Annotated in this window: 56 protein-coding genes and 1 other annotated feature (1 of these 57 running past the window's edge); of the genes, 49 read left to right on the plus strand and 7 right to left on the minus strand. The window is 38.3% G+C overall.

Features of this window, described 5'->3' with window-relative positions:
• Positions 1–134: 134 nt before the first annotated feature.
• Entirely contained in the window at positions 135–911 is a 777-nt protein-coding gene (locus tag ACWOEC_RS08415; protein WP_455307367.1) for a PHP domain-containing protein, read from the minus strand.
• 147 nt (positions 912–1,058) lie between these two features.
• Positions 1,059–1,300, plus strand: a binding site (T-box leader).
• A gap of 47 nt (positions 1,301–1,347) precedes the next feature.
• Here ACWOEC_RS08415 and hisC point away from each other — a divergent pair.
• The 20 genes from hisC to argF all read left to right on the plus strand — a co-directional run bounded on the left by hisC (position 1,348) and on the right by argF (position 20,751).
• Positions 1,348–2,403, plus strand: a complete 1,056-nt coding sequence (hisC, locus tag ACWOEC_RS08420; protein WP_455307369.1) for a histidinol-phosphate transaminase — start codon at positions 1,348–1,350, stop codon at positions 2,401–2,403.
• Complete coding sequence (locus ACWOEC_RS08425) at positions 2,400–3,560, plus strand: ATP phosphoribosyltransferase regulatory subunit (protein WP_455307371.1); 1,161 nt, start codon at positions 2,400–2,402, stop codon at positions 3,558–3,560. The genes hisC and ACWOEC_RS08425 overlap by 4 nt, the downstream gene beginning before the upstream one ends.
• On the plus strand, positions 3,557–4,189 hold the full coding sequence (gene hisG / locus ACWOEC_RS08430) for an ATP phosphoribosyltransferase (protein ID WP_455307373.1): 633 nt from the start codon (positions 3,557–3,559) through the stop codon (positions 4,187–4,189). The genes ACWOEC_RS08425 and hisG overlap by 4 nt, the downstream gene beginning before the upstream one ends.
• Before the next feature lie 6 nt (positions 4,190–4,195).
• Positions 4,196–5,479, plus strand: a complete 1,284-nt coding sequence (gene hisD / locus ACWOEC_RS08435; RefSeq protein WP_455307477.1) for a histidinol dehydrogenase — start codon at positions 4,196–4,198, stop codon at positions 5,477–5,479.
• On the plus strand, positions 5,479–6,063 hold the full coding sequence (hisB, locus tag ACWOEC_RS08440) for an imidazoleglycerol-phosphate dehydratase HisB (protein WP_455307375.1): 585 nt from the start codon (positions 5,479–5,481) through the stop codon (positions 6,061–6,063). Before hisD ends, hisB begins: the two co-directional genes overlap by 1 nt.
• Positions 6,063–6,686, plus strand: coding sequence for an imidazole glycerol phosphate synthase subunit HisH (hisH, locus tag ACWOEC_RS08445; protein WP_455307377.1), 624 nt, complete (start codon positions 6,063–6,065; stop codon positions 6,684–6,686). The genes hisB and hisH overlap by 1 nt, the downstream gene beginning before the upstream one ends.
• Entirely contained in the window at positions 6,664–7,395 is a 732-nt protein-coding gene (gene hisA / locus ACWOEC_RS08450; protein ID WP_455307379.1) for a 1-(5-phosphoribosyl)-5-[(5-phosphoribosylamino)methylideneamino]imidazole-4-carboxamide isomerase, read from the plus strand. The genes hisH and hisA overlap by 23 nt, the downstream gene beginning before the upstream one ends.
• Positions 7,389–8,150, plus strand: a complete 762-nt coding sequence (hisF, locus tag ACWOEC_RS08455) for an imidazole glycerol phosphate synthase subunit HisF (protein ID WP_455307381.1) — start codon at positions 7,389–7,391, stop codon at positions 8,148–8,150. The genes hisA and hisF overlap by 7 nt, the downstream gene beginning before the upstream one ends.
• Positions 8,151–8,161: 11 nt before the next feature.
• Positions 8,162–8,473, plus strand: coding sequence for a phosphoribosyl-AMP cyclohydrolase (hisI, locus tag ACWOEC_RS08460; RefSeq protein ID WP_455307383.1), 312 nt, complete (start codon positions 8,162–8,164; stop codon positions 8,471–8,473).
• A gap of 22 nt (positions 8,474–8,495) precedes the next feature.
• A complete protein-coding gene (gene hisE / locus ACWOEC_RS08465) occupies positions 8,496–8,810 on the plus strand; it encodes a phosphoribosyl-ATP diphosphatase (protein ID WP_297076244.1) in 315 nt (104 codons plus the stop codon).
• 380 nt (positions 8,811–9,190) lie between these two features.
• A complete protein-coding gene (gene ilvD / locus ACWOEC_RS08470; RefSeq protein WP_455307385.1) occupies positions 9,191–10,882 on the plus strand; it encodes a dihydroxy-acid dehydratase in 1,692 nt (563 codons plus the stop codon).
• Between the two features lie 12 nt (positions 10,883–10,894).
• Positions 10,895–12,589 carry a biosynthetic-type acetolactate synthase large subunit gene (gene ilvB, locus ACWOEC_RS08475; protein WP_455307387.1) on the plus strand — a complete coding sequence of 565 codons (1,695 nt, stop codon included), beginning with the start codon at positions 10,895–10,897 and terminating at the stop codon, positions 12,587–12,589.
• Positions 12,586–13,071: an acetolactate synthase small subunit gene (gene ilvN / locus ACWOEC_RS08480; protein WP_455307389.1), complete on the plus strand. Its 486-nt coding sequence runs from the start codon at positions 12,586–12,588 to the stop codon at positions 13,069–13,071. Before ilvB ends, ilvN begins: the two co-directional genes overlap by 4 nt.
• Positions 13,072–13,105: 34 nt before the next feature.
• Positions 13,106–14,098, plus strand: coding sequence for a ketol-acid reductoisomerase (gene ilvC / locus ACWOEC_RS08485; RefSeq protein WP_455307391.1), 993 nt, complete (start codon positions 13,106–13,108; stop codon positions 14,096–14,098).
• 25 nt (positions 14,099–14,123) lie between these two features.
• Positions 14,124–15,398, plus strand: a complete 1,275-nt coding sequence (gene ilvA / locus ACWOEC_RS08490; RefSeq protein WP_455307393.1) for a threonine ammonia-lyase IlvA — start codon at positions 14,124–14,126, stop codon at positions 15,396–15,398.
• Positions 15,399–15,580: 182 nt separating this feature from the next.
• Positions 15,581–16,606 carry an N-acetyl-gamma-glutamyl-phosphate reductase gene (gene argC, locus ACWOEC_RS08495; RefSeq protein WP_455307395.1) on the plus strand — a complete coding sequence of 342 codons (1,026 nt, stop codon included), beginning with the start codon at positions 15,581–15,583 and terminating at the stop codon, positions 16,604–16,606.
• 13 nt (positions 16,607–16,619) lie between these two features.
• The gene (argJ, locus tag ACWOEC_RS08500; RefSeq protein WP_455307397.1) at positions 16,620–17,816 is read left to right on the plus strand and encodes a bifunctional glutamate N-acetyltransferase/amino-acid acetyltransferase ArgJ; all 1,197 of its coding nucleotides are present in this window, start codon (positions 16,620–16,622) and stop codon (positions 17,814–17,816) included.
• Positions 17,817–17,832: 16 nt separating this feature from the next.
• Positions 17,833–18,603, plus strand: coding sequence for an acetylglutamate kinase (gene argB, locus ACWOEC_RS08505; protein WP_455307399.1), 771 nt, complete (start codon positions 17,833–17,835; stop codon positions 18,601–18,603).
• Positions 18,578–19,741, plus strand: a complete 1,164-nt coding sequence (locus tag ACWOEC_RS08510) for an acetylornithine transaminase (protein WP_455307401.1) — start codon at positions 18,578–18,580, stop codon at positions 19,739–19,741. Before argB ends, ACWOEC_RS08510 begins: the two co-directional genes overlap by 26 nt.
• Positions 19,738–20,751, plus strand: a complete 1,014-nt coding sequence (argF, locus tag ACWOEC_RS08515) for an ornithine carbamoyltransferase (protein WP_455307403.1) — start codon at positions 19,738–19,740, stop codon at positions 20,749–20,751. The genes ACWOEC_RS08510 and argF overlap by 4 nt, the downstream gene beginning before the upstream one ends.
• 36 nt (positions 20,752–20,787) lie before the next feature.
• On the opposite strand, the gene ACWOEC_RS08520 is transcribed toward argF, so the two are convergent.
• From ACWOEC_RS08520 to ACWOEC_RS08530, 3 genes are all read right to left on the minus strand, one after another.
• Positions 20,788–21,606 (minus strand): hypothetical protein, encoded by an 819-nt coding sequence (locus ACWOEC_RS08520; protein WP_455307405.1) that lies wholly within the window; start codon positions 21,604–21,606, stop codon positions 20,788–20,790.
• The gene (locus tag ACWOEC_RS08525; RefSeq protein WP_297076209.1) at positions 21,599–21,937 is read right to left on the minus strand and encodes a PadR family transcriptional regulator; all 339 of its coding nucleotides are present in this window, start codon (positions 21,935–21,937) and stop codon (positions 21,599–21,601) included. Before ACWOEC_RS08525 ends, ACWOEC_RS08520 begins: the two co-directional genes overlap by 8 nt.
• Positions 21,938–22,101: 164 nt before the next feature.
• Positions 22,102–23,589, minus strand: a complete 1,488-nt coding sequence (locus tag ACWOEC_RS08530; RefSeq protein WP_455307408.1) for an alpha-amylase — start codon at positions 23,587–23,589, stop codon at positions 22,102–22,104.
• 232 nt (positions 23,590–23,821) lie between these two features.
• Between ACWOEC_RS08530 and ACWOEC_RS08535 the strand changes: the two genes are divergently transcribed.
• The 6 genes from ACWOEC_RS08535 (at position 23,822) to ACWOEC_RS08560 (ending at position 30,135) form a co-directional block, all read left to right on the plus strand.
• On the plus strand, positions 23,822–24,961 hold the full coding sequence (locus tag ACWOEC_RS08535; protein WP_455307410.1) for an amidohydrolase: 1,140 nt from the start codon (positions 23,822–23,824) through the stop codon (positions 24,959–24,961).
• A gap of 12 nt (positions 24,962–24,973) precedes the next feature.
• Positions 24,974–25,879, plus strand: coding sequence for a LysR family transcriptional regulator (locus tag ACWOEC_RS08540; RefSeq protein ID WP_297076201.1), 906 nt, complete (start codon positions 24,974–24,976; stop codon positions 25,877–25,879).
• Positions 25,880–26,181: 302 nt separating this feature from the next.
• Entirely contained in the window at positions 26,182–27,552 is a 1,371-nt protein-coding gene (locus ACWOEC_RS08545; protein ID WP_455307412.1) for an MFS transporter, read from the plus strand.
• Between the two features lie 75 nt (positions 27,553–27,627).
• Positions 27,628–27,993, plus strand: a complete 366-nt coding sequence (locus tag ACWOEC_RS08550; protein ID WP_455307414.1) for a Rid family detoxifying hydrolase — start codon at positions 27,628–27,630, stop codon at positions 27,991–27,993.
• Positions 27,994–28,249: 256 nt separating this feature from the next.
• Positions 28,250–28,549 (plus strand): hypothetical protein, encoded by a 300-nt coding sequence (locus tag ACWOEC_RS08555; RefSeq protein ID WP_455307416.1) that lies wholly within the window; start codon positions 28,250–28,252, stop codon positions 28,547–28,549.
• Positions 28,546–30,135: a heavy metal translocating P-type ATPase gene (locus ACWOEC_RS08560; RefSeq protein ID WP_455307418.1), complete on the plus strand. Its 1,590-nt coding sequence runs from the start codon at positions 28,546–28,548 to the stop codon at positions 30,133–30,135. Before ACWOEC_RS08555 ends, ACWOEC_RS08560 begins: the two co-directional genes overlap by 4 nt.
• A gap of 27 nt (positions 30,136–30,162) precedes the next feature.
• Here the strand turns inward: ACWOEC_RS08560 and ACWOEC_RS08565 are convergent, their stop codons facing one another.
• A complete protein-coding gene (locus ACWOEC_RS08565; RefSeq protein ID WP_455307420.1) occupies positions 30,163–31,851 on the minus strand; it encodes a hypothetical protein in 1,689 nt (562 codons plus the stop codon).
• A gap of 174 nt (positions 31,852–32,025) precedes the next feature.
• On the opposite strand from ACWOEC_RS08565, the gene ACWOEC_RS08570 reads away from it, so the two are divergent.
• From ACWOEC_RS08570 to ACWOEC_RS08605, 8 genes are all read left to right on the plus strand, one after another.
• Positions 32,026–33,129 carry an SLC13 family permease gene (locus ACWOEC_RS08570; RefSeq protein WP_455307422.1) on the plus strand — a complete coding sequence of 368 codons (1,104 nt, stop codon included), beginning with the start codon at positions 32,026–32,028 and terminating at the stop codon, positions 33,127–33,129.
• A 181-nt stretch (positions 33,130–33,310) separates the two neighbouring features.
• Positions 33,311–34,525 carry an HAD-IC family P-type ATPase gene (locus ACWOEC_RS08575; protein ID WP_455307424.1) on the plus strand — a complete coding sequence of 405 codons (1,215 nt, stop codon included), beginning with the start codon at positions 33,311–33,313 and terminating at the stop codon, positions 34,523–34,525.
• The gene (locus ACWOEC_RS08580; RefSeq protein ID WP_455307426.1) at positions 34,516–34,728 is read left to right on the plus strand and encodes a hypothetical protein; all 213 of its coding nucleotides are present in this window, start codon (positions 34,516–34,518) and stop codon (positions 34,726–34,728) included. The genes ACWOEC_RS08575 and ACWOEC_RS08580 overlap by 10 nt, the downstream gene beginning before the upstream one ends.
• A gap of 133 nt (positions 34,729–34,861) precedes the next feature.
• Positions 34,862–35,833, plus strand: coding sequence for a LacI family DNA-binding transcriptional regulator (locus tag ACWOEC_RS08585; protein WP_455307428.1), 972 nt, complete (start codon positions 34,862–34,864; stop codon positions 35,831–35,833).
• Positions 35,834–35,966: 133 nt separating this feature from the next.
• Positions 35,967–37,280, plus strand: coding sequence for an ABC transporter substrate-binding protein (locus ACWOEC_RS08590; RefSeq protein WP_455307430.1), 1,314 nt, complete (start codon positions 35,967–35,969; stop codon positions 37,278–37,280).
• Positions 37,281–37,335: 55 nt separating this feature from the next.
• The gene (locus ACWOEC_RS08595; protein WP_455307432.1) at positions 37,336–38,214 is read left to right on the plus strand and encodes a carbohydrate ABC transporter permease; all 879 of its coding nucleotides are present in this window, start codon (positions 37,336–37,338) and stop codon (positions 38,212–38,214) included.
• Positions 38,215–38,216: 2 nt separating this feature from the next.
• Positions 38,217–39,062: a carbohydrate ABC transporter permease gene (locus ACWOEC_RS08600; protein ID WP_455307434.1), complete on the plus strand. Its 846-nt coding sequence runs from the start codon at positions 38,217–38,219 to the stop codon at positions 39,060–39,062.
• 27 nt (positions 39,063–39,089) lie between these two features.
• Positions 39,090–40,565, plus strand: coding sequence for a glycoside hydrolase family 32 protein (locus ACWOEC_RS08605; RefSeq protein ID WP_455307436.1), 1,476 nt, complete (start codon positions 39,090–39,092; stop codon positions 40,563–40,565).
• Between the two features lie 37 nt (positions 40,566–40,602).
• Here the strand turns inward: ACWOEC_RS08605 and ACWOEC_RS08610 are convergent, their stop codons facing one another.
• Positions 40,603–41,511 (minus strand): LysR family transcriptional regulator, encoded by a 909-nt coding sequence (locus ACWOEC_RS08610; protein ID WP_455307438.1) that lies wholly within the window; start codon positions 41,509–41,511, stop codon positions 40,603–40,605.
• 285 nt (positions 41,512–41,796) lie between these two features.
• Here ACWOEC_RS08610 and ACWOEC_RS08615 point away from each other — a divergent pair, with 285 nt between their 5' ends.
• The 10 genes from ACWOEC_RS08615 to ACWOEC_RS08660 are packed head-to-tail and all read left to right on the plus strand — an operon-like array spanning position 41,797 to position 49,286.
• On the plus strand, positions 41,797–42,348 hold the full coding sequence (locus ACWOEC_RS08615) for an NAD(P)H-dependent oxidoreductase (protein WP_455307440.1): 552 nt from the start codon (positions 41,797–41,799) through the stop codon (positions 42,346–42,348).
• Positions 42,345–42,881, plus strand: a complete 537-nt coding sequence (locus ACWOEC_RS08620) for a GNAT family N-acetyltransferase (RefSeq protein ID WP_297079677.1) — start codon at positions 42,345–42,347, stop codon at positions 42,879–42,881. The genes ACWOEC_RS08615 and ACWOEC_RS08620 overlap by 4 nt, the downstream gene beginning before the upstream one ends.
• Positions 42,882–42,893: 12 nt before the next feature.
• Positions 42,894–43,655, plus strand: a complete 762-nt coding sequence (locus ACWOEC_RS08625) for an amino acid ABC transporter permease (RefSeq protein WP_455307442.1) — start codon at positions 42,894–42,896, stop codon at positions 43,653–43,655.
• Entirely contained in the window at positions 43,645–44,439 is a 795-nt protein-coding gene (locus ACWOEC_RS08630; RefSeq protein ID WP_455307444.1) for a transporter substrate-binding domain-containing protein, read from the plus strand. Before ACWOEC_RS08625 ends, ACWOEC_RS08630 begins: the two co-directional genes overlap by 11 nt.
• Before the next feature lie 12 nt (positions 44,440–44,451).
• A complete protein-coding gene (locus tag ACWOEC_RS08635; RefSeq protein ID WP_455307446.1) occupies positions 44,452–45,255 on the plus strand; it encodes a transporter substrate-binding domain-containing protein in 804 nt (267 codons plus the stop codon).
• Positions 45,256–45,270: 15 nt separating this feature from the next.
• Positions 45,271–45,969 carry an ABC transporter permease subunit gene (locus ACWOEC_RS08640; RefSeq protein WP_455307448.1) on the plus strand — a complete coding sequence of 233 codons (699 nt, stop codon included), beginning with the start codon at positions 45,271–45,273 and terminating at the stop codon, positions 45,967–45,969.
• Positions 45,969–46,727: an amino acid ABC transporter ATP-binding protein gene (locus ACWOEC_RS08645; protein WP_297079668.1), complete on the plus strand. Its 759-nt coding sequence runs from the start codon at positions 45,969–45,971 to the stop codon at positions 46,725–46,727. The genes ACWOEC_RS08640 and ACWOEC_RS08645 overlap by 1 nt, the downstream gene beginning before the upstream one ends.
• Complete coding sequence (locus ACWOEC_RS08650; RefSeq protein WP_455307450.1) at positions 46,724–47,728, plus strand: MsnO8 family LLM class oxidoreductase; 1,005 nt, start codon at positions 46,724–46,726, stop codon at positions 47,726–47,728. The genes ACWOEC_RS08645 and ACWOEC_RS08650 overlap by 4 nt, the downstream gene beginning before the upstream one ends.
• A complete protein-coding gene (locus ACWOEC_RS08655) occupies positions 47,725–48,000 on the plus strand; it encodes a glutaredoxin family protein (RefSeq protein WP_455307452.1) in 276 nt (91 codons plus the stop codon). Before ACWOEC_RS08650 ends, ACWOEC_RS08655 begins: the two co-directional genes overlap by 4 nt.
• On the plus strand, positions 47,997–49,286 hold the full coding sequence (locus tag ACWOEC_RS08660) for an LLM class flavin-dependent oxidoreductase (RefSeq protein WP_455307454.1): 1,290 nt from the start codon (positions 47,997–47,999) through the stop codon (positions 49,284–49,286). Before ACWOEC_RS08655 ends, ACWOEC_RS08660 begins: the two co-directional genes overlap by 4 nt.
• Positions 49,287–49,448: 162 nt before the next feature.
• Here ACWOEC_RS08660 and ACWOEC_RS08665 read toward each other — a convergent pair whose 3' ends face one another.
• Positions 49,449–50,624 carry an SAM-dependent methyltransferase gene (locus ACWOEC_RS08665; RefSeq protein ID WP_297079661.1) on the minus strand — a complete coding sequence of 392 codons (1,176 nt, stop codon included), beginning with the start codon at positions 50,622–50,624 and terminating at the stop codon, positions 49,449–49,451.
• A gap of 210 nt (positions 50,625–50,834) precedes the next feature.
• Here ACWOEC_RS08665 and ACWOEC_RS08670 point away from each other — a divergent pair, with 210 nt between their 5' ends.
• From ACWOEC_RS08670 to ACWOEC_RS08690, 5 genes are all read left to right on the plus strand, one after another.
• Positions 50,835–52,151, plus strand: a complete 1,317-nt coding sequence (locus ACWOEC_RS08670) for an NCS2 family permease (RefSeq protein ID WP_455307456.1) — start codon at positions 50,835–50,837, stop codon at positions 52,149–52,151.
• Between the two features lie 127 nt (positions 52,152–52,278).
• Positions 52,279–53,319, plus strand: a complete 1,041-nt coding sequence (locus ACWOEC_RS08675) for an LLM class flavin-dependent oxidoreductase (protein WP_455307458.1) — start codon at positions 52,279–52,281, stop codon at positions 53,317–53,319.
• The gene (locus tag ACWOEC_RS08680; protein ID WP_455307460.1) at positions 53,319–53,960 is read left to right on the plus strand and encodes an NADPH-dependent F420 reductase; all 642 of its coding nucleotides are present in this window, start codon (positions 53,319–53,321) and stop codon (positions 53,958–53,960) included. The genes ACWOEC_RS08675 and ACWOEC_RS08680 overlap by 1 nt, the downstream gene beginning before the upstream one ends.
• 322 nt (positions 53,961–54,282) lie before the next feature.
• Complete coding sequence (gene acnA, locus ACWOEC_RS08685) at positions 54,283–57,024, plus strand: aconitate hydratase AcnA (protein ID WP_455307462.1); 2,742 nt, start codon at positions 54,283–54,285, stop codon at positions 57,022–57,024.
• Positions 56,987–57,671, plus strand: the 5' portion of a protein-coding gene (locus ACWOEC_RS08690; RefSeq protein ID WP_455307464.1) for a citrate synthase. The gene runs 449 nt beyond the window's last position; the window shows 685 of its 1,134 coding nt (coding positions 1–685); the start codon lies at positions 56,987–56,989; its stop codon lies beyond the right edge, outside the window. The genes acnA and ACWOEC_RS08690 overlap by 38 nt, the downstream gene beginning before the upstream one ends.

The following is a 57,671-nucleotide window of genomic DNA, read 5'->3' on the forward strand; positions in this document are numbered from 1 at the left end:
ATCTTGATTCCTCCTTTTGGATTGGTTCGTCAAATTAATTCTAAAGGATTTCAAGGTGTCTTTTCTATTGTTTTTCAAAATAAAAAAGATGCTGGTGTCATCCACCAACATCAAAAAGTATAGAGCCGTTTTTTTTAGACTGGTAATGGAACCATGATTCGCTTTCCTTTTTGATAAATCGCTAATTCCGTCACACCTTTTGCTTTTAACAGAGCAAAAAGATCATCGAAGTGAAAACGAAAATGTTCAAGGTAATGCCCATCTGATCCAACACTAAACAAGGTACCACCACGTGAAAGATATAAATCGATGACATATTCATATAACGCCAAATTATCATACAAGTAAGCGCTCTTAGCATTTAATTCGAAGGCCAATTTATTTTTGATTACTTGATCTAGAATCGGTAAAAACTGCGCTTCATATTGTTTAAATTCAGCAACGGATAGACCAAATATCCGAAAACCATAGTCAAAATGAGCAAACACATTGGCATCGATGACCTCAATAGCTTCTGCTAATTGTTCGAAGTACATCGGAATAATGTGTGCAGGATCCATATCTTTGACTTCATCATCTAAATAATCAAATTGACCATTATGGTGCACACTGAGTAATTTTAAATCGTAGTCTTTATCGGCTAAATAGTCGATGATCCGATCCTTTTCAGAAGCGATGTAACCGATCTCGATGCCTTTTAAAACACGATTGCCAAAACGCTTATTTAAGCTATCGATTGTTTGACTGTACATTTCATAATCGGGGATATCATCGACTTTAGTAACAGGATTGGCTAAATCAAAATGTTCAGTTGTCACGACGTAACCATCGTAGTTTGTTAAATAGTCCTCAAAATCAGCATTTGAATCATAAGAAAAATGTGTATGCAGATGTTGGTCATAGTATTCCATCAATCTTTTCTCCTTTGTGAATAAATAATTAAGACGAATGTTTCTTAATTTCATTATACTTAATTTTAAGTTTTTTGCATTTTTTTCTTGCAAATTTAACAAATAATCATTATGATAATTTCAATATCAAAAAAATGAAAATTATATAATAAAACGATGAGAGAAAAAGGCTTATTCCATTCTTTTAAAGAGAACTCTTGGTTGGTGAAAAAGAGTAAGAACAATAAGACGACACATTCTGGAGTGTTTTTTTGAACCAAATAGTATTTGAGTAGGAAAAAACGGTGGGCCCGTTAACGCCAAGATCGATCGATTTGATCGACCTGATGAGTTTTGATTTGTGAAAATCAAAAAAATCAGAGGTGGAACCACGTGTTGACGTCCTCTAGCTAATAGTGCTAGAGGGCGTTTTTTTTAATTAGGAGGGAATATTAAAATGGATGGATTACGTAAAATTAAACCTTATGTTCCAGGAGAACAAGTGATTGAACAAACTGCAATCAAATTAAATACGAATGAACATGCTTATCCACCTTCACCCACTATAAAAGAAGCACTTAGCACGTTTGACTTGAAGAAACTACAACGCTATTCATCAGTCGATAATCAAGCGCTATGTCAAGTGATTGCTAGTCAAGAAGGGATCGATCCGAGCTTGATTACGACTTCCAATGGGAGTGATGATATTTTAGCATTAGCGTTTCAAAGTTTTTTTCAAACATCAAAGGCTATTTTATTTCCTGATATGACCTATGGGTTTTATCCAGTATGGTGTGAGTTATATGGTATTCCTTACCAAACGATTGCACTAGACGAACAATTCCACTGGCCCAAAGATTTGCCTGAAAAAATTGGCGGCGTCGTATTGGCAAATCCAAATGCACCTACGAGTCAAGTTGAAACCAAAGCATTTATTATTTCTTTACTTGAAACCTATCCAGATCAAGTGATTATTGTCGATGAAGCGTATCAAGCATTTGCTGGTTTTAGCGTTGTCTCTTTAGTGAAACAGTATGAAAATTTATATGTGACGCGTACCTTATCAAAAGATCATGCACTTGCAGGCTTACGAGTAGGATATGGGATTGGATCAGAAAAATTAACAACCATCATCAAAGCAGTGAAAAATTCATATAATCCTTATGCAGTCGATGCATTAGCTGAAACAGTAGCAATCGCAGCTTTAAAAGACCAAACATACTATCAAAAAATAACTCAAGAAGTCGTCAGTACTAGAACTTGGTTTAGCCAAGCATTAACACAGCTTGGTTTTGAAACATTACCTAGTCATACCAATTTTGTGTTGGCTAAACCATACTTTACGACAGCCAAAAAACTATATGAACAATTAAAAGCGCGTCAGATCTATGTTCGTTATTTTGAGCAACCACCGCGTTTAGCCGATTATTTACGTATTTCGATAGGGACACAAAATGAGATGGAACAAGTGATCACTTGTATCAAACAGTTACAAAAGGAGGAGCAGTCATGAGAAGAAAGCAATTGCCAGCAGGAATGAAAGACCGCTTATTTCGGCGGGCAGAAGGAGTATTTGAACTTGAATATCAAGTAAATCGCCTGTTACGTCAGCGCGGCTTTCAACGAATTGAGACACCGGTTATCGAATTTGCTGAAGTATTTGAAGGTAGTCATAATCAAGAAGGATTTTATCGTTTCTTTGACAATCAAGGGCGCTTATTAACCTTGCGTCCGGATATGACGTCACCGGTCGGCCGTGTGATTGCTTCGACTAAAGTCGAATTGCCACTTAAATTGCGTTATAGCGGAAAAGTATTTCGCTATCATGACGAGATGAAAGGATTGCAAAATGAATTTACCCAAGCCGGAATCGAAATTATTGGCTTTCCTTCGTTAAAAGCAGAGTATGAAGCGATTCTTTCAGCTGATCGAGTGTTAGCGGCTCTAACGGTTCCGAATTATTCGATCGAGATCGGACATGCTGGTATTTTTCAACATATAGTGACGGAATTGCATCTAGATCGCGAACAAACCGAACAATTAAAGATCCATTTTTTAAATAAAAGTATTACGGATATTGCAGAGCTAGCCATTCAGATCCCTAGTGTGATCAGTAAATTTATCAAAGAGATTCCAAAGTTATTTGGACCGATCGAGCAAACGTTGGCTAAGGCAAAAACTTTACTGCCTGAGAATCATCCAATCCTAGATGATTTAGCAGAGATTGAAACACTCGTTACATTATTTCCACATTCATTGACACAGCGTCTACGTGTCGATCTGGGTATGGTCGGAGCGATGGAGTATTATACGGGGATTATGTTCTCAAGTTTTAGTGAAGGGATCCCTGAAAACTTTCTTAGTGGTGGACGATACGATTACCTATTTAAGCGATTTGACTTAGCACAAACGAGCTCAGTCGGGTGGGCACTAAACATCGATACACTTTTTGATTTCTTATATCAAAAGCCAACAAAACAAGAGCATAAAAAAATTCTTGTCTATTTTGATGATAAAACTGCAAATATCGCACCTGATTTCGAACAAGAAGGCATTGAATTGTCTTTATTTGAAACATATAAAGAGACGCTTCGATTTGCGAAAAAATGGCTGTATGATGCAGTATGGATTATCGATGCGACAGGTGGGAAAGAAGAGGTAAAACTATGAGTCGACCGATTACGATCGCATTAACAAAAGGGCGTTTAGAAAAACAAACGTTGGCGTTATTTGCCAAAGCAAGTTTTGATGTTGCATTTATGGAAGATAAAAAGCGCAAATTGATTTTTGAAAGTCCAGATGGGAAGTTTCGTTTCTTACTAGTCAAAGCGGTCGATGTGACGACATATGTTCGTCATGGTGTCGCCGATATTGGTGTCGTAGGTAAAGACATCTTACTAGAACATCCAGAAGGGTATTATGAGATGTTGGATCTAGGGATTGGGGTTTGTCGTTTTGCCGTCGCCTCTACACCAAACTATGATCCAAATAATCATCGCCGTAAGCGGATCGCTTCTAAATATCCGACAGTGGCGAGTCGTTTTTTCCAAGCGAAGAAAGAAGATGTTGAGATCATAAAAATCGAAGGTTCAGTGGAGATTGCACCGTTACTTCATTTAGCAGATGCGATTGTGGATATTGTCGAAACAGGAACGACATTAAAAGAAAATGGATTGGTCGTCTTTGAAGAGATTTGCCGGATCTCTGCTCGTCTAATCGTAAATAAATCGGCTTTAAAAAGTAATTCAGCAATTTTGACCTTTATCAATCAAGTAGAAGCAAGTTTGGAGGAATGTTAAATGAACATGACCTGGTTAACGGGCGATATCGATCGTATTATTGAACAAATTCAAGTCGAGCAACTCGATCAAGACAATCAAATGGAGGTCGAAAAAGCAGTTGCTACGATCATTCAAACTGTAAGAAAACAAAAAGACCAAGCGCTCTATGACTATACCCAAACATTCGATGGTGTGTTATTAGATGATCTAGTGGTTTCAACTGCTGTGATCACAGAGGCTTTCGAACGAATCGAACCTGAAGTGAAAACTGCTTTAGAACAAGCAAAAGAAAATATCATTTCTTATCATACGCGTCAGATCGAACAAGGATTTATCGACTTTCCAGAAAATGGCGTGATGCGTGGACAAAAAATCGTTCCTTTGACGCGCGTAGCTGTCTACGTCCCAGGAGGAACAGCTGCTTATCCTTCAAGTGTCTTGATGAATGTGCTCCCAGCAAAATTAGCGGGTGTAAAAGAAGTCGTGATGTTTACGCCACCGCCAAAAGATGGCCTATTTAATGCAGCTATCTTAGTGGCTGCTAAGCTAGCTGGAGTGGATACTATCTATCAAGTTGGAGGAGCGCAAGCAATTGCTGCAGCAGCTTATGGGACACAAACGATTCGTCCCGTCGATAAGATCGTAGGTCCGGGAAACCGATTTGTGGCTGCGGCGAAAAAACAAGTATTTGGTAAAGTTGGAATCGATATGATCGCTGGTCCTTCAGAAATCGGGATTTTAGCTAGAGACGATGCAAATCCCGCCTATCTAGCAGCTGATTTATTGTCACAAGCTGAACATGATGTCTTTGCAAGGGCCTTTTTAGTTACCGATTCTGTCGAATTGGCACAGGCAGTAGAACGCGAAGTCTTCATACAAGTGGAACAATTGCCACGAAAAGAAATTGCCTTACAATCAATCAAAGAGCATGGCAGGATCATCATCGCGAAAACAGTCGACGAAATGTTTACCTTGATGAATGCTTTGGCACCAGAACATCTAGAGATCGCATTTGCGGATGCTTTTTCTTATTTAGATCGGGTTGAAAATGCAGGGTCGGTTTTTTTAGGTCCGTATACGAGTGAACCAATCGGTGATTATTTTGCAGGTTCAAACCATGTCTTGCCAACGAGTGGGACGGCACGTTTTGCTTCTGCACTCGGTGTGCATGACTTTGTCAAACGAATCCAGTATCTTTCTTATACACAAGAAGCCATTCAAAAAGCAGCACCAGCTATTCAAGCATTAGCCAATAAAGAAGGATTGGTCGGGCATGCCCGAGCAGTCGCGATGAGGGAGCAATCATAATGAGACAAGCTACGATTACACGAGATACTTATGAAACAAAGATCCAATTGACCCTTTGTTTAGATCAAGTAGAACCGGTCGACATTCAAACAGGTGTTGGTTTTTTTGACCATATGTTGACTCTTTTTGCACGTCACGCACGGATTTCTTTGATCGTAAAAGCCGAGGGGGATTTAGAGGTCGATAGTCATCACACAGTTGAAGACATTGGAATCGCTCTAGGTCAAGCACTTAAAGCAGCGCTAGGAGATAAAAAACAAATCAATCGCTATGGGACTTCATTTGTACCGATGGATGAAACTTTAGGGATGGTCAGCTTGGATTTATCTGGTCGTAGTTTCTTAGTTTTTGAAGCAACCTTGACGAATCCTAAGTTGGGACAATTCGATACCGAGTTGACGCAAGAATTTTTCCAGGCATTCGCATTTAACGCACAAATGACGCTTCATGAAAAAGTGCTTTACGGTACTAATACGCATCATAAAATCGAAAGTTTGTTTAAAGCAACTGGTCGTGCCTTACGTGAGGCGATTACGATCAATCCTGAAATTCAAGGAGTGAATTCGACGAAAGGAGTGCTGTAATGATAGCAGTCATTGATTACGATGCAGGGAATACACGGAACGTTTTACGAGCTTTAGAAGCAATCGGGGTCGAAGCAGAACTGACCAGTGATCCTACACGTTTACGTCAAGCAGATGGATTGATCTTACCTGGTGTAGGGGCTTTTCCTAAAGCGATGGAAGAATTGGAAAAACGACACTTAATCGATGTCATCAACGAACTAGTTAAAAAGCAAATCCCCTTATTAGGTATTTGTTTGGGCATGCAATTATTGGTCGAGTCTAGTCAAGAGCATGGCGCAACGAAGGGATTTGGTTTTATTCCAGGAGTATGTCGGCCATTACAGACAACAAAAGACTATCCTGTACCACATATGGGATGGAATCAAGTTCATTTGAATCATGAAGATGCCTTGACTAAAGGAATCGATCAGGAATATGTCTATTTTGTACATAGTTATTATACCGATGTCGCAGATGCGTATTTGCGGATGTATAGTGAGTATAATGGCTGCGTACCGGCAATGATTTCAAAAGGTGCTGTATTTGGTGCACAATTTCATCCAGAAAAATCCGGTGACCAAGGTCATCAAATTCTAAAAAATTTTAAGGAGTATGTATATGGAAATTCTACCAGCAATTGATTTAAAAGACGGAAAAGCCGTCCGTTTATACCAAGGGGATTTTTCGAAACAAACAATCGTGAATGCTTATCCTTTAGAACAAGCAAAACTTTTTGCTAAAGCTGGTTTGACGTATCTGCATGTCGTGGATTTAGATGGTGCTCTAGAAAAAAAAGCAATTAATGCAAATCTGATCGCCCAATTAAAACAAGAAAGCCAAATGAAAGTTGAAGTAGGTGGCGGGATTCGGACGATGGACCAAATAAAAGCATATCTAGAAGTCGGAATCGACCGTGTGATCTTAGGATCGATGGCAGCTAAAGAACCATTGTTTGTTAGAGAAGCGATCGCACGTTTTGGTGCCGAACAGATCGTTGTTGGGATCGATGCGAAAAATGGTCAAGTTGCGATCGAAGGTTGGCAAGAAGTAACGGCACTTGATTATATTGAACTGGCAAAACAGTTAGCAGAGTATGGAGCAGCCACATTTATTTATACGGATGTGGCAAAAGACGGCACGCTGTCGGGACCAAATTTTGATCATTATCGCAACTTGACCGCAGCCCTACCAAATTGTCAAATTATCGCGTCTGGTGGCATCCACAGTAAAGAAGATTTGATTGAACTTGCTCAATTAGGTGTAGTAGGAGCCATCGTTGGAAAAGCGTATTATAGTGGGGCATTATCATTAGAAGACTTAGCGAAAGTCAATGGAGGTGCACAATGTTAGCCAAACGGATCATTCCTTGTTTAGATGTGACAGATGGTCGTGTCGTAAAAGGCGTCAATTTCGTTGATCTTACTGATGTAGGGGATCCAGTTGCGATTGCCAAGGCATATTATGAACAAGGATGCGATGAATTGGTCTTTTTAGATATTAGTGCGACGCATGAGGGACGCCAAACGATGGTCGATGTCGTGTCCAAAACAGCAGATCAAGTCTTTATTCCCTTTACTGTCGGAGGTGGAATTCGCAGTGTAGTGGATATGAATGCAATGCTAAAAGCTGGTGCCGATAAAGTCGCGGTCAATTCGGCTGCGATTCAACATCCAGCTTTGATTACGCAAGGAGCGCAAAAATTTGGCAATCAGTGTATCGTAGTCGCCATCGATGCAAAACGTGTTGGTGACAGTTGGCATGTATTTGTAACCGGTGGGCGTAAAGATACGGGAATCGATGCTATTGAGTGGGCTAAAGAAGCTGTACGTTTAGGAGCAGGTGAATTACTCGTTACCTCGATGGATAAGGACGGAACGAAGTCAGGTTATGACTTAGCATTGTATCAAGCAATCAGTCAAGTCGTTGACGTTCCTGTCATCGCGTCAGGAGGAGCTGGCAATCAAGCAGATATTGTCGAGGTCTTAGCAAAAACCCCAGCTACTGGTGCGCTAGCGGCAAGTATTTTTCACTATAATGAAGTGACGATCCCTTCCTTAAAACAAGAATTAAAAAAACAACAGATTCCAGTCCGGATTATAGAATAGGAGTGACGTTGATGTATCCCGATTTTAAAAAACAAGATGGATTAGTCCCAGCTATTGTGACGGATGCTACGACTAAAGAAGTCCTGATGTTGGCCTATATGAATCAAGAAAGCTATGAGAAGACATTAGCTACAGATGAAACTTGGTTTTATTCTAGAAGCCGCAAGGGATTATGGCATAAAGGTGAAACCAGTGGACACGTGCAACGAGTAGTCGGAATCAAAATCGATTGTGACAACGATACGCTCTTAATTGAAGTCGAACAAACAGGAGCCGCTTGTCATACGGGTGAAAAAAGCTGTTTTTACCGTACGATTAAATAACGAAAAGTCAGGAGGGAAATCAATGTTTGAAGAGTTGTATCAAGAAGCCTTAGACCGCAAGCAACATCCTAAAGAAGGATCTTATACCAATTATCTATTGGATAAAGGGTTGGATAAGATTTTAAAAAAAGTTGGAGAAGAAGCAACGGAAGTCGTGATCGCAGCAAAAAACGAGGAACAGTCTGAATTGATTTTAGAAGCGAATGACTTACTGTATCACCTAAGCGTATTACTTGTAGAAAAAGGTATTCCACTTGAGGCATTAAAAGCAGAAGCACAGACGCGAATCGGGAAACAAAGTCGTTTATCGGAACGCAAAGAAATCAATGAATACTAAAACATGTTATTTTAAAATGCGCAAAAAGCCAACGATTTAAAGTTTGTTGGCTTTTTTTTAAAAATAAAATGAAATTTAAATGATTTTAATTAAAAATAAATGAAAAAATATGTTGACTTTGCTTAAAATAATCGCTAAACTGACAACAACCTTTAAATTAACAGACAATTCAAACAATAAAAGATAAAGAGGAGAGACCCGATATGACCAAGCGAACAGTAATGAATCAATCAGTCATTATTTTATTAATTAGACCCAGGACTTAGAATGTTTTCGTTATTTTCGAAACAGTTCAAGTCCTATTTCGCTTGGTAGATGGGACTTTTGCTAAAGCATCCCATCTTGATGGGATGCTTTTTTTATATGAGAGGATGAAAAACATGCGCAGTGATCAAATCAAAAAAGGCATCGAAGCCGCACCTGCAAGAAGTTTATTATATGCAACAGGACAAGTTAAAAATGCTCGGGATATGCAAAAACCGTTTATTGCGATTTGCAATTCCTATATCGATATTGTCCCAGGACATGTCCACTTAAGAGAGTTAGCCGATATTGCCAAAGAAGCGATTCGTGAAGCCGGAGGAATTCCTTTTGAGTTTAATACGATTGGTGTCGATGATGGAATCGCAATGGGCCACATCGGGATGCGTTATTCATTACCAAGTCGGGAGTTGATCGCCGATTCCGCAGAAACAGTAATCAATGCGCATTGGTTTGATGGTGTCTTTTACATGCCAAACTGTGACAAAATCACGCCAGGCATGTTGCTAGCTGCGATGCGGACGAATGTCCCCGGAATTTTTTGTTCAGGTGGACCGATGAAAGCAGGTGTGGATCCAAGAGGCCATACCGCAACACTTTCGACAATGTTCGAAGCAGTCGGAACGTTTAAAGAAGGTAAGATGACGGAAGAAGAATTTAAACAATTAGAAAAAAATGCGTGTCCGACGTGTGGATCTTGCGCGGGCATGTTTACGGCAAACTCGATGAACTGCTTGATGGAGATTTTAGGCTTGGCGTTACCTGGAAATGGCACAACGCTTGCTGTATCTAAAGAGCGTCGTGATCTAGTTCGTGAATCGGCATTTCACTTAATGGATCTAGTCAAAAAACAAATCAAACCACGAGACATCGTGACTAAAGAAGCAATCGATGACGCATTTGCATTAGATATGGCAATGGGGGGATCGACAAATACAGTCTTGCATACATTAGCGATTGCCAAAGAAGCTCAAATTGAATATGAACTAAGCGATATCAATGAGATCGCCAAACGTGTGCCTTATCTTTCGAAGATTGCACCATCTTCTGAATATTCGATGCATGATGTGCATGAAGCAGGCGGAGTATCGGCCATCATCAATGAGCTTGTCAGTATCGAAGGGTGTATCCATCCTGATCGCATTACGGTCACAGGCAAAACGATTCGTGAAAATGTTGCTGCGTGTACGATCAAAAATGAAGCCGTGATCCATCCGAAAGAAGATCCATATAGTCCAGTCGGTGGGTTATCGATCTTATATGGCAACATCGCGCCGGAAGGCAGTGTGATCAAAGTCGGTGGTGTCGACCCAAGTATCAGTACGTTTACTGGTAAAGCGATTTGTTTTTCTACACATGACGAAGCCGTTACTGCAATCGATAATGGCACGGTGAAAAAAGGTCATGTCGTCGTGATTCGCTATGAAGGGCCAAAAGGAGGTCCAGGTATGCCAGAAATGTTAGAGCCCACTTCAAGGATCGTAGGTCGGGGCTTAGGTAAAGACGTTGCGCTGATTACCGATGGCCGTTTTTCAGGTGCTACTCGTGGAATTGCGATTGGACACGTTTCACCAGAAGCAGCTGCAGGTGGACCAATCGCAGCGATTCAAGACGGCGATGTGATCGAAATCGATCTGACAAAACGGACGATGCATCTAGATATCACTGATGAAGAACTGATGGAGCGAATGCAACATTTACCGATATTCAAAGCAAAAGTTCGTTCTGGTTGGTTAGCACGTTACACTTCACTAGTCACTTCGGCGCATACTGGAGCGATCATGCAGATCCCAGAGGAATTATTATCGTAAGGAGGCAAAAAAATGACAAAACGAACTGGAGCACATCAACTACTTGACGCATTAGCAGCTCAAGAAGTCGAATTTATTTTTGGCTATCCAGGTGGAGCGGTATTGCCGATTTATGATGCATTGTATGACTATCAAAAAATCAAACATATTCTAGTTCGACACGAACAAGGAGCGACACATGCAGCTCAAGGATATACAAAAGTATCAGGAAAACCAGGTGTGGTACTAGTGACAAGTGGTCCAGGTGCGACGAATGCAGTAACGGGAATCGCAGATGCGATGAGTGATTCCTTGCCGATGATCGTATTAACTGGTCAAGTAGCAACTAGTGGCATCGGTAAAGATTCCTTTCAAGAAGCAGATATGCTTGGTATCACGATGCCAATTACCAAATACAATTACCAAATCCGTGCCGCAGAAGAAATCGAAAAAGTAGTCAACGAGGCTTTTCATTTAGCCACAACAGGACGAATGGGGCCAGTTTTGATCGATATTCCTAAAGATTTGATGGCACAATTGATTGAACTTGAAGCACCACAAAAAACACCAGTTTCCTTGCCGAACTACCAACCAAATCGCTTGCCAAATCCACAGCAGATCAAAAAAGTATTGGAGGCCTTAAGCCAAGCCAAACGTCCTTTAGTTTTAGTGGGTGCCGGTGTAAGTCATGCACATGCAACAAAAGAATTAAGAGCCTTTATTCAACACTATCAGTTACCGACGTTAACGACATTACTTGGATTAGGCGTCGTTGCAAATGATGATCCCTTGTTTTTAGGAATGGGAGGGATGCATGGTTCCTACGCGGCAAACATGGCATTGACAGAATGTGATTTATTATTAAATTTTGGCTCGCGTTTTGATGATCGTTTAGCCAGTTCACCAAGTGACTTTGCGCCTCATGCCAAAATCGTCCATGTCGATTTAGATCCTGCGGAGATTGGGAAAGTCGTACGGGTGGATATTCCTCTAGTAGCGGATGTAAAAGAAACATTGCTCGCGTTAAATCAAGCAGATCAATTGCCTCAAATGGATCGAAAAGACTGGAGTGAGACACTTGCTGAATATAAGCTCCATTACCCGTTTACGTATGAATCTAGTTCTGATCAGATCAAACCACAAGCAGTGATCGAAACAATTGGTCGTCTAACAAATGGTGAAGCATTAGTGGCAACTGATGTCGGACAACATCAAATGTGGGTTGCACAATTTTATCCATTTACAAGTGATCATCAACTAATCACTAGTGGCGGTTTGGGCACGATGGGCTACGGTATTCCGGCAGCAATCGGTGCTCAAATTGCCCAGCCTGATCGTAAGGTCGTTATTTTCGTTGGCGATGGAGGTTTTCAAATGACCAATCAAGAATTGATCTTACTGAAACAATACCAACTACCGATTAAGGTGATCTTATTGAACAACCATACTTTAGGGATGGTTCATCAATGGCAACATACTTTTTTTAGTGATCATTATTCAGAATCAGAGTTTGAGCAACAACCAAATTTTGTAGCTTTGGCTAAGGCCTATGGATTAGATGCATTTACGCTATCTGATCCCCAGACCGTCGAGGCACAGTTAGCTAAAGCTTTTGACGATCCAAATGCTCAGGTCATCGAGATCATTATCCCGGCTAGTGAAGAAGTGTTGCCGATGGTGCCTGCAGGAAAAGCCAATAACCAAATGATTGGGGTGGTTAGAGTATGAGAAGGATCCTAAGTGCTATTGTAAGCAATCAAGAAGGTGTCTTAAATCGCTTCACGGGGATATTGACCAAAAGACAAGTCAACATCGAAAGTATTACTGTCGGAGAAACCGAGGATCCTTTGTGGTCTAGGATTACTATTGTGATCCAAGTGAAAAGTTTAGAAGAAGTACAACAAGTTATGAAGCAGTTGCATAAAATGATCGATGTAAAAAAAGTATCGGATATGACACAGCGACAAGCGATCGAACGCGAATTAGCGTTAGTTCGCATCCATGCACCTCTTGAACAACGTGCAGCGATCCAAACGACGATCGAACCGTTTCGAGCGACGATCGTTGATGCACATGAAAAAGCATATATCATTCAAATCACTGGTCACTACGAAAAAATCACCGCGTGTATCGAAAGTTTACGACCATTTGGTATCGTAGACATTGCGCGCACGGGTGTGGTTGGATTAACAAGAACACAATCTACTTAGGTAGTGTGTCTATAAAATTAGAGGAGGCAACAACATGGCAAAAGTATATTATGATGATTCAGTAAAGAACGAGGTATTGAAAGATAAGGTTGTAGCGATTGTCGGTTATGGATCACAAGGTCATGCTCATGCACAAAATTTACGTGATAATGGACATCAAGTGATCATCGGTGTTCGTCAAGGTCAATCAGCGGAAATGGCAACAGCTGATGGGTTTGATGTATTTGAAGTTGATGAAGCCACAAAAAAAGCCGATGTCATCATGATTTTAGCACCAGATGAAATTCAAGGAACGTTATATGAGACGCAGATCAAACCAAACTTGACATCTGGAAATGCACTTGCATTTGCTCATGGATTTAATATCCATTTTGATGTGATTACGCCTCCAAAAGATGTGGATGTGTTTTTAGTAGCCCCTAAAGGCCCAGGACATTTAGTACGTCGAACCTTTACCCAAGGTTTTGCAGTTCCAGCTTTATTTGCAGTTTACCAAGATGCAACAGGACACGCGACTGATTTTGCTTTAGCCTATGCTAAAGGAATCGGGGCCACTCGCGTTGGTGTTTTGGAAACAACTTTTAAAGAAGAAACTGAGACGGATCTATTTGGAGAACAGGCTGTATTATGTGGTGGGTTGACGAGTATGATCGAAGCTGGATTTGAAACGTTAGTCGAAGCCGGATACCAACCAGAATTGGCGTATTTTGAAGTATGTCATGAAATGAAGTTGATCGTAGACCTGATTTATGAAGGAGGATTTGCCAAAATGCGTCATTCGATCTCAAATACAGCAGAATATGGCGATTATGTTTCAGGACCACGTGTTATTACAGAACAAACAAAAGCCAATATGAAAGCTGTCTTGGCGGATATTCAAAATGGAAAATTCGCAAAAGGCTTCATTGAAGATAACAAACAAGGATTTAAGCACTTTAAAGAAATGCGTCAAGAAAATGCAGGTCATCCAATCGAAGCAGTGGGAGAAGAATTACGTAAAATGATGCCATTTGTGAATGGTCAATAAGTGAAATAAAAAAGGAAGTGTTTAGATGGAAGTCGTCAAAACAAATCAAAGTGTCTCCAAACAAACGATCGAAGCGGCCTATCAAACGTTGCAACATGTCGTAACCAAAACGCCACTACAATATGATCGGTATTTATCTGAACGATATGCCTGTAAGGTCTATTTAAAACGTGAAGATTTGCAAAAAGTCCGTTCATTCAAACTACGTGGTGCATACTATGCCATCACACAACAAGAGCGTGCGATCATTGAGCGAGGAGTAGTCTGTGCGAGTGCCGGCAACCATGCACAAGGTGTGGCGTATACCTGTCAAGAATTAACGATTCCAGGTGTGATTTTCATGCCCACTCCGACACCGCAACAAAAAATCAACCAAGTCCAATTTTTTGGCGGAGGAATGGTCGACATTCGGTTAGTAGGCGATACATTTGATGAAGCCGCACAAGCAGCTAAAGTTTATGCGACTGTAAACGGACTTCCATTTATCGCCCCTTTTGACGATCAAGCGATTATTTCAGGTCAAGGAACAGTGGCTCTAGAAATCATGCAACAAGCCATACAACAAGAATTGACAATCGATTATGTGCTGGCAGCTATTGGTGGTGGTGGTTTACTCAGTGGAGTAGGGGTATATACAAAAGCTAAGAGTCCAAATACTCACGTGATCGGAGTCGAACCAGAGGGAGCGCCGTCAATGGCGGCTGCACTAGCTCAAAATGGACCAGTTACACTAGAGCAACTAGATAAATTTGTTGATGGTGCTGCAGTACAACGAGTTGGAGAACTCACGTATCAATACGTAAAACAAACGACAGATGCAGTGTATACAGTACCAGAAGGAGAGATTTGTCAGACCATTTTGGATCTTTACAGTAAACAAGCGATCGTCGTCGAACCAGCTGGAGCACTAAGCGTTGCTGCATTAGAACAAATGAAAGAGCAAATTAAAGGGAAAACAGTCGTCTGTGTGATTAGTGGTGGAAATAATGACATTAGCCGGATGGAAGAAATTGAAGAACGTGCACTGATTTATCAAGGGTTAAAGCATTACTTTTTGGTGAATTTTCCACAGCGTCCCGGTGCTTTAAAAGAATTTGTTACAAAAGTTTTAGGACCAGACGATGATATCACCCGTTTTGAATATACCAAAAAAGTCAATCGTCGCACTGGGCCAGTTGTTTTAGGCATCCAATTAAAAGAAGCGCAAGCTATTGAATCCTTATTGGAACGATTAACTGCTTTTGATTCAACATTTATTGATTTGAGTAAACATCCATCTTTGTACACTCTACTTGTATAATCTTTATAGATTATACAAGTTTTTTTATTCTTATAATCTTATAAAAATACGAAAAAATATAATTTAAACGAATAAAAAAAGAACTTATTGAAAATTTATTGAAAAAAGCATTGATTAATGAATGAATATGTATTATATTACTTAATAAATATTGAATTTTTATTCAAGAAAAGAGGGGTTATATGAATATTGGGATTTTAGGAGTGACCGGATACGGGGGCGCGATAGTCTATCAATTGATGCAACAACATCCAAACGTCGACAACATTTATTTATATGGAAACCCTGATAAACCAGCACAAAAATTATCAGATGTCGTGGATCAATTTTATCTAGACGATACTATGATTACGCCATTTGATGTTGATTTGGTCGTAAACGAAGTAGATTGTTTATTCAGTGCTACTTCAGCCGGAGTCGCAAAAGATATATTGGGCTTATTGATCGATCAAAAATTCCCAATTATTGACCTATCTGGTGATTTTCGTTTGTCAGATGAAGCGAGTTATCAAAAATGGTATAAACGTGCACATCCTAAATTAAATGAATCGTTATCCATTACCTATGGATTAACAGAATTTACTAAAGAATATAGTACTTATGTTGCGAATCCGGGTTGTTATGCCACGGCAACTTTGCTAGGTCTTGCACCGCTCGCGCAAGCAAACGTACTAGACCCTAATTTTATTATTGTCGATGCCAAATCAGGCGTTTCTGGAGCAGGAAAGAGTTTAGCGCTATCGAGTCATTTTTCTTTTATCAATGAAAACCTTTATCCATATAAACTAAATGAACACCAACATATCCCAGAAATGATGAACCAATTAAAACAATGGAATGAGAAGATCCCAGCTATTCAGTTTACGACGACACAAGTACCGTTAAATCGAGGATTGATGGCAATGATTTACGTGAAGTTAAATCAAAATATGACGCAAGCACAAATCGATAAGTTATTTTTAAATACATATCATCAAACACCGTTTGTCCACTACTTAAATGAGCGCATTCCTTCATTAAAAGAGGTTGTTGGAACAAACCACTGTGCGATAGGTGCTGTATTCAATGAAACGACACAAGTGTTAACAATTGTATCTGTGATCGATAATTTATTAAAAGGTGCTGCAGGACAAGCAATTCAAAATTTCAATCAAATGTTTGGCTTTGACGAAACAACGGCACTACCGCTGTTTGCGCAACTGCCTTAAAGGGGAAAATTAGATGGAGACTACAATGAAAACAATCGCATTTACTTGGCCAAAGGGGTTTAAAAGTGATGCTTTACATATTGGATTACGTCAAAAAAAATTAGATTTCGGCTGGGTCGTGTCGAATGTTCCGGCTGCAGCTGCAGGTGTCTATACGCTCAATCAATTTTGCGCAGCACCCACAGCTAAGACCAAGCAACTGATCAAAAAAAACCATCAATTGCAAGCTTTAGTCATGAACAGTGCGATCGCCAATGCTTGCACAGGAGAACAAGGGATGCAAGATGTGCAGCAAACTCAAAAATTAGCTGCTGAACGATTAGGGATCGATCTAGAATTAGTTGGGATCGCTTCAACAGGACTGATTGGAGCGTATTTACCAATGGATAAAATCGAAAATGGAATAGCGCAATTAGAACAAACGCAAAATACTGCGATTACAAGTGCGATCTTAACAACAGATACGATTGAAAAAACAATTTGCGTGACAAGCGAAATCGATGGAAAAACTTGTACATTTACGGGCTTTGCAAAAGGTTCAGGAATGATTCATCCCAATATGGCGACGATGCTAGGATTTGTAATGACTGATTGTGCAATTGCTCCAGCAGCCTTACAACAAATCTTGAGTGAATTGACTGATCAAACATTCAACCAAATCACAGTCGATGGAGATATTTCAACAAATGATATGGTGATTTGTTTGGCGAACGGTCAAGCACAAAATACGTTGGTGGAAACGACTTCTGCAACTTATCAAACGGTTAAAGCAATTTATCATCACATTCTAGAAACGCTAGCTAAAGCGATTGCTAAAGATGGTGAAGGCGCAACAAAATTAATTGAAGTTCATGTAACCAAAGCAAAAAGTGTGTTAGATGCACAAAAAGCTGCTAAAGCGATTGTGGGATCTAGCTTAGTCAAATCAGCGATTTTTGGTGCTGATCCAAACTGGGGACGAATCATCAGCTCACTTGGGGCAACGGCAATTACACTAGATCCTAATGCGGTAACAGTAGCCATTAATCACCATAAAGTCGTAGAGCATAGTCAAGCGATCGCTTTTGATGAAGCGTTGATCAGTCAGACATTGAAGCATGAAGATATTTTAATTGAAGTTTCTTTACATGTCGGATCAAGTGAAGCCAAAGCATGGGGTTGTGATCTAACGTATGAATACGTCAGAATCAATGCGACGTACACTACTTAAGAAAGAAGGACGCACTATGAAACAATTAATCGTCATCAAAGTCGGTGGGAACGCCTTAGAAGAATTGACGCCAGCTTTTTTTGCACAACTGAGTTATTGGCATAAACAAGGAAAGCGAATTTTACTTGTCCATGGTGGAGGCAATACTATCAGTGAATGGGCACAACAATTAGCACTTCCTGTAAAAAAAGAAAATGGGATCCGTGTGACAGATGAGCAAACATTAGCCATTACGAAAATGGTGTTACTAGGCGAGATCCAACCTCAATTTCTCGCAATGTTTACTCGCTATCAACTTCCAGTCTTTGGTTTACACGCTGCGATGGATCAATTGATCACAGGAGCGTATTTAGACCAAGAAAAATACGGGTATGTTGGAAATATTACTGGTGTAAATCAAGAAAAATTTGCTCATATTTTAGCACAAGGAATCGGTGTCGTCGCTCCGTTAGCACTAGATTCTAAGGGGCAATGGCTAAATGTCAATGGAGATACAGCAGCTGCACAAATTGCCAGTTTTCTGCAAGCAGAAGCCTTATATTTCCTAACGGATGTGCCGGGTGTATTACATCAAGGAGAGGTCGTCAAAGTCTTGACGCAAAAACAAGCACAAGTACTAAAAAAACAAAATATCGTCACTAAAGGGATGCAACCTAAATTAGCAGCAGCCTTTTATGCGGCTTACACTGGTGTACAAAAAATTACGGTAACCAATAGTTTAACGACAGTGGGTACGAGTATTCAGAAAGGAAATGATCAACATGACGACACTTTTTCAAACTTATAAACAACATCCTTTTGAATTGACTGAAGGGCATGGCGTTACCTTATATGATCAACAAGCAAATGCCTATCTAGATTTAACAAGTGGAATCGGTGTATGTAACTTAGGTTACAATCATCCAATACTGAACCAAGCTGTCCAAACACAATTGGGTAAAATCTGGCATACGTCAAATCTATATCAAAGTTCTTTACAAGAAAAAGTAGCAAGTAAACTGGTGCCAACAGAGGACTATGCTGTTTTCTTTTGTAATTCAGGGACAGAAGCAAATGAAGCAGCTTTGAAATTAGCGCGTAAAGCTTCAGGAAAAACTGCGGTGTTGTCCTTTGCGCATTCATTTCATGGACGAACAACTGGTGCGTTATCGGTGACTGGAAACGAAGGGATCAAAGAAGGATTCGGTCCTTTATTAGAAGACGTGACGTTTGGTACATATAATGATTATCCTTCACTAGATCTGATCCATGACGAACTGGCAGCAGTAATCGTTGAGATCATTCAAGGAGAAGGTGGAGTTATTGCAGGAACTGCTGATTGGCTAGAAGCTTTAAATGATACTTGTCATGAACAAGGTGTCTTATTGATCGTCGATGAAGTCCAAACGAGTATGGGACGCACGGGAAAACGTTATGCATTTGAGCACTATGCGATGCAACCAGATATTATTACTGTAGCAAAAGGATTGGCCAATGGCTTACCAGTTGGGGCGATGATTGGGAAAAAAGCGTTAGCACCTTCATTTGGACCAGGAAGTCATGGAACGACATTTGGTGGTAATCCTTTAGCCTTGACTGCAGCCGATACGGTTCTTGACCTACTGACGCCGACATTTTTAGAAGCGGTAACGCAAAAATCACATCTTTTATGGTACTTTTTAGAAAAAGAACTAAATGGTGTACAAAAAGTTCAAGCAATTACAGGAAAAGGGATGATGGTTGGGATCCAATTAGCTCCAGAGATTCCAGTTTCAGAAGTAATCGCTAAATTACATCAAAAAGGTATTTTAACGTTATCCGCTCAGCAAAACACCTTACGCTTATTGCCACCTTTAGTTATCAAAGGGGCACAATTGATTCAAGCGATCCAAGAAATCAAAGAAGTCATTGTTTATTCAGCAAATGTATCTGAGGTGACAGTATGAGCCATTTTCAAGGAAGATCTTTTTTGAAAGAGACAGATTTTACCAAAAAAGAGTGGGAATATTTGATTGGTTTTTCGCTTCATTTAAAGACGTTAAAACAACAACAAATTCCTCATCCATATCTTTTAGGAAAAAATATCGCATTGTTATTTGAAAAAACATCGACGCGTACACGTTCCGCATTTACGGTTGCGGCAAACGACTTAGGTGCGCATCCTGAGTTTTTAGGAAAAGCAGATATTCAATTTGGAAAAAAAGAATCGGTCGCAGATACCGCTAAAGTGTTAGGAAGTATGTTTGATGCCATCGAGTATCGTGGGTTCTCGCAATCTATCGTAGAAGAACTAGCGAAAAAAAGTCAGGTTCCAGTTTGGAATGGGTTGACCGATGAGTGGCATCCAACACAAATGCTAGCAGATTTTATGACGATCAAAGAACACTTTGGAACTTTAGAAAATAAAGTGTTGACTTATCTAGGCGATGGGCGCAATAACGTCGCAAATAGCTTACTGATCACGGGTGTATTATTAGGTGTCGAAGTTCGTATCGCAGCACCAAGTAACTTGCAACCAAGTGCCGAGGTCGTCGCATTGGCAAAACAGTTTGCAGCTCCAAACACGTCATTTATGATTACCGATGATCTCAATGAAGCGGTACTTGGAGCCGATGTATTGTACACGGACGTCTGGATTTCGATGGGAGAAGACATTGATAAAAAAGCACGCCTGAACCAACTATTGCCTTACCAAGTGAACCAAGCGTGCATTGAAGCAACGCAAAATGAAGAGGTCATTTTTTTACATTGTTTGCCTGCTTTTCATGACTTGCAAACAGTTGAAGGGAAAACGTTAGCGCAATCATTAGGCGTTGACGCATTAGAGGTGACGGACGAAGTCTTTTTAAGTACACGTTCATTAGTGTTTACTCAAGCTGAAAATCGAATGCATGCCATCAAAGCGATTATGGCAGCGACATTGGGAAATCTCTATATTCCAGACCTCAATAAATAAAACAAGAGACACTCACAATTGTGAATGTCTCTTGTTTTATTTGCTAAAGCGAAATAGTAAAAAGTAAGAAACGCCGGCACTTGCTAGAATCAATAAGAGTTGCAAGGTGGTATTCATAAAACTAGAAAAGGATAAGGCAGCAAATTGATTGTAGATACTTACTAAACCATTGACGTATAAGAAGGGACTGACACCTAAAAGAATCGATTGGTACTCGTGTTTGCTTAGTTTGATCAAAAGATAGATTGTTAAACCAACTAAGATAATAGAAAAAGCAGCAATAATAAAAGCGTGTGGTAAAACGATCTCCCACGTCGTTCGTAAATAAAATTGCGAGAATAAAAATCCACCAAATAAACAAGCACTACCGATTGCTACAAGTAGTGTGGATAACCATTTAGGGACTTTGGTATAGATCATCGTTTGGATAAACCACAACAATCCGGCAACACCACAAGCGCTGATGATCGCATTACTGACTAAGATCGCAAGGCTAAAGCGGTTGATTCCGGTAGTAAATTGACCAATGAAACTAAAGAAGGTCAAAATCCCAAAAGTTAATCCGATAAAGGAACTGATTTGTTTGATCGATGCTTTAGGGAGTGCGTTTAATAGCGCATCTGCATGTTCTTTTGGTGATCGTCCAAAATAATCCTCGGCTGTTTCATTTTCTTGTTGAGCAGTGAGAATATCTTGTAAGATCATTAAGAGTGTTTCTTCGATCAATCGATCTTCAATCAACCAGCCTTTTAAGCGGAAATAGACGAGTAGATCCTCATAATAGATCATATTCTCATCATTTAATTGTTTTCTTAATTCGTTATTTTGTTCAATTAACTGGGTGACTTCATTCATGTAGATCCTCCTGTGCAGTGGTTAAAATCGTAGTTACAATTTGATTCAATTGTTGCCATTCTTCTTGAAAATTCATTAAATATGCGCGTCCATTATCCGTGATTTGATAATATTTACGATCAGGTCCATCTTCAGAAGGATGCATCGTACTCTTTAATAAAGCGCGTTTTTCGAGTTTTTGTAGTAAAGGATAGATGGTTCCACCAATAACTTGTGGAAAGCCTTGATTACGTAATACTTGTACAAGTTCATAGCCATAAACTTCTTTGGTAGAAATGATTGCTAAGACACAACCTTCTAAAGTTCCTTTTAACAATTGACTATTGGCCACAAGGTTCTCCTTTCTAGTATGTATTACATATTAGTATAACAAACAATCACTAAGTTGTAAAACATAGTAGTTAGCGTAAAAAAAGGATGTGACAGATTTTTGCCACATCCTAAAAATTAACTAAACGGTATTTAAAAAGAGGTGATCACTTTTTAAACAGCTTTTTAACGCTGTTCTTCTTCATGACGCGCTGCAAAGCGATTCGCAAAATCTTCTTGAACATATACCGAAATCTGGCCATCATTTACTGGGAAATCAGCACTACCTGTCTCATCTAAAATGACTTTTTCTTCATTATGGCCCAAAATATCGACGAACGTTTTACCACCAAAACGAGCATGGATAGTCATTTGTTTACGACCACCTGTTGCATTGGTCATCAACACGGCCATACCAGCATCTTCTTGATCTTCTGCACCAATACTTGACCAGCCGATAATCGACTCATCATCAAAATAATCGACTTGTTGTCCATCCATTAAATGGGTACGCGCATAAAGCAATGCTTCGAGTGCTTCTCCAACAGGTTCTACCTCTTGGGATGGCATCCCATAAAGATCACCCCAAAAGACTACTGGGATTCCTTCTTTACGCAATAAAATTAAAGAATAAGCATGCAGTTTAAACCAACCTTCGACCCATGACTCTAAACTTTGGCCTTTTTGGGTGTCGTGGTTGTCTACGAATGTTACGGCAAAATCAGGTTGCGATTGAACGAGTGTATTGTTGAAAATTTCAGTCATATTATATTCACCATTAGACTGAGCTGCTTCAAAGAAATTAAAATGTAAAGGCACATCGAATAAATGGATCATATTCCCACTAGATTTTAAATAGTCTTCTAATTTGTCGATTTCATTTGCCCAATATTCACCTACAACAAACAACTCGCGCCCAGCTTGTTCATTACGATTAGATAACCAATCTACAAAGTAAGAAAATTCGATATGTTTTACAGCATCGAGACGGAAACCATCGACTTGAGTTTGATCATAAAACCATTGTCCCCATTTTTCTAATTCTTCGTGCGTTTCTGGATTGTTCATATCTAGATCGCAACCCATCAAGTAATCAAAATTCCCATTTTCATCATCGACCGCATCATCCCAACCTTTGTCAGCGAAATTGAAAATTGCATGGCTGTTCGTACGTTCATCATAATCGATTCCTGAAAAGTTCTCCCACGTCCAAACATAATCACTATATTGTTTATGACGACCTTCATAGGTAAATTTTGTCCAAGCTTCGATTTCGACTTCATCACTGATTTCTTCATTACGATTTTCTGCATTATATTTGGTAGCAGGGACTTTTTCTGTTTCGTCAGCACCTAGCATTTGATTGAAGACGATATCTGCAAACACTTCTAGTCCTGCATCTTTTAACGCATGAATTGCGTGTAAATATTCTTCTTTGGTTCCATATTTTGTAGGGATCGTGCCTTTTTGATCAAATTCACCTAAGTCGTAACGATCATACACGCCGTAACCTACGTCATTTTTTCCTTCGGCCGCTTTTGAAGAAGGCGGCATCCAAACACCTGTAAATCCTAACGCCTGTAGTTCCTTACTTTTTTCTGCCAACAGGTTCCAATGCGTACCATCTGCTGGTAAATACCATTCAAAACCTTGAAGTATCAATTTTTTCGTCATAGCATTTCCTCCATCTTTGTAAGTACTGTTATCGATTAAAATTTGTGTTGCTCTTATTTTACCCTATTCGTTTTAAAATACGCAATTTGAAGACTTAGCTGCTGAAATATGATTAAGAACTTTCATTATTTTTTAATCTTTTTTTGCAGAACAAATTGACAACTGCGAGATTGTCTGCGTATGATAGAAACAAATTTTCCTTATATGATAAGGTCAAAGGAGACGTTCACATATGACGATCGAGGCAATGATTCCTTTTTTAACGAAATTTAGACACGAGATGCACCGTTTTCCAGAACTATCCAATCAAGAAATCGAAACGACCAAAAAAATTAAGGCTGTTTTAGCGGAATATGAGATCGAGGTGGTCGATACAAATTTGAAAACGGGTTTGATCGCGAGAATCATAGGAGCGAATCCTGGTAAAACGATCGCCTTAAGAGCAGATATTGACGCATTGCCTATTGTCGAACAATCAGGCGTCCCTTATACCTCTGAATATCCAGGCGTGATGCATGCCTGTGGCCATGATATGCATACAAGTGTATTGTTGGGTGCTGCAATTGTATTAAAACAACAAGCTGCACAGTTAAATGGCGAGATCTTGTTGGTTTTTCAAGCTGCGGAAGAAACTGGCGTGGGTGCCAAAACGGTTTTAACTAGTGGGGCATTAGCAAAAGTCGAAGCTATTTTTGGATTTCATAACGATCCATCGTTGCCAGTAGGCACATTAGGGACAAAGGCTGGAGCGTTAACGGCAGCTGTTGATCGCTTTGAAATCCAGATCAAGGCAAAAGGAGCACATGCTGCTAAGCCACACGAAGGTCGTGATCCAATGCTTGTTATTGCACAGATCATCCAAGCATTCCAACCACTGATCAGTCGTGAGATCGCACCAGATTCACATGCTGTAGTCAGTATTACGCAAGTACATAGTGGAAGTACTTGGAACGTCATTCCAGATACGGGGATGTTAGAAGGAACTGTTCGCACGTTTAGCCGGGAAAATCGTGTTTATCTTGAACAACGGATTCGTAAGATTTTAACCCAATTAGCTTTACTTAATGAAGTCGAAATCGAGTTGTTATGGTATGGAAATTGCCCGTCAGTTTTAAATGATCCATTGTTGACGGACTTATCACTAGCTTGTTCGCGTAACGTGATGACAGAAACGAAAGTCGTAAAAGAAACGGCGATTGGTGAAGATTTTGCCTATTATCAAGAAACGATTCCTGGAAGTTTTGTCATGATCGGTTCAGGCGGGCTGTATGAACTACACGATCCGCGTTTTCGAGTAGATGATGCGATGTTGCCACAAGCGATCGATTACTTTGTTGCGTTGGCAACAGCCTATTTAAATGAATCAAATTAAAGGAGCAATAAGATGAATATCCAACAAATGCGCTATGTCGTTGCGATTGCAAATAATGGAAGTTTTCGTGAAGCAGCTAAAAAATTATATATTTCTCAACCCAGTTTGTCGCATGCGATTAAAGAATTAGAAACTGAAATTGGTATTTCTTTATTCGAACGTACGAATCATGGTGCATTTTTGACCACAACGGGAAAAGATTTTTTACAATACGCACAACAAGTACTCTCGCAAGTCAATTTATTAGAAACGCGCTTTTTGTCACCTGAAAAACGAGCGCATCATTTTTCGATCGCAAGCCAACACTATGATTTCTTATCTCATGTCGTGAGTCGATTGATCAAAGAATTTCCGGATTATACAAATTTTCGCATTTATGAAAATACGACGATGAATATTATTCAAGAAGTCGAACATTTTCGCAGCGAATTGGGTATTTTATATTTCAATGAACGCAATCGAAGAGCGTTAGTCCGGATTATTGAAAGCGGGGATATGTGTTATGAGACATTAGGTGTCTTTCAAACCCATATCTTTTTAAGCGAAACTCATCCTTTAAGTCATAAGAAAAGCCTTACTGTAGCAGACTTAGAGCCGTATCCTCAAGTTCGTTTCACTCAAGAAGAGAATCATTATACCTATTTTTCTGAAGATATTTTAGACTTTTTTGATGCAAATCAAGTGATCCATACGACCGATCGTGCTACCCTAGTTGGAATCTTGCATGAAACATTAGCTTATGGATCAGGCTCAGGGCTTGTGAAGTATCCAGAGCGACAAGGGATCGTATTGATTCCGCTAGAAAACGAAGACCAAAATGAATTGATTTTGATCAAAAAGAATAACCATCAATTTAGTGAATTGGCACAAAAATTTTTGACTTATCTTGATGAGTATTTAAAAGAATGTGAGAAATAATAAAGAAGGGCCGAAATGTGAGAATATTTCGCCTTCTTTTTTTTGATTGACTTCACAATTGGAACTATTTAGAATGGTCCATGTACGAACTTTAGTTGACAGGGCTTCAGTTATGGCGATACAAAGAAACCAGAAGCTTTTCTAAAATAAGCGACCTAAATCAAACAGATGGTTAGATTTAGAAAGCGCTCTATTTAAAAAGTGAGAAAACGAATAAAGGACGCTTTGTATACGAAAGTGGTTCTTTAGCGCTATCCCAAAAATTGGTCGATCATCTATAGACGAAAAAGGGGGAACGTACGTTGGAAAAAATAAGTAAAAAATTAGTACTCGCCATTTTAGCGACCGGAATCTTTTCATTTGCAGGAGTGTTGATTGAGACTGCGATGAATGTGACTTTCCCAAGATTGATGGAATTATTCGATGCACCATTATCACAATTACAGTGGTTGACAACGGCTTATCTATTGATGCTAGCAGTGATGATGCCGTTATCTGCTTATCTGAAACGGCGTTTTTTACTCAAACAATTATTCACGACAGCAGCACTCTTTTTTATTGGAGGCTTAGTCGTCGATGTCATTGCGCCCACACTACCGATCTTGATTATCGGACGTGTTTTACAAGGAGTCGGTACGGGGATCAGCTTACCGATGATGTTTAATATTATTTTAGAACAAGCCCCACGTAAAAAAATTGGGTTATTGATGGGGATCGGGAACTTTATTACAGCAATCGCACCTGCAATCGGACCGACTTATGGAGGAATCTTAGTCGATAGCTTAGGATGGCGGGCAGTATTTTATTTGATCATCCCGATATTAGTTTTAGCTTATATTCTAGGGATGTATACGATTGAACAAAAAACAGCACCATCAAAACCTAAATTTGATGGTTTAGGTTGGATCTACATTTCAATCGTCCTGATCGGTATGATCATGATTTTTACAGAATTTCAACATTTAGGCAGCCAAATCGTGATGTATATCGCACTCGTTATTGTCGGTAGTATTTTGGCGCTCGTTCATTATAAAAAACAAGCCCAACCGATTTTACAACTACGTCTATTCAAACGTTTAGATTTCAACTTGCATTTAGGACAGTATTTTATCGGCCAATTTGCAGTACTATCTTTTTCATTTTTGATTCCGAATATGGTTCAGATTGTCCTTCATGAATCGTCATTTGTATCAGGAGTTACGATGTTTCCAGGAGCGTTCGTAGGGGCATTATTAGCTCCGGTAGGTGGGATTTTGTATGATCGTTTTGGTGCTAAAAAACCAATCGCAACAGGTCTGATCCTACAAATGATCGGTGGCGGATTGTTCGTGTTTTTATTAAGTCAAAGTACGAGTTTTGGTTTAGCAGGGATCTATATTTTCTTTACCTTTGGAATGTCGATCAGTATGCCAAATATCATGACAAATGGTCTACAGCAATTATCTCTTAAAGATCAAGCTGACGGGAATGCACTATTTAATACATTGCAGCAATTTGCAGGAGCTGTGGGGACATCGATTGTGGCAGCGATTGTGGCGAGCGATACTTCAAAAAATCAGTTTACTGGATTTCATTCTGCTTTCTTCTTTATTTTTGTAGTTTTGATCATCGATGTTCTATTGTTTATCTGGCTTGCAAAATATGAGAAACGTAAAACTTTTTTTACAGATTAAACTAAAAAAATAGTGTTGCTTTCTTCTTTTCTCACGTATACTAAAGGGAAGATCGAAAGAATGGAGTGAAGTAGTATGTCAGAAAAATTAGTTCAACCAGTCGGACCGTATTCTTTAGTACGACGAGCAGGTTCTTTATTATTTGTATCGGGTCAACTAGGGATCGATCCCCAAACCAATCAATTGGTTGGTGGTGTTGAAAAACAATTGTCCACGGCAATTGAAAATGTCAAACGAATCTTAGCATCAGAAGGTGCTAGTTTGACAGATATTGTGAAAACGACTGTACTGTTAGCGGATATGGCTGACTTTACGACCATCAATGAACTATATGCCATCTACTTTAGTGAACCGTATCCGGCAAGAAGCACGTATGCGGTAAACACATTGCCATTAAACGCTAAAGTTGAAATCGAAGTGATCGCGACGGTCTCAGAATAACACAAGCAGCTGTAGTAAAAGTAGCAGCTACAAGAAATAAGCTGAAATCTTACCAATAATTGTTTTATTTAATTCGGTAAGATTTTGGCTTATTTTTGACAGGTCTATTTTGGGAATACTGTTTATTCATTTTTTAGGAGATGTGACGAATTTTTGTCACATCTCTTTTTTGATTTGACTTTACAACGTATCGTAATCGTTTTATAATATGAATATAAAAACATATGAAAAATAATTCAAGTTTGGAGGAGTAATCATGCACGAGCACACACATGAGCACAATGAACAACGAGCGACACTTCTTTATTTGATTGGTCTGATCAGTTTTGGCTTAGGTCTGATAAGCCAATTGATCTTTACTCAAGCGACTTGGTTCTTTTTTTTAGCTAGTGTCTTGTTATCAGGATATCATGTCATTTTTGAAGGGATTCTAGAAACCGTGTATCATTCGCTTCATGAGAAACACTTGGTTCCAAATATCCATTTGTTAATGGCATTAGCTGCATTAGGCTCGATTCTGATTGGTCAGTTTGAAGAATCAAATCAGCTTTATTGATCTTGATTTTTGCTGGAGCACATTTTCTAGAAGAATACACAGAAGCAAAAAGTCAAAAAGAGTTGACGCATTTATTGACACTAAAGCCTCAAAAAGCACGAATTTTCGCTACTGGAACTTTAGTCGATGTTGATTTATTAAGTGTCGGGGAGCAAATAGAAGTATTTTCAGGAGAACAAATCCCTACAGACGGGCTGATCGTAAGAGGAGAAAGTAGCGTCCAAGAAGCCAATATTAATGGAGAAAGTTTACCAAAAGATAAATTTCCTGGCGATGAAGTATTCGGCAGTACGTTGAACCAAGGCAATATGCTAGTGATTGAGGTCACAAAAATTTATTCTGAAACGGTATTTGCAAAAATTCTACAAGTAGTAGAGCACTCCCAAACCTCCTTGTCGAAAAAAGCGAGTCGGATTAAACAAATCGAACCAAAATATGTCAATTTGATTTTAGCACTCTTGCCCGTTTTCTTTTTAGTAGGAGTATTTGGTTTAGATTGGACAGTTCGTGAGAGTTTATATCGGACGATTGTCTTTTTGATTGGCTCTTCTCCATGTGCTTTAGCAGTTAGTGTTATTCCAGCTACACTTGCTGGGATCTCGGCTCTAGCTAAAAAAGGTGTATTGATCAAAGGTGGAGATCGACTAGCAGACTTTGCAGAAATCAAGGCGATTGGATTTGATAAGACTGGCACGTTGACTAGTGGTACATTGCGAGTAAGCGATGTTGAGTTAGCAGCTGTTTCAATGGACGATCTAGCAATATTTTACGAGATGGAACGACAAACGACGCATCCGCTAGCACGCGCATTTGTACATCATTTCAAGAACTCTATTCCTAAATCAGCACACAAAGAAGTGCAGGTGACACAACAGGTCGGTCAAGGCGTACACGCTACGATTGGGAATACAAGTTATCAAATCGGCAAGCCTAGTCTCTTTGTAGCAACACTGTTTCATGAACAAACGAATGCTTGGCGAGCAGCTGGAAAAACTGTCGTCTACTTGGTGAAAAATAAAGAAGTGATCGGAAGCATCGCCTTTGAAGATGAATTGAATCCTCAAACGAAAGAAGTCCTCCGTTATTTCAAAGATCAACATATCCATTTACAAATGATTACTGGTGACGCTCAACTTACAGCTGTTGCAATCAGTCAAAGATTAGGGATTGATGACGTTCAAAGTGAAGTATTGCCAGCACAAAAAGCTGACGTCGTTTCAAGCTTAAAACAATCTTTTGGTCGTGTGGCAATGGTAGGAGACGGAATCAACGATGCACCAGCTTTAGTGACAGCAGACGTGGGGATTGCGATGGGAGAAGGGACAGATGTGGCGATCGAAGTAGCAGATATGGTCATTATGGACAATCAGCTTGAAAAAATTGGTTTAGCACATCAAATTGCTCGAAAAGTCGATCGAATCAGTTGGCAAAATATTTGGTTTTCGATGGCGATCGTGGTACTTTTACTTCTTTTAAATCTTTTAGAAATTTCAAACATCACATCAAGTGTAATCATGCATGAAGGGAGTACCTTACTTGTATTAGTCAATAGTTTGCGTGCATTGAAACAACCCAAAAAATGGTGACCCAGAACTTCTGGATCACCATTTTTTTTAGATTCTTTTTTTAAGTTTTCCTATTCCTAAGACCAATAAAGCTAACCAGCTAAAAAATGTTAACCATAATCCGACCAACACATATAGTGCATAATGGTAACCTACGATCAAGGTATTCGTACCGGTTTGTTGTGTTACGGTTACTAAATGTAAAATCGCTTCATGGTCGATGTCACTTTCCACGGTGTGACCATTTAATTGTAATGTCGTATGCGCGTAATTAATTAAAGGTAAGGTAACGAGTGCTTCTTGTTTTGCTTGCCACGTTACGATCAATTCCCCGTTTTTTTGCGCAACACTTGAGAAAGTAAATGGATTGAATAAAATATGCTTTTCATATTCGTTATAGCGATTTCCGATATTTTCTTTTTCAGTTGGCAAATAATCTGGTGTTGACTTGATGATGAAGCCTAACATTTGATTTAGATCTCGTGTGTAAAAACTTTCTTTGATCTCATTGATATCTTGTGTAGTTACAAATGTATGTTTACTTAAAATATCTTTGGTCGTTAACTGATCCCATTTATCCAGTTGTTTCATGGTTCCTTGAATCGCGTTTGTTAAACTGATCAGGCAAAGCAAGACACCTAAAATTTTCCAAGACCACAACGTGTGGATTTTTGTGCGATCAAGCAAGTAAGCAAGAGATAAAAAGAGGAGTACGATAAACGGAACAAAGAAACGAAATGGAAACTGAATTAAGGTCACAAATGGGATCTTTTGTTCAACAAAATAACTCCAAGGTAAAATCGACGTCGATAGGAAAAGAAAGAATGCACTCATCCAAACTAAGACGTGTGTGATTTTTGGTAAAGATTTGATTTGTCTTAAATACAATAACCATTGTAAGACGATAAAGGCTAGGAAAAACATTGGATAATCTAACCAGATATGACTAGATTGATCAATCGTATATGAAGACATATCTGCATTGACGAAAGGCGCTTGAATCGCATCATGGGGATAGACACTCAAAAAGACGACCCAAATATTTGCGGTCAGGCACAAGAAAATCAGAATCGACAGTGCTAATTGTCGTATAAAAAACCAATCGATTTTTTGTGTTAGAACATAGCAAAATGCTAAGAAATAAATCAATACAACAAGTAAACTCGTAAAAAAATGGACTTGAGCTACGACAGCGATTGCGATTGCCAAACGTAAGGGTTCGATTTTTTTCTCTTCGATCATTTTGATTAATGGGACTAGTGCAAAAGGAAAGACGACAGCTCCCCAACTTGTAAATGATTGGCGATAGACACCATACAAAATCGCATAACTTGTCATATAGCTAATGGCAAAAAAGAGACTCGTGCCAGTTGAACGATGACTTTTTTTTAGTAAATAGAACATCGAACTACCGGATAAGAAAAATAATAAAAAATTCGTTAGTAATTGATAGCGAAACCAAGTGCCAGCAATCAATAATAATAGACCTTGTAAGTAGGCCATTACCGGGCCGTATAATGCATTGATCATACGAGCAGTTGTTTGGAAACTAAAAATGGATAAAAAATAATTGAAATTTCCGGTCTTTAATTGCATCGCGGTTTCGTAAAAACGATTATAATGAAAGATATAATCAGCACCTAACATCACATTATGTGATAGTAGTTGCGGTAGCGAAAGCAACACGGCACACCCTAACAAAATCAAGTAAGGGGTAAATTTGTATTTTGATAACATATCGGACTCCTTCATCAGTAAATCAATCTTTGGTATTGCGAGAATACTTTGTTTTTTTACAGAAAAAATGAGCTGTTTTTCACTCACTTCCTATGTTACCATAGCCAACGTAAAAAGACCTAGTATCTAGTGAAAGAGAACTATTAGAAACTACACAGAAATCGAGGAGAATATATGATAAAATCAAAAATTCGTTGGTTGACACAAGATCGGTTATTTTTTATTGCGTTAATTTTAGCGTTGATTAGTGTTGGATTTGGCCGTTTTGATGTTGCCTTTATTGACAGTAAAGTCTTGTTGTCACTATTTGGTTTAATGATCGTAGTCGAGGGAATGAATCAGTTAGGTATTTTAGAACGAATCGCTAACTTATTGTTGCGCTTAGCCAATACGAAACGTCAGCTGTTCCTCTACTTTATCAGCTTGTCTTTTATCGCTTCGATGTTTCTGACAAATGACGTTGCGATTTTAACATTATTGCCAATGTTTTATTTGATTTGTGAAGAACGATTACAAAAAAAGGAATTAGTATTAGGCAGTATTTGGATCATTGTCGCAGCGAACTTAGGAAGTAGCATATTCCCATCAGGAAATCCACAAAATATTTTTTTGTTTTCATATTATCATTTATCGTTGCCGATCTTTTTTTCTTGGATGATCCCATTTGCCTTTTTGTCGATCTTGATTTTAAGTGTAGGGTTATTTAGGATATCTAAAGAAGCGATTGCAGAGAATACAGTCAAACCAGTAGCGAAACGTCAAGGGACGATCACTGCCTTCATTTGCTTTTTTTTTATGTTGCTATATGTTGTGGATATATTGTCACAGTGGTGGATCGTGTGTATCGTATTAGCATTGATGTTATGGCGTTTTCCAAAAAGTTATCTTAAAATCGACTATCGATTGTTGCTGACTTTCGCTTGTTTTTTTATTATCGTAGGCAATTTCAAAGCATTACCTCAAATTGCTCAATGGGTAGCGCAGACGGTTCACAGTCCAAAAGCGGCATTGTTGAGTTCAGCTTTGATTAGCCAGGTTATAAGTAATGTCCCTGCGGCCTTTTTACTAGCGCCTTTTACAACGCAAGCGCATAGTCTAGTTATCGGAACGAATATTGGGGGAATGGGTACCTTACTAGCTTCTTTAGCTAATTTGATTGGGTATCGCGTATTAACGACTTACGTGCCACAAATAAAAGGTGCCTTTTTACTTTGGTTTTCTCTACTCAATATACTGTATTTTCTTATTTTTATATCCATATTTTGGTTTTTAATTTGAGGCTGTAGCTTGTGTTACAGCTCTTTTTTTAGGTGTACCCAAAAATAGAAATCAAGTAACCTTTTTATGTGATTTAAGTGTTAAATTAATGATAAAATTTTAATGAAAATAAAGTATGGTAACTAGTAAAAGCACTCTAGACACGTTATGCTTTTAAGACGAGCAAAAAGGAGTGGAGAAGATGGAGCAAAAAGCGATGGGATTAACGAGTGAAGAAGTAAAAAAATATCAAATAGAATTTGGATTTAATGAGTTGGCACAACAAAAAAAAGAACCTTTTCATTCTAAAATACTACATATCTTAATGGAACCGATGTTTGTTTTGTTAATGGTTGCTGCTTTGATTTACTTTTTTTTTTTGGGAGAACCACAAGATGGAGCAATCATGCTCGTATTTGTTATTGTGATCATTACTATCGAGATTTATCAGGAATGGAAAACCGATCAAACACTACATGCGTTAAAAGACTTGTCTGCACCTAAAATTCGAGTCAAACGTGATGATCAGATCATTGAGATCTTCAGTCGTGAGCTAGTTCCTGGAGATATTATGTTTATTGAAGAAGGCGTTAAAATACCAGCAGATGGAGTAGTCCTAAAAGCCAATGATTTACGTGTCGACGAGTCTTCTCTTACAGGAGAAGCTGAAGCAGTTTGGAAACAACCGACACAATACTTAGAGACTACTGATTATTGGCGGACAGATTTTGTCTATACAGGTACTTTGGTGACGACAGGAGGTGCAACGATTCTGGTTGAAAAAACGGGTTCTAGCACAGAATACGGAAAAATTGGCAAACATTTAGTTGAAGCAAAAGCACAACCGTCTCCTTTAGAAAGACAGATCAATCGTTTGGTGAAGATTTGCGCTATTGTAGCAGTTATCTTATTGAATTTAGTTGCCGGAATCACATTTTTGAATACTTCAGATTTAGCTTTGCACGATCGCATCGTTGAAAGTGTTCTATCAGGAATTACATTAGCTATGGCAATGATCCCAGAAGAATTTCCAGTCGTATTGACGGTCTTTTTATCAATGGGTGCCTGGCGCTTGGCTAAGAAACATTCTTTGATCCGTAAATTACTTGCGATTGAGACGATGGGGGCACTTTCTGTATTAGCGGTGGATAAAACAGGAACGATCACTGAAAACAAAATGACAGTATCGTCTTTATGGGCAGTCGATTCGACCGAGCGTTTGGCAGAAGTAATGGGCTTGGCTAGTGAGAGCGATCCATATGATCCAATGGAGATCGCGATGTTGGCATATGATGAAACACTAGGATTTACAAAAGAAAAGTTATTTGATGGCGAGTTACTAGCTTCGTTTGGGATGTTTTACTTCACGTTTAACAAGATCAAACAAACGATGAGATCGCTCGAACAATGGGATTAGTCGTTTTGATCATTGCGAATTTATTTTTAGTTCAGGTCAATAGCCCACGGACACGTTTAGCAGTTCAAACATTTTGGACATTGATTCGTGATAAAGTTATTTGGACGATCTTAGGTGGTACGATCGTGGTATTACTGGCATTGATCTACTCACCTTTCAATCTAGCCGCACTTTCCTTACCACAGTTGTGCTGGTGTATTTGATTGGGATGATCAGTGTTTGTTGGTATGATGTAGTGAAGGTAATTAGGAGAAAATAATGAAATTGTAAAATTTTTGTTTTTTATCATTTTATCGTGTATCTTTAACTTTTAAGATGACAGAAGGGGGATTGACTATGAAGGCAACTATGAAAGATGTCGCTGCTTTAGCTGGAGTAGGGGTGGGGACAGTTTCCAGAGTAATAAATAATGTCAAAGTTAAAGATGGCACGTATAAGAAAGTGATGAATGCAATCGATGAATTAGGTTATGTACCAGATCATTATGCCAGAGGTTTGAAGACGAATAAATCAAATACAATAGCATTAATAATTCCTACGATATGGCATCCATTTTTTTCAGAATTTGCTTATTATGTTGAGGAAGAACTATCAAAAAATAATTATAAGCTATTTCTTTGTAATGCAGATGGAAGCAATGATAAAGAAAAAGAGTACTTGCAGATGGTAAGACAATCTAAGGTAGATGGAATAATAGGTATTACGTATTCGGATATTGATAAATATGTTTCATCTAATCTGCCTTTCGTTAGTATAGACAGACATTTCTCGGAAGCGATCTCATATGTAACAGCAGATAATTACGAGGGTGGGAAAATAGCAGCCAAACAACTTATTTTGAAAGGATCAAAACACTTAGCATATATTGGAGGAACTTCACCTTATCCTAACGAAACAAATAAAAGAAAGTTAGGTTTTTATGAATATATAAAAATGCAAGACATAAAATTATCTGTTCTAGACATGCCGGAACCTATAATAAACTTAGAAGACCATGTTGAAGAGTTTATTTCGAAAAATTCAAGTATTGACGGTATTTTTACAGTCAATGATTTCATGGCGTTGGATGTCATTAAATGTTTAATCAAACTAGGAAAAAAAATTCCAGAAGATATACAAGTTATTGGTTTTGATGGAATAAAAATAGCTGAAGACAAAGAATATTTAGTTTCTACAATCGTTCAACCTATTAGTGAAATGGCCAAGGAAGCAGTAAAATTGATAATGGGAATCGTTTATTCTGATAATGAGCCACAACGAATAACACTACCAGTTTCTTACCATGATGGATGGTCTACGAAAAGTTAGATGAAAGTCTAACTTTTTTTATTTTTGCTATTGACTGAAAACGCTAACAATGATAATATAAATTTGGAATTGAAACGTTTCCGTTTTTTTATTTATATTTTTTTGGAAACGTTTCCGAAAAGGAGGAGAAATTATGTATAAGAAAATTTTTGGATTTGGAGCATTATTAGCATTAACTTTAGGTGGGTTAACAGCATGTGGTTCGAGTGGTAATGATAGTAGCGGCGCAGATAATGAAATTAAGGTATGGGTACAATTTTCTGATGAAACTCCTGAAGGAAAAGCTTGGCAAGAGATTGTGGATAATTTTAATAAAGAATATGATGGTAAATATAAAGCATCCACAGAATATATTCCTCGAAGTGGAAGTGGTGGAGGTTACGAAGACAAAGTAAACGCGGCTATTACTACTAATAGTTTACCAGATGTTATAACTTTGGACGGTCCAAATACAGCAGCATACGCACATTCAAAAGTAATTGCTCCATTAGATGATTATTTAAAAGATGCAGACATGGATGACGTTTTAGACAGTATCATCCAGCAAGGAACTTATGATGGTAAAATGTATGCTTTTGGTTTTTCAGAATCAAATGTAGGAGTTTATTATAACAAAGATATGTTTAAGGAAGCAGGAATCAAAGATGAAGACTTACCTACTTTGGATAACCCTTGGACTTGGTCAGAATTTGAAAATATTAGTAAAAAATTAGTAGATAAATTTAAAACACCTGCGATTGATATGCAGTTGGCTTCTAAAGATGAAATGTTGACATATGCTTACACGCCATTTATTTGGTCAAACGATGGAGATGTTGTAAATAAAGAAGGAACTAAAGCGGAAGGACATTTCAATAGTGATAACTCGGAAGAAGCTCTTAAGTTTATACAAGATGTGGTAAAAAATGGTTATACAACTATCAGTCCAATAGAAAAAGGGTTCGAAACTGGAAAATATCCTATGTTACTAAGTGGATCTTGGGTAATTTCTGATTTAGATAATAATTACAAAGACATTAATTATGGAATTTTACCATATCCTGTTTCAGATAAAACTAAAAAACTTGTCTCACCAACAGGCAGTTGGCAATTAGCAATGACAGAAAAAACAGAGAAAAAAGATGCTTCTGCAGAGTTTATTAAATTTGCTACTAGTACGGAATCTAGTAAAATTATGAGTCTAGGAAATAGTGTTCTTCCTATTAGAAAGTCTACAATTGAACTCATAAAAGATGAAGTTTCAGAACCAATGAAATTTTTAATGGAACAAAATCAAAAATCTGGTCATGCTCGTCCAGTAGTCGTCGCATACCCACAAGTTTCTAGATCTTTTCAACAAGCTATTCAGGATATCAGTTACTACAAAGAAAATCCAGATATTTCTAAGGTAGCGGATGCACGGGCTAAAGAAATGCAACAAGCTATTGATAGTTCACTGAAAAAATAAAAATACTAAAAAGGGTGCTAAGCCTATAGTACCCTTTTTGATAGGGGGAAACATTATGGAAAGAAAAGCTGCATTCAAAGAAAATATTATTGGATATAGTTTTCTAGCACCTGCTTTAATTTTATTAGGTACATTTTTGATTATACCTGTAGGAATGGTGATTTATTATTCTTTTACAGATTATTATTTGTTGACACCCGATCAAAGACAATTTATCGGTTTCGAGAACTTTAAACGTTTGTTTTCTGATCCTATTTTTATAAAGAGTATATGGAATACTTCTAAATTTGTAATTTGTATTATTCCATTACAATTAGGAGCAGCGCTAGGAATGGCTTTAATTATTAACAAAAAAAGAAAAGGAAATTTATTTTTTAAAATAGCTTTTTTTGCACCAGTAGTTATGTCCTTAGTAGTTATTTCAATTTTATGGTTATATTTATTAAATCCTAATGAAGGTCTAATTAATATGTTATTCAACAGAATAGGAATTTCTTCTCAACCATTTCTTACTAGTCCTAAACAGGCTATGTATACTATCGTGTTTGTTTCAGCATGGCAAGGAGCGGGATACCAGATGTTACTCCTTCTAGGAGGGATGCAAAATATTCCTCAAGATGTTTATGAAGCTGCAGAAATCGATGGTTTTTCCAAATTTCAACAATTCCGTTATATTACAATGCCACTATTAAAACCAACAGCGATTTTTGTTCTTTTGACTACTTTGATATCAGCATTTAAATTACTAGTCCAACCAATGTTTATGACACAAGGTGGGCCTATGAACTCAACAATGACGATGGTTTATTATATATATCAAACGGGATTTACCGACCGCATGGTGGGCTATTCAAGTTCAATAGCTTTAATTTTTACCACAATGATAGGCTTGATTACGATTGCCCAAAGAAAATTGGTTAAGGAGGATAAATAATAATGAAAAAATCAAATATATTGATGTTTATTGAATATATTCTACTATTTTTATTAGCTGCGTTATTTATCTTTCCAATGTTATGGATGGTAGTTTCTTCAATGAAACCAGAAGCTGACGTATATAACAATTTAACCAGTTTCAAAGCATTTTTACCCAGCTTTAATCCAGTTAATTGGTTCAAAACATACCAAGAAGTTGTTGAACGTTTTAGCGTTGCGACTTATATGTTAAATAGCATATTTTACGGTCTGACATTTGCAACAGGCTCAATTATAGTAAATTCTTTGGCAGGTTTTGCATTTGCCAAAGTTAATTTTAAGGGGAAAAAAATTATTTTTGGTTTTTTATTAGCATTACTAATCATTCCTATGGAAACTGTTTTGATTCCCCAATTTACTATTATAAATAATTTAGGGTTGGTTAATCATAGAATTGCTGTAATTTTGCCGGCTATGGCCAGTGTGTTTAATATCTATTTATTCCGCAATTTTTTTATTGCAATTCCAGATGAAATAATTGAATCAGCTAAGTTAGACGGTGCAAATATACTAACGATTTTTTTCAAAATTATGTTACCAATGTCTAAACCTGCTATCGCTACTGTAGGCGTATTGTCATTTATAGGTAGTTGGAATGATTACATTTGGCCTTTAATGGTATTAACTGATCGTAGTAAATTTTCTATTCAAGTTGCAATTACGACAATCAATACAACCCAACCTGTTCTGATTAATCAAGTTATGGCTGTGCTGACTCTTTCTACAATTCCGTTAATCATAGTTTATATTGTGGCTCAAAAATATATTCTCCAAGGCTTGGGTGGATCAGGAACAGGTATTAAATAAATTTATTATAATTTGGAGGAAATATTGATGGAACAACAAATAAAAAAAGCAAATGCGTTTATACAAGAAAAATTAGACAAAGTAGATAGTACTTATCGAAATCACTATCATTTAATGGCACAAGTTGGATGGATTAATGACCCAAATGGTTTTATATATTACAATGACAGTTACCATCTTTTTTATCAATACTATCCTTATGACAGTGTATGGGGACCTATGCACTGGGGGCATGCTAAATCGAATGATTTGATAAACTGGGAACATCTGCCTGTTGCATTGGCACCGAGTGAGCCATACGATCAAAATGGTTGTTTTTCTGGCAGCGCGATTGAAAAAGACGGGGAGTTATATTTATTTTATACAGGACATGTAGAAGTTAATAATCGAGTAACACAAGTACAATGCTTGGCTACTTCAAAAGATGGTATCAATTTTGTTAAGAGTCCCTTAAATCCAATAATAGATGGAGAAATGATTAAGGGGATTGCTACAGTAGAAGATTTTAGAGATCCAAAAGTTTTCCAGTATGAGAATACGTACTATATGGTTGTGGCTGCGAAAACACAAGATTCTACTGGACAAATTTTACTTTTTGAATCTAAAGATTTGATAGATTGGAGATTCAAATCAGTCCTGTTAAAAGGCGAAGAAAAACAAGGAATTATGTGGGAATGCCCAGATTTAATTAGAATAGGAGACAAAGATGTTCTGTTGGTTTCACCTATAGAATTTGAAGAAACTCAATATCAGTATAAAAACATCAATTCTACAGTAGCATTCATAGGAAATGTAAACTGGGAATCCGGAACGTTTACTGTTGAGAAATATCAAGAAATTGATTCGGGATTGGATTTTTACGCTCCCCAAACTTGTAAAAATAAAAATGGCGAAAATATTATGATTGCGTGGATGCAAATGTGGAAAAGAAACATTCCCACAGATGATTTAGGACATGGATGGGCAGGATCTATGACTTTACCTAGGAAGTTAAGCATAAAAAATGATAAACTCTCTCAAATGCCTGCTGACGAAATTTATAAAAGTATAGTCTTAGTAAATGAAAAGAAAAATTTGATATTAGAAGAGGAATACGTAGTTTCTGATTCCAATTTGAATCAGAACTACTATAATTTTATAATTAGTACTAAAAATAATAAATCATTTACTTTAAATTATGGAAATGAAGAACATAATTGTTTAGAAATAAGTTATGATGCTTTTAAAAAAATATTCTCAGTATCTCGTGGACAATTCGGTCTTAAAATAAATGGTGAAGAAAAAAATTCTTATAGCAGGGATATTGAAATACTCGATGAAGCAGACAAGTTGGATTTAGAGGTATTTATAGACACTTCTTCAATAGAATTTTTTATTAATCAAATATATACTGTAACAATTACATTTTATGAAAATACTCCTAACAAAAAAATGACAATAATTCCTGAAGACATTTTAGAGTTATTTTATTGTAAGACAGGTAAAATTAAAGCTGAAAATTAAATTAAAAAAAGGCACTCGATTAAATTCGAGTGCTTTTTTAATTTATAGGTAGATAAATCATGCCTTTTTGTTGGAAAACAGCTAGCGTGAATGTTTTGAATGCACGGATCAACTCCAGTTCGCCGTGTGGTTTGGTAGGAGTTAAAAATCCAATAGCTGGTCGAATAGGAAGCGAATCGATGGGAAGTACGACAGTATGTGGCAAGCGTTCGCTATGGGCAATCGAAGTAAAAATAGAAATACCAATTTTTTGCTGTACATAGTATTTATGAGCCAAACTTGTCGTGACTTCGATTTTTTTATAATTGGTTCCAATCGCTTGCTTTAGGTATTGTTCAATTTTGATTCGAATTGGACAATTTTCTGGCGTCATCAAAAATGTCTCTTGATTCAGTTCGGCTAGTGTGATGCGTTCTTTTTGTGCCAAGGGATGAGTATCGTAAACAAGTAAATTCAATTCGTCATAAAAGAAAGGTTCGAATAATTGTTCAGATAAAAGTGTGGGTTCTCCACAAATCGCAAAATCGATCGTACCTTCTTGTAGGCTTTGATTACATGAATTGGCATCCATGACTTGAATGGCAATAGTAGTTAAAGGAAATTCTTCTTTAAAGCGCGTCAAAATTTCAGGTAGGATCAGACTAGCTGTTGGATCAGAGACTCCAATCGTCAATGTTTGGTTTGATTCTTTGACTAATTGGCTACCAAATAAGGCAAGAGACTGGTAATGAAGTAAAAATTCTTCAGCCTTTTTATAAAAAGCTTGTCCTTGTGTCGTCAATGTAACGTGTTTTCCACGGTGAAAAAGCGGGGTTGCTAAATCGCTCTCAAGTTGTTTGATCCGCGATGAAATAGTTGGCTGCGCATATTGTAATAATTCAGCTGCTTTTTGAAAGCTTCCGGTTCTTACGATCAAGACAAATGTCTCAATTTCTTTAATATCCATAGTGTGCCTCCTTGAATAAGCTAGCTACAGTATACGAAAAGTTTTGTAAAACCCAAAAAAGTTTGTGATCAGTTTTTTCTATCGACAAGTAAATAAAAGCTATTTAAATAAATATGTATTCGTTATCAAACTTGTTATCAATGGTTTTGATGATTAGATTTCTAGTTTATGAATTCAAATATCAATTTTTTTGATACGTGATGTTGGAAAAATCGATTTGTTTTCACAAAGATTGTGGCTTATAGTTTAGAAAATCTTAATTACAAGAAAGCGAAGTGATCGATGATGACGACCATCACCCTAGTCGTAGGCAGTAACCAATCTTATTCTCGAGTTCAAGGACTTATGGAGTATTGTATGGATCAGTTTTCATTGATGAATCTAAAAACGGATTTGATTATGGTCAATGAATTAAATCATGAAGCATTATTAACAGCTGATTTTTCACATCCAGATATTTTAGAAGCCAATCAAAAAATCATGAACAGCCAAGCCGTACTCTTTTTTACACCCATTTATAAAGCGAGTTACTCAGGTATTTTAAAAACGTATTTAGATTTACTCCCACAAAAGGCACTCTCAGAAAAAATCGTCTATAGTTTAGCTCTTGGTGGCTCGACAAATCATGTATTGGCATTGCCGTATGCATTAGAACCTGTTTTAAAAGAGTTGGGAGCAGAATATTTACTGCAATCGACATTTATCCATCAATCTGCAGTAACAAGAGAAGTCGACAGTTGGGATGTTGCTTTACAAGCGAAAGAACGAATCGATACACAACTGTTAAAAATTGAACAGTACACATTAAAAAAAGTGAGAAAGGAATTCATTAAATGAGCGAAGGAATCATTCGTGTAGCGACTAAAGAAGATGCTCCAGCTTTATTGGACTTGATCCAAACAGCGTTTAAAGAAGTCAAAGAATATGGGATCGAGTGGCCATCGACTAATGCAACACTCGAAATGGTAACAGAAAACATTGAACGTTCAGTTGCCTTGCTATATGAGATCAAGGGTGAATTGGTTTCAACAATTACGATCCGTTTACCTTGGGAATCTGAAACACCGGTATCGCGTTATCCATTTTTATGGTGGTTTGCTACTGCAAATGCTTACCGTGGACAAGGAATTGGTAAGCAATTTTTAAGACAAGTCGAAAACGATTATTTGATTCAGCTATATAAAGCGCCAGCATATATGATCGGAACATCTGGTAAAAAACATCCTTGGTTACTGGATATGTATCTAAGAAATGGCTATCAAATCCACGGCAAGCATTTAGATGAAGCGACACAAGATATTGGGGTATCACTGTATAAAGTGTTGATTCCAGAAAAATTCGAGCGCCGGTTACTAAATCCGAGCGCCTAAGGGGGAGAAAAAATGGGAGATTTTTTTAATTGGCAGTATGTATGGTCGTTTATTCCTAAGGTACTTAGTGCTGTACCAGTGACTTTAGGGATTGTAGGGGTGGCTACATTGATGGGTATGCTGCTTGGAATTTGTTTTGCATTGATTCGTTTAGAAAAATTTCCTGTTTTTTCTCAACTTGTGATTGTATTTGTCTCATTTATTCGTGGAACGCCGATATTGATTCAATTATTTTTAGTCTTTTATGGATTACCCGTTTTATTGACGGCGCTAACAGGAAGTCCTGTTAATTTAGATAAACTTTTATTTGTCTATATCACATACGGTATTAATACATCGGCTTACTTTTCAGAGATTTTTCGAACAGCGATTCTTCAAGTCCCACAAGCACAAAAAGAAGCAGCTTTATCTATTGGACTAACCAAAAGTCAAATCTATCGTAGAATCGTTTTACCACAAGCGATTCGCAGTGCATTACCGCCAACAGGAACGATGATTGTCGCCTTATTACAAGATACATCTTTAGCTTTTTCACTAGGAATCGTCGACATTATCGGTAAGGTCAAAGTTTTAGCTTCAGTTACGTATCACTCACTAGAAGGATATTTTATCGCGGCAGTTAGCTTTATTGTGTTGAGTATTTTATTAGAGCAGCTATTTTCTAAACTGGATCAACATCTGAATCAACGACATGAACGTAAGGTATCGGTGATGTCTCCTCGTTTGATCGATTTGCCATCTTTTAGAAGAAGAGGATTTGAGCATGAAGGGTAGACTATGGAGTTTGTTGATTTTGACCGTCGTTTTAGCTGGTTGTAGCGCTAACGCACAGACTAAAGCGGCGTCTGGTACTGGGGAAACGATTATTGTCGGAACTGGAAACGCGTATCCGCCATTTGTTTATTTGGATGAGAACAATGAACTGACTGGATATGACATTGCCGTATTAAAAGAAGTCGATCATCGATTACCCGACTATTCATTTCAATATGAATCTATGGATTTTAAAACAATCTTGACGGCGTTATCGAGTGATCATATCCAACTTGCTGCACATCAATATGCTGAAAATGAGGAACGAAAAGCGAAATATCTATACGCCAAAACAGGGTACACGGATTTCACGATGTATATCACGCAAGATCAAGCACATTTAAGTAATGTGAATACTTTAGATGATTTGGCGGGGAAAAAAGTATTTGCTTCTGCTGGATCAAATGCCGCTTACTTACTGGAAACGTATAATCAAACCCATCCGACACCGATTGAAATCGTTTATAACGAAGGAAGTAACGAGGTGACGGTCAAAGGATTACAAAATGGAACTGCTGATGCGGTATTGATGACTAAATTTGATATCGCGAAATTGAACAAGCAATTTCAAGCGAAATTAGTAGCTACAGGAGAGCCGGTCAAAAAAGCTAAGACATATTTTTTATTTACAAAAGAAAATACAAACCTTCAATCTGCGGTCGATCAAGCACTAACGGATATGATCAAAGATGGAACATTAAGAAAATTATCGATTCAGTATTTGGGAGAAGATTATACAACATAAGGGGCGTAAACAATGAAGAAAAAAACAATTTTAGGTCTAAGTTTAGCGGTGTTATTAAGTCTAGGTTTAGCTGGGTGTAGCAAACAAAGCAATGCCGAAACGACAAAAGATTCTGGAAAAGTCATCACGGTAGGAACCGGAAATGCCTATCGACCATTTGTCTATCTAGATGAAAATAATGAATTACAAGGATATGACGTTGAAGTGTTAAAAACTATCGATAAAAAACTGCCAGAATATCAGTTTAAATATGAATCTATGGATTTTAAAAATATCTTAACTGCTTTAGGAGCAGGCAAAGTCGATTTTGCTGGCCATCAATACGAATACAATGATGAACGCGCTAAAAAATATTTGTATGGAAAAGTAGGATACACGGATTATACCTTGTACGTAGCAGCAAATAAAGACGCATCAGAGTATACAAATTTAGATACATTAGCTGGGAAAAAAGTCTTTACCTCACCAGGATCAAACGCAGCTTATTTATTAGAGCAATACAATCAAAAACACGAGAACAAAATCGATATCGTCTACAACGAAGCCACACAAGAAGTTTTAGTCAAAGGATTACAAAATGGTACAGCTGACGCTGCGTTATTAACAAAATATGATGTGGATAAATTGAATAAAGAATTTTCAGCAGATCTTGTGGTCAACAATCAGCCAATCAATGAATCAAAAACGTATTTTGTCTTCCAAAAAGGTGATCAAGCGTTAGCGGATAAAGTCGACAAAGCGTTGCAAGAGTTAATCGATGAAGGAACATTAAGCGAGTTATCAAAGAAAATCTTAGGAGCAGATTATACTAAATAAAAGTAGGTGAACAAAATGGACTATCAAGCAATTAGTGAAGCATTCCAAAAAGGATTGGTATATTTACCTGTTACGTTGCGCTTATCCTTTATTCCCTTACTTATCGGAAGTATCTTGGGATTAGGTTTTGCTTTTATGCGCTTTTACCGTACACCAGTAGTCGCAAAAGGATTACAACTAATTTTTCCGATCTTAAAAGGAATACCTGTGGTGTTGAGTTTGATCGTCTGTTACTTACTTTTTTCAGATTGGTTCGATAAATTAGCGACAACATTCCATTTTCCAATTCGCTTTAAAGATCTCAATCGTGAATACTTGATTATCGTAATTTTGAGCGGATATGCCACGATCCAGTTAACGGAGGTTTTTCGCGGATTATTGATCCAATTTGATCGCTCGCAACTAGATGCTGCTGCGTCGATTGGACTTACGACTAGACAAACGATTTTTCGCATTATTTTACCACAATTATTAACGCAATCTTTGCCACTTTTATGCAATCAGTGGATCGTATTGTTAAAATTATCGGCTCTCGCATCGATCGTGTCGGTGGTCGATATTTTAAGTGGTTCACTGATTATGGCGACTACTAGCTATACATTTTTAGAAAGTTATATTGCAGCAGCGCTTATCTACTGGATATTGGCGATCATGATCGAACAAATGGGCTTTTTCTTAGAGCGACGTCCATTTGTGAAAAGAGGGGGAGTTTGATGTTAACCATCACACAATTGAAGAAACGTTTTGGCAAGCAAATTATTTTAGACGGTCTTGATCTAACGATTGAAAAAGGAGAAGTCGTGGTGATTTTAGGACCAAGTGGTTCGGGAAAAACAACATTACTACGTTCCCTTAATTTCTTAGAACATGCTGATTCTGGAACCTTAGCATTGAATGAACAAGTCATCGATGCAAAAAAAGCGACTAAAAAAGAAATTCTTTCTTGGCGACGACAAACGGCGATGGTTTTTCAACAATATGCACTATTTGCACATAAAACAGCAGTAGAAAATGTGATCGAAGGATTGGTCATGGTCCAAAAACTTCCAAAAAATGAGGCCCTAGCTATCGGAACAGCTTTGCTTGAACAAGTCGGGTTAGCAGATAAATTAAATCACTATCCTAATCAATTATCAGGTGGGCAACAACAACGAGTAGGAATCGCACGTGCTTTGGCTTTGAAACCTGAGGTCATTTTATTTGATGAACCTACAAGTGCACTCGATCCAGAATTAGTGGGAGAAACATTACGAGTGATTCAATCACTTGCTCATAAAGACAGTACGTTAATCATCGTAACACATGAGATGCAATTTGCGTATGAGGTAGCCGATCGTGTGATTTTTATGGAACATGGTCAAATCGTTGAACAAGGTACGCCAAAAGAAGTATTCGAACAAACCAAAGAAGAACGGACTAAACAATTTTTGGCACGTACCAGACCACAAACGTTAGAGGGGGCTATTTCGTGATACGTCTAGGTTTATTAGATCAAAGTATTATTTATGAAAATGAAAATGCAATCTCAACACTAGCAAAAACAGTAGACTATGCACAGCAAGCTGATATTTTAGGGTTTGATGCATTCTATGTTTCAGAACATCATTTGATTGATCAAATGGCAGGCGTTAGTCCAGAAGTTTTGATGGGGTATCTTTTAGCTGCGACCGACCAGATCAAGATCGGTAGTGCGGGTGTGATGCTACAACATTTTGTGCCTTATAAAGTAGCAGAAAATTTTGACGTGCTCGCAAATCTAGCACCACATCGCGTCATTGCAGGGATTGGAAAAGCACAAGGAGGCAATGATCAAGTCGTCACTGTTTTACAAAAAGATGCTTTTTTGAAGCCAATTTCTTTTGAAGAAAAATACCGTGAAGTTGTTGGCTTATTGCGCCAAACGTTACCAGTTGACCATCGCTATTTTGACCGAATCAAACTGGCACCCGCTCTTAGTACTGCACCTGAAATGGTACTACTTGGTGGGAGTTTAGAAAGTGCAGCTTTAGCAAATGAAACACAATCGAGTATGATTTATCCGTTTTTTGCTAATGGAAATGAAACGATTTTATCAGAGGTCAAACAAGCATTTTCTGTACGAAAACATACACGCTTTATGGTAGCTGTTACCGTTGCATTAGTCGATTCTTTAGAGCAAAAAAAAGCCTATCTTGACCAACTGGCTTCTTATACGGTTCATTTTGAATCTGGGAAACGTTTGAATTTTGCAGACGAAACTAGTGCAAAAACCTATCAAGAGACGCAAGAAGAAAAAACGTGGATTGAGAAGAAACCGACAGGAGCGATTGTGGCTCAAAAAGAGACATTGGCTAAAGAACTTAAGGACTTTTGTGTTCGCCATGATCTTTCGGATATCGTTATTCATACACCTTATATGTCGTATGAAGAAAAAATGCAATTGATCGAGTATCTTGCAACTAAATTTGAATTGAAAAGAGGAGTTTTAGTATGAGTCAACCAACGATTGTGTTATGGGCCAAAGAGGGCTGTCATTATTGTCAAACATTAAAAAAGTATTTTGCCAAAGAAAAACTTGCGTATCGTGTAGTCGATGTGACCCATCAAGACGCATTTCGCTCGATTTTACAAACGAAATATGGTGTAAGTTATGTACCAGTCGTGGAAATCGCGAAATCAAATAGTGCACAGTTTACGGGAGTGACGAGTTTGGAATTAGCCGATGTGATTGCTGAAATCGAGGCACATCGCGAGGTAGTTGCATGAGTAGACAATTACATTTAGGTGCCATTTTACACGGAATCGGGAGTACAACAGATGGATGGCGTCATCCAGATATCGATGCGACAGCGAGTACGAATTTTGATTTTTACCAGCAACGAGCACAGCTTGCAGAACAGGCTTTCTTCGATTTTGTGTTTATTGCTGATGGGCTGTTTATTTCCGAAACATCGATTCCTCATTTTTTAAATCGCTTTGAACCGATCACCTTGCTAGCTTCTTTAGCACAAGTTACGAAACATATCGGTTTAGTGGGAACTTTTTCTTCTACATATACCGATCCATTCACTCTAGCTAGACAATTGATGTCACTAGATCACTTGAGTAAAGGACGAGCAGGATGGAATGTGGTGACTTCACCACAAGCTGGTGCAGCAAAAAATTATAATAATCGCACATTGCCTCCACACGACGAGCGCTATGATATTGCAAAAGAACATCTAGAAGTTGTTCAAGGATTATGGCGTTCATTTGAAGAAGATGCTTTTGTACGAAATAAAGAGACCGGTCAGTATGTTGATTTTAGTAAAATGCATCGAACACACTATCAAGGAAACTATTATCAAGTGGAAGGACCATTAAATATCGGCCGTTCACCTCAAGGAGAACCGGTTGTTTTCCAAGCAGGAGCTTCCGAAAAAGGAAAGGCTTTTGCGGCAAAACATGCAGAAGCGATTTTTACCCACAGCAATTCGATTCCAGCGATGAAAGAATTTTATGATGAGATCACTGATCAAGCTGCCGTGTATGAACGCAAGGCATTGGTGTTACCGGGAATTTCACCGATTATTGGCGAAACAAAAGAAGATGCTGAAGCACAATATCAAGCAGTTGCACAGTTGATTCCAATCGAAAATGCGTTGAATTACTTAGCGCGTTATTTCGATGATCATAATTTTCATCAATACCCACTAGATGAACCTTTTCCAGATCTTGGTACGATCGGTAAAGAGGCATTTAGGAGCACGACGGACAAAATCAAACAAGAAGCGAAAGCAAGGGGATTGACCCTTCGTCAAGTCGCGGTCGAACAAGCTTTACCTAGACCTTTATTTATGGGGACGAAAGAAGACGTAGCGGATTTGATCGAAGAATGGTTCAATCAAGGAGCTGTTGATGGCTTCATCATCGGTGGAGACTATCCTCACGCTTTTGAACGATTTGTACATGAAGTCGTACCACTATTACAAGCAAAAGGCATTTACAAAACCAAGTACACACATGATACGCTGCGTGGAAATTTAGGACTAGATGAAAAAAAGAGGTTGTGACAGAAGTGGGCAGCTCTTAAAAATAAGCCGCACCATTCCGATAATAGACTCGTCTATTATCGGAATGGTGCGGCTTATTTTTAAAAGAGCTACTTTTGGAACACCGTTTATTCAATTTTTAGGTGATGTGATAGACTTTTATCACATCACCTAAAAAATCGATCAATGCCCTACATAGCGGTGCATTGGGATGGAATTATTGCCTGGATGTACTAGTAGATATTGGACGACATCGATATTACTTGCTTCAAATGATGCTGCACATGCTTGTAAATACAAGTCCCACATACGATAGAAGCGTTCATCAGCTACTTGCAATACCTGTTCTTTCACTTCATGGAAATTATGAGCCCAATGTTCTAAAGTGAGTTGGTAATCACGACGTAAACTTTCTAAGTCAATCAGTTGGAGGTCGTTTGTTTGCATGTGATTTGCTAACTCGGCAACACCTGGAATATAGCCACCTGGGAAAATGTATTGGTTGATCCAAGCGTTCGTTGCGCCACCTTGTTGGCGACTGATACCGTGAATCAAGGCTGTTCCTTTAGGTTTCAATAGGCGTTTGACTACAGCAAAATATTCTTCTAAGCTATCTTCTCCAACGTGTTCAAACATTCCTACACTTGTAATATGGTCGAATTCCATGTTTTTGACTTCACGATAGTCTTTTAACAGAACCGTACATTGATCTTCAAGACCTTCTGCTTTAATTTTGTCTGTAATAAAACGATATTGCTCCTCACTCAAAGTGATTCCTGTTGCATGCACACCGTATTCTTTGATCGCCGTAAACATCAAAGTTCCCCAACCACAGCCAATATCTAGTAGACTATCGCCTTCTTTAATAAACAATTTATTTAGGATATGACGCACTTTATTCATTTGAGCTTGTTCTAATGTATCTTCTGGTGTTTGAAAATAGGCACAAGAATATGTCAATGTTTTATCTAACCATAATTCATAAAATTCATTTCCTAAATCATAGTGGGAATGGATGTCTTCTTTATTTTGTTTTTTAGTATGACGTGCTAATTTTGGTAACCATTTGATATAGCTTTTTGAACGCAAAAAACTATTGGCTTGACGATACGCATCCGTAACGAGAGCTTGGATACTTCCATCAATTTCGATTTTTTTATCCATATACGCTTCTCCTAGTGTCAAAGAAGCATTTTTAGTGATTTCCTTGATGGGGATGATTTCATTAAAGGTAATGGTGATCTCTGGTTCACCTTCTAGATTGCCGTAACGTTCTGAAGTGTTATCCCAGTAGTTGACTGCTACAGGTAACGAGAATGATTCTGAAAATAATTTTTTGTATAACTCTTTTTCTAACATGTTCATTTCCTCCTAAGCCACTGTTTACTCTAATAGAGTAGTCCTTTTTGTAATAAATTACAAACATTTTCTTTTGGATTTTCATGAGTTTCATGGGTTTCACATTTACAATTGAAACACTATAGTATATGATAAACCAGGTTATATAAAAAAGAAAAGAATAAAGGTGTTCATGACAATAATGTTCGTCTTTTAGGAGGATTTTTAGTAGTGAAAGAAAAAGTGTCGCAGTATTTTGGTCTATCTGCGCTTCAAACCTCATTTCGCACCGAAGTGATTGCTGGGTTTACCACGTTTATTTCAATGGTGTATATTCTATTCGTCAATCCTAGTGTATTAGGTGCTTCTGGGATGGACGAAGGTGCAGTCTTTACAGCGACAGCATTAGCAAGTGCTGTCGGAAGTATTATGATGGGACTATATGCGAAGTATCCGATCGCCACAGCTCCAGCGCTAGGAATCAACGCATTTTTCGCCTATTCGGTCTGTATCGGAATGAAGATTCCTTGGCAGACAGCTCTAGCGGGTGTTTTCGTTGCTTCATTGTTATTTATGTTGATTACTGTATTTAAATTACGTGAATTGATCATTAATGCAATTCCTAAAGATTTAAAATTTGCGATTTCTGGTGGGATCGGCTTGTTTATCGCCTTTTTAGGATTAAATCAAGGTGGGATCATCGTTGCAGATGAATCGACACTTGTATCATTAGGTTCGCTATCGGTTGGTACGACTTGGTTAACGATTTTTGGGTTAACCGTAACGGCTATTTTATTGATTCGTCGTATACCAGGAAGCGTCTTTATTGGGATGGCAGCGACAACTATCTTAGGATTAGTCACAGGCTTGATCCAAAAACCTACAGGAATCTTATCCGCAGCTCCAAGTTTAAAACCGACTTTTCTAGTTGCTTTAAAACACGTAGGTGATATCAATACGATCCAGCTTTGGGTGGTTGTCTTAACGTTTTTATTGGTTACATTTTTTGATACAGCTGGAACACTTGTTGGGTTAGCGAATCAAGCGGGATTTATGAAAAATAATGAGATGCCACGTGTGGGTAAAGCTTTGGCTTCGGATTCAACTGCGATGTTGGCAGGTTCATTATTTGGAACTTCTCCAGTAGGGGCGTATGTCGAGTCTTCAGCAGGGATTGCAGTTGGTGGACGTTCTGGATTAACGGCCGTCGTAACGGGAATTTTATTTTTATTTGGTCTATTCTTTTCTCCTTTATTAGGAATCGTCACACCTCAAGTGACTGCACCAGCGTTGATCGTTGTAGGTGTGATGATGGCTCACTCGCTAAAAGAAATCGAATGGGAAAAACTTGAAATCGCAATCCCAGCCTTTTTGATTTTAGTAGGAATGCCGCTAACGTATAGTATCTCAGATGGGATTGCGTTAGGATTCATTTTTTATCCGATTACAATGATCGCTGCCAAACGAGGCAAAGAAGTTTCGCCAATTATGTATGTATTATTCTTCGTTTTTGTTGGCTTTATGTGGATTTTAAATATTAATTCTTAATCGTAAGAACACCGTGTTTGTCATGGTGTTCTTTTTTTTATTAGTTTACTTATTTTTTGTAAGCAGAATAATCGTATTTCTATTTGAAACTTGGTATAGTAGAAAAAAACAAGTCGGAGGAATACACATGACACATTATGAATTTGGTTTAGACACATTTGGCGATATCCCTTATGATCAAGCAGGCAAACGCGTATCAGATGCTGAAGCTTTGCGCTTAACGGTTGAAGAAGGTGTGTTGGCTGAGCAAGCGGGAATCGATATTTTAGCTATTGGAGAACATCATCGTAAAGAATATGCGATTTCTAGTCCAGAAATCGTATTAGGTGCTTTAGCAAGCGTGACAAAAAAGATCAAATTAAGTACCGGTGTTACGGTATTAAGTTCAGACGATCCTGTTCGTGTATATGAACGTTTTGCGACCTTAGATGCGTTATCAGATGGCCGAGCGCAAGTGATGCTAGGTCGTGGATCATTTACTGAATCTTTTCCATTATTTGGCTACGATCTACAACAATACAATGAATTATTTGAAGAAAAATTAGCGCTTTATCATCGTTTGATTACAGAAGAAACCGTTACATGGGAAGGTAAAGTTACGCAATCATTAAATCAAGCTCGGATGTATCCGCAAATGGAAAACGGTCGAACCCTTACGACGTATATCGGTGTTGGGGGCACGCCAGAATCGATTATTCGTGCTGCTCGATATGGTTTTCCAGTGATGTTAGCTGTTATTGGTGGCGAACCGAAACGTTTTGCACCTTATGTAGAGTTGTATCAAAAAGCAGCTACGCAATTTAATCAACCTATTTTACCCGTTGGTATGCATTCACATGGTGTAATTGCCGACACGAATGAAGAAGCACAAGAGACTGCTTGGCAGTACATCAAAGCGATGATGGATCAATTAGGACGCGAACGTGGTTGGGCTGCAATGAGTCGCGAACGCTTCTTGGCAGAAATTGAACATGGCGCTTATTTTGTCGGTGATCCTGAAACCGTGGCGCAAAAAATTGCACGTACAATCAAAGAAGTTGGGGTTGAGCGCTTTGATTTGGTGTATGGAGCAGGTGGCCAAACAGCGGATGCTCGTCTTAGAACGATCGAATTATATGGTAAAGTTGTGATTCCTCGTGTAAAAGAATTACTAGGAGTTGAGCAATAATGGAAAAAATCGGGATTTTGGGTGCTGGCAAATTAGGCTTAACCTTAGCGCAATTAGCAAATCGTGCAGGATATCAAGTTGGGATCGCTAGTTCTAGGCCAGCAAGTGCGATCGAGTTGAGTGTGAGTGTTTTGGCTCCCGGAACAGAGGTTCTTGATTCAACGACTCTGCTAGAGAATTATCCAGTAATTATTTTAGCTTTACCACTTAGTCGTTTTTTCGATTTACCAGAAACGATGCGTGAACAGTTTGAAGATAAAGTAGTTCTAGATGCTATGAATTACTGGTGGGAAGTCGATGGTCCAGACGATGAAGGGCGGTATCGAGGATCTAGTTTGACCGTTCAAGCTTGGTTGCCCCAAAGCGCAAACGTGGTTAAAGCTTTTAACCATATGGGTTATCATGATTTAGCCGATGAGGCCACATCAGATTTGACAGCTCAAAAGGGAATGATTTATGCTACTGACCAAAAAGAGCTTTCAGCAATGATGGATACCTTGATTTCAAATTTGGGATTTGCTCCTTATTACTTGGATTCGTTAGCACAGGGGATTAAATTAGAACCCGGAAGTCCATTATTTGGTGCGAATGAACCAAAATCAGTGTTACATGATAGACTAGAAAATTGGGAATCAAATTAATACAGTGATGTCGTCTTTTTTTAATAAAATAAAATAAATATCATAAAAAGCATAGATTTTTTGTTAGAATCCATGCTTTTTTTAATGAAACGATTGACATAAAGATTTAAGTAGGCGATTTTAATTTTTCACAAACTGACATCAAAATGAACGCGATAAAAAAAGAATTTTTGTTTTTTTGCTTATTTAAAACCGTATCAATTCAATGAAAAATCTATTTTCTCCACGTAATTTTAGAATAATATTAAAATTACATGAATTTACAATGAGAATTTTAATCGATATAATCGGTACATTGAAACAGTTGATGGGAGGTTTTTTTATGCAACAACAACAAACACAGTACTTACGCCCATTTATCGTAAATGAAAAAGAATATTATCTTTTTGATTTACATGAAGCGGCAACTACATATGGTCAGTCACTTGAACGGTTACCTTACGTGATCCGTCTGTTACTTGAGACGTTAGTTCGCCAACAAGATGACGTAGACATTACAAAAGAACATATCGCCCAATTGATCAAATTTGATGCGTCAAATCCTAAAGGAGAGGTACCCTTTAAACCAGCACGTGTGATCTTGCAAGATTTTACCGGCGTACCCGTGATCGTCGATTTGGCATCGATGCGAGAAGCGATCGTAAAATTTGGTGGAAAAGCGACACAAGTCAATCCAGAAATTCCAGTTGATTTAGTAATCGACCATTCTGTCCAAGTGGATCAGGCTGGTACGGTAGAAGCTTTGGCAGCAAACGTTGCACTAGAATTCCAGCGTAATCAAGAGCGTTACGAATTTTTAAAATGGGCCCAAACAGCTTTTGATCACTACCGTGTGATTCCTCCAGCTACAGGCATTATCCATCAAGTTAATATTGAATATTTGTCGGAAGTCGTCGTGACCAAAGAAGTGGGTGAGCAAACGATCGTCTATCCAGATAGTGTCTTAGGAACGGATTCACATACGACGATGATCAATGGGTTAGGTGTATTAGGTTGGGGTGTAGGAGGAATCGAAGCAGAAGCCGCGATGCTTGGCGAACCGTCATATTTTCCAGTGCCAGAAGTCGTGGGTGTCGAGCTGGTCGGTACGCTCGCTCTAGGGGCTACGGCGACAGATGTTGCTTTAGAAATCACGAAATTATTACGTGAAACGAAAGTAGTAGGAAAATTTGTAGAATTTTATGGTTCAGGAATGGAGCAACTTTCATTAGCTGACCGGGCTACAATTGCCAATATGGCACCAGAATACGGGGCAACTTGTGGCTATTTTCCAGTAGATGATGAAACATTGCGCTACATGGAACTAACTGGACGCGATCCTGAAAAAATTGCATTGACTAAAACGTATCTAAAACAAAATCAACTGTATTATCAAGCAGGAAAAAGAGACTATTCTACAAATGTATCCATGGATTTATCAAGAGTCCGCACGAGTTTAGCTGGTCCTAAACGTCCTCAAGATTTGATTTTTTTAGATGAGATGAAAACAAATTTTCAAACATCATTATTGAATCCAGAAGGACCACAAGGATTTGGTCTGACACAAAATGAACTCAAAAAGCAAGTCGCCTTATCCCGAACGCAAACGCTAAGCACCGGGGATCTTGTGATTGCGGCCATCACGAGTTGTACAAATACTTCAAATCCTTATGTGATGTTAGCAGCTGGGCTATTAGCAAAACATGCTGTTCAAAATGGCTTACGTGTCTCAAGTAAAGTAAAAACGTCACTAGCGCCAGGCTCTCAAGTCGTAACGGCCTATCTAAAAGATGCCGGTTTATTACCTTATTTGGAAGAGTTAGGTTTTGCTGTAGTTGGGTATGGGTGTACGACGTGTATTGGAAATTCTGGACCGCTAGAAGACACGCTTACCCAAACGATTATCGACAACGATCTAATCGTTTCAGCGGTCTTAAGTGGAAATCGTAATTTTGAAGGACGCATCCATCCACAAGTCAAAGCCAACTATTTAGCATCACCGCCTTTAGTGATTGCATACGCATTAGCTGGAACTGTGAATAAAGACTTAAGTAGAGAACCTATTGGTCTTAATGATCAGGGTGAGGCGATTTATCTACAAGATATTTGGCCGACCAAGCAAGAGATCGATGAAACGGTTAAAGCATTCGTAACACCTGAATTGTATCAGACCCACTATGCAAAAGTCTTTGATGCCAATGAAGTGTGGAACCAAATTGCAGTTAAACCAGAACCGATCTATACATGGGACGAAACGTCCACGTATATTGCGAATCCACCTTATTTTGAAAACATGACCCAAGAATTGATGCCATTAGAACCATTAGTAGGGCTGCGTGTACTGGCAAAATTTGGAGATTCAGTCACAACCGATCATATTTCACCAGCTGGTGCGATCTCAAGTAAAGTTCCAGCAGGGCATTACTTAAAAGAGCGCGGGGTTGCCTTACGTCAGTTTAATTCATACGGATCAAGACGAGGACATCATGAAGTCATGATGCGTGGAACATTTGCCAATATTCGGATCAAAAACCAACTTGTCCCAGGAATTGAAGGAGGACAAACGCGATGTTTTGAAACAGATGAGGTGTGTTCGATCTATGATGCCGCGATGACATACAAAACAGCCAAAACGCCACTACTGATTTTAGCAGGAAAAGATTATGGCATGGGCTCTTCGCGTGACTGGGCAGCTAAAGGGACACATTTATTAGGTGTAAAAGCAGTGCTTGCAGAAAGTTACGAGCGCATCCATCGCTCTAATCTAGTGATGATGGGCGTTTTGCCTTTGGAATATCTTCCTGGTGAAAGTGCTGAAACATTAGGATTGGATGGAAGTGAAGCCTTTACGATTGCGATCACCGAAGATACTGGTGTCAATGAATTGATCACTGTTACAGCAGAAAAAGCAGATGGTGAACAGACATTTACAGTACGTGTTCGATTTGATTCTAAAGCTGATATTCGCTATTACAAAAATCAAGGGATCTTACCGATGGTTGTCCGTAAAAAAATTGCCGAAGCAACACAACAAGGAGGAAAAACTTATGAACACAGCAGGATTAGCAAACACGATCGCTTGTGAAACCTATATTAGCGCAATCGAAGAAGATCGTTTAAGTTATTTTGGGTATGATATTGATGAGTTTATGCATCAAGATGCTACGTTTGAAGAAGTTATTTTCTTACTTTGGAATGGTCATCTGCCTACGACAACAGAGTATGCTTTATTTACCCGAGCTTTGCGTGAACAATATGCAATCGGTGAAGCAGTCGAATCTTGTTTACGTATTCAATGTCGTCAAAACTTGCATCCGATGAGTGTCTTACGGAGTACCGTTTCTTTATTGGGAGTCTTTGACAAAGAAGCAGAAGCGACCGATGCAGAGGCTGTGTACCGTCAAAGTATTTCACTTCAAGCTAAATTACCAACGATCATTGCCAGTTTTTGTCGCTTGCGTCAAGGACTAGATCCAATCGTACCGGATGAAAACTTAGGTCTAGCTGAAAACTTTTTGTATATGCTAACCGGAGAAATCCCCCGTGTGATCGATGTACAAGCACTAGACCGCGCCTTGATTTTACATGCAGATCATGAACTCAATGCATCTACTTTTGCAGCACGTGTATGTGCTTCAACCCTTTCAGATACTTACTCTTGTGTAACGGCAGCGATTGGAACGCTAAAAGGTGCTTTACATGGCGGAGCGAATGAACGCGTATTTGATATGC

The organism is Enterococcus bulliens (assembly GCF_053761865.1).

Excerpts from the sequence above, each read along its gene's own strand:
- ACWOEC_RS08415 (WP_455307367.1), bottom strand. The coding sequence starts at position 911 with ATGGAATACTATGACCAACATCTGCATACACATTTTTCTTATGATTCA.
- hisC (WP_455307369.1), top strand. The coding sequence starts at position 1,348 with ATGGATGGATTACGTAAAATTAAACCTTATGTTCCAGGAGAACAAGTG.
- ACWOEC_RS08425 (WP_455307371.1), top strand. The coding sequence starts at position 2,400 with ATGAGAAGAAAGCAATTGCCAGCAGGAATGAAAGACCGCTTATTTCGG.
- hisG (WP_455307373.1), top strand. The coding sequence starts at position 3,557 with ATGAGTCGACCGATTACGATCGCATTAACAAAAGGGCGTTTAGAAAAA.
- hisD (WP_455307477.1), top strand. The coding sequence starts at position 4,196 with ATGACCTGGTTAACGGGCGATATCGATCGTATTATTGAACAAATTCAA.
- hisB (WP_455307375.1), top strand. The coding sequence starts at position 5,479 with ATGAGACAAGCTACGATTACACGAGATACTTATGAAACAAAGATCCAA.
- hisH (WP_455307377.1), top strand. The coding sequence starts at position 6,063 with ATGATAGCAGTCATTGATTACGATGCAGGGAATACACGGAACGTTTTA.
- hisA (WP_455307379.1), top strand. The coding sequence starts at position 6,664 with ATGGAAATTCTACCAGCAATTGATTTAAAAGACGGAAAAGCCGTCCGT.
- hisF (WP_455307381.1), top strand. The coding sequence starts at position 7,389 with ATGTTAGCCAAACGGATCATTCCTTGTTTAGATGTGACAGATGGTCGT.
- hisI (WP_455307383.1), top strand. The coding sequence starts at position 8,162 with ATGTATCCCGATTTTAAAAAACAAGATGGATTAGTCCCAGCTATTGTG.
- hisE (WP_297076244.1), top strand. The coding sequence starts at position 8,496 with ATGTTTGAAGAGTTGTATCAAGAAGCCTTAGACCGCAAGCAACATCCT.
- ilvD (WP_455307385.1), top strand. The coding sequence starts at position 9,191 with ATGCGCAGTGATCAAATCAAAAAAGGCATCGAAGCCGCACCTGCAAGA.
- ilvB (WP_455307387.1), top strand. The coding sequence starts at position 10,895 with ATGACAAAACGAACTGGAGCACATCAACTACTTGACGCATTAGCAGCT.
- ilvN (WP_455307389.1), top strand. The coding sequence starts at position 12,586 with ATGAGAAGGATCCTAAGTGCTATTGTAAGCAATCAAGAAGGTGTCTTA.
- ilvC (WP_455307391.1), top strand. The coding sequence starts at position 13,106 with ATGGCAAAAGTATATTATGATGATTCAGTAAAGAACGAGGTATTGAAA.
- ilvA (WP_455307393.1), top strand. The coding sequence starts at position 14,124 with ATGGAAGTCGTCAAAACAAATCAAAGTGTCTCCAAACAAACGATCGAA.
- argC (WP_455307395.1), top strand. The coding sequence starts at position 15,581 with ATGAATATTGGGATTTTAGGAGTGACCGGATACGGGGGCGCGATAGTC.
- argJ (WP_455307397.1), top strand. The coding sequence starts at position 16,620 with ATGGAGACTACAATGAAAACAATCGCATTTACTTGGCCAAAGGGGTTT.
- argB (WP_455307399.1), top strand. The coding sequence starts at position 17,833 with ATGAAACAATTAATCGTCATCAAAGTCGGTGGGAACGCCTTAGAAGAA.
- ACWOEC_RS08510 (WP_455307401.1), top strand. The coding sequence starts at position 18,578 with ATGACGACACTTTTTCAAACTTATAAACAACATCCTTTTGAATTGACT.
- argF (WP_455307403.1), top strand. The coding sequence starts at position 19,738 with ATGAGCCATTTTCAAGGAAGATCTTTTTTGAAAGAGACAGATTTTACC.
- ACWOEC_RS08520 (WP_455307405.1), bottom strand. The coding sequence starts at position 21,606 with ATGAATGAAGTCACCCAGTTAATTGAACAAAATAACGAATTAAGAAAA.
- ACWOEC_RS08530 (WP_455307408.1), bottom strand. The coding sequence starts at position 23,589 with ATGACGAAAAAATTGATACTTCAAGGTTTTGAATGGTATTTACCAGCA.
- ACWOEC_RS08535 (WP_455307410.1), top strand. The coding sequence starts at position 23,822 with ATGACGATCGAGGCAATGATTCCTTTTTTAACGAAATTTAGACACGAG.
- ACWOEC_RS08540 (WP_297076201.1), top strand. The coding sequence starts at position 24,974 with ATGAATATCCAACAAATGCGCTATGTCGTTGCGATTGCAAATAATGGA.
- ACWOEC_RS08550 (WP_455307414.1), top strand. The coding sequence starts at position 27,628 with ATGTCAGAAAAATTAGTTCAACCAGTCGGACCGTATTCTTTAGTACGA.
- ACWOEC_RS08555 (WP_455307416.1), top strand. The coding sequence starts at position 28,250 with ATGCACGAGCACACACATGAGCACAATGAACAACGAGCGACACTTCTT.
- ACWOEC_RS08565 (WP_455307420.1), bottom strand. The coding sequence starts at position 31,851 with ATGTTATCAAAATACAAATTTACCCCTTACTTGATTTTGTTAGGGTGT.
- ACWOEC_RS08570 (WP_455307422.1), top strand. The coding sequence starts at position 32,026 with ATGATAAAATCAAAAATTCGTTGGTTGACACAAGATCGGTTATTTTTT.
- ACWOEC_RS08575 (WP_455307424.1), top strand. The coding sequence starts at position 33,311 with ATGGAGCAAAAAGCGATGGGATTAACGAGTGAAGAAGTAAAAAAATAT.
- ACWOEC_RS08580 (WP_455307426.1), top strand. The coding sequence starts at position 34,516 with ATGGGATTAGTCGTTTTGATCATTGCGAATTTATTTTTAGTTCAGGTC.
- ACWOEC_RS08585 (WP_455307428.1), top strand. The coding sequence starts at position 34,862 with ATGAAGGCAACTATGAAAGATGTCGCTGCTTTAGCTGGAGTAGGGGTG.
- ACWOEC_RS08590 (WP_455307430.1), top strand. The coding sequence starts at position 35,967 with ATGTATAAGAAAATTTTTGGATTTGGAGCATTATTAGCATTAACTTTA.
- ACWOEC_RS08595 (WP_455307432.1), top strand. The coding sequence starts at position 37,336 with ATGGAAAGAAAAGCTGCATTCAAAGAAAATATTATTGGATATAGTTTT.
- ACWOEC_RS08600 (WP_455307434.1), top strand. The coding sequence starts at position 38,217 with ATGAAAAAATCAAATATATTGATGTTTATTGAATATATTCTACTATTT.
- ACWOEC_RS08605 (WP_455307436.1), top strand. The coding sequence starts at position 39,090 with ATGGAACAACAAATAAAAAAAGCAAATGCGTTTATACAAGAAAAATTA.
- ACWOEC_RS08610 (WP_455307438.1), bottom strand. The coding sequence starts at position 41,511 with ATGGATATTAAAGAAATTGAGACATTTGTCTTGATCGTAAGAACCGGA.
- ACWOEC_RS08615 (WP_455307440.1), top strand. The coding sequence starts at position 41,797 with ATGACGACCATCACCCTAGTCGTAGGCAGTAACCAATCTTATTCTCGA.
- ACWOEC_RS08620 (WP_297079677.1), top strand. The coding sequence starts at position 42,345 with ATGAGCGAAGGAATCATTCGTGTAGCGACTAAAGAAGATGCTCCAGCT.
- ACWOEC_RS08625 (WP_455307442.1), top strand. The coding sequence starts at position 42,894 with ATGGGAGATTTTTTTAATTGGCAGTATGTATGGTCGTTTATTCCTAAG.
- ACWOEC_RS08630 (WP_455307444.1), top strand. The coding sequence starts at position 43,645 with ATGAAGGGTAGACTATGGAGTTTGTTGATTTTGACCGTCGTTTTAGCT.
- ACWOEC_RS08635 (WP_455307446.1), top strand. The coding sequence starts at position 44,452 with ATGAAGAAAAAAACAATTTTAGGTCTAAGTTTAGCGGTGTTATTAAGT.
- ACWOEC_RS08640 (WP_455307448.1), top strand. The coding sequence starts at position 45,271 with ATGGACTATCAAGCAATTAGTGAAGCATTCCAAAAAGGATTGGTATAT.
- ACWOEC_RS08645 (WP_297079668.1), top strand. The coding sequence starts at position 45,969 with ATGTTAACCATCACACAATTGAAGAAACGTTTTGGCAAGCAAATTATT.
- ACWOEC_RS08655 (WP_455307452.1), top strand. The coding sequence starts at position 47,725 with ATGAGTCAACCAACGATTGTGTTATGGGCCAAAGAGGGCTGTCATTAT.
- ACWOEC_RS08660 (WP_455307454.1), top strand. The coding sequence starts at position 47,997 with ATGAGTAGACAATTACATTTAGGTGCCATTTTACACGGAATCGGGAGT.
- ACWOEC_RS08665 (WP_297079661.1), bottom strand. The coding sequence starts at position 50,624 with ATGTTAGAAAAAGAGTTATACAAAAAATTATTTTCAGAATCATTCTCG.
- ACWOEC_RS08675 (WP_455307458.1), top strand. The coding sequence starts at position 52,279 with ATGACACATTATGAATTTGGTTTAGACACATTTGGCGATATCCCTTAT.
- ACWOEC_RS08680 (WP_455307460.1), top strand. The coding sequence starts at position 53,319 with ATGGAAAAAATCGGGATTTTGGGTGCTGGCAAATTAGGCTTAACCTTA.
- acnA (WP_455307462.1), top strand. The coding sequence starts at position 54,283 with ATGCAACAACAACAAACACAGTACTTACGCCCATTTATCGTAAATGAA.